54 protein-coding genes (1 of these 54 only partly in view) are annotated in these 55,401 nt (G+C 70.8%); 22 read left to right on the forward strand and 32 right to left on the reverse strand.

The features are described 5' to 3' along the window. Positions 1-181: 181 nt before the first annotated feature. Positions 182-691 carry a hypothetical protein gene (locus ACWDX6_RS01700; RefSeq protein ID WP_451482950.1) on the forward strand — a complete coding sequence of 170 codons (510 nt, stop codon included), beginning with the start codon at positions 182-184 and terminating at the stop codon, positions 689-691. 12 nt (positions 692-703) lie between these two features. On the opposite strand, the gene ACWDX6_RS01705 is transcribed toward ACWDX6_RS01700, so the two are convergent. Then, complete coding sequence (locus ACWDX6_RS01705) at positions 704-1,474, reverse strand: hypothetical protein (RefSeq protein WP_451482951.1); 771 nt, start codon at positions 1,472-1,474, stop codon at positions 704-706. 185 nt (positions 1,475-1,659) lie between these two features. On the opposite strand from ACWDX6_RS01705, the gene ACWDX6_RS01710 reads away from it, so the two are divergent. Genes ACWDX6_RS01710 through ACWDX6_RS01720 form a run of 3 tightly spaced genes read left to right on the forward strand, consistent with a single transcriptional unit; the run spans position 1,660 to position 4,704 of the window. After that, the gene (locus ACWDX6_RS01710) at positions 1,660-2,931 is read left to right on the forward strand and encodes a magnesium transporter MgtE N-terminal domain-containing protein (RefSeq protein WP_451482952.1); all 1,272 of its coding nucleotides are present in this window, start codon (positions 1,660-1,662) and stop codon (positions 2,929-2,931) included. Continuing rightward, a complete protein-coding gene (locus ACWDX6_RS01715; RefSeq protein ID WP_451482953.1) occupies positions 2,921-3,526 on the forward strand; it encodes a DUF1003 domain-containing protein in 606 nt (201 codons plus the stop codon). The genes ACWDX6_RS01710 and ACWDX6_RS01715 overlap by 11 nt, the downstream gene beginning before the upstream one ends. Positions 3,527-3,570: 44 nt before the next feature. Further along, entirely contained in the window at positions 3,571-4,704 is a 1,134-nt protein-coding gene (locus ACWDX6_RS01720; protein WP_451482954.1) for an Mrp/NBP35 family ATP-binding protein, read from the forward strand. Positions 4,705-4,811: 107 nt separating this feature from the next. Here the strand turns inward: ACWDX6_RS01720 and ACWDX6_RS01725 are convergent, their stop codons facing one another. The 5 genes from ACWDX6_RS01725 to sigE all read right to left on the reverse strand — a co-directional run bounded on the left by ACWDX6_RS01725 (position 4,812) and on the right by sigE (position 9,621). Further along, complete coding sequence (locus ACWDX6_RS01725; protein WP_451482955.1) at positions 4,812-5,444, reverse strand: hypothetical protein; 633 nt, start codon at positions 5,442-5,444, stop codon at positions 4,812-4,814. A gap of 80 nt (positions 5,445-5,524) precedes the next feature. After that, entirely contained in the window at positions 5,525-6,007 is a 483-nt protein-coding gene (locus tag ACWDX6_RS01730) for a sec-independent translocase (RefSeq protein ID WP_451482956.1), read from the reverse strand. Positions 6,008-6,097: 90 nt separating this feature from the next. Next, positions 6,098-7,831, reverse strand: coding sequence for a trypsin-like peptidase domain-containing protein (locus tag ACWDX6_RS01735; protein ID WP_451482957.1), 1,734 nt, complete (start codon positions 7,829-7,831; stop codon positions 6,098-6,100). Positions 7,832-7,906: 75 nt separating this feature from the next. After that, entirely contained in the window at positions 7,907-8,866 is a 960-nt protein-coding gene (locus tag ACWDX6_RS01740) for an anti-sigma factor family protein (RefSeq protein WP_451482958.1), read from the reverse strand. Then, complete coding sequence (sigE, locus tag ACWDX6_RS01745; RefSeq protein WP_403288316.1) at positions 8,863-9,621, reverse strand: RNA polymerase sigma factor SigE; 759 nt, start codon at positions 9,619-9,621, stop codon at positions 8,863-8,865. The genes ACWDX6_RS01740 and sigE overlap by 4 nt, the downstream gene beginning before the upstream one ends. A gap of 141 nt (positions 9,622-9,762) precedes the next feature. Between sigE and ACWDX6_RS01750 the strand changes: the two genes are divergently transcribed. Next, positions 9,763-10,440, forward strand: a complete 678-nt coding sequence (locus ACWDX6_RS01750) for an O-methyltransferase (protein WP_451482959.1) — start codon at positions 9,763-9,765, stop codon at positions 10,438-10,440. Between the two features lie 115 nt (positions 10,441-10,555). Here the strand turns inward: ACWDX6_RS01750 and ACWDX6_RS01755 are convergent, their stop codons facing one another. Next, on the reverse strand, positions 10,556-10,723 hold the full coding sequence (locus ACWDX6_RS01755; RefSeq protein WP_006346801.1) for a DUF3117 domain-containing protein: 168 nt from the start codon (positions 10,721-10,723) through the stop codon (positions 10,556-10,558). A 319-nt stretch (positions 10,724-11,042) separates the two neighbouring features. Between ACWDX6_RS01755 and chcB the strand changes: the two genes are divergently transcribed. Further along, the gene (gene chcB, locus ACWDX6_RS01760; RefSeq protein WP_451482960.1) at positions 11,043-11,846 is read left to right on the forward strand and encodes a 2-cyclohexenylcarbonyl CoA isomerase; all 804 of its coding nucleotides are present in this window, start codon (positions 11,043-11,045) and stop codon (positions 11,844-11,846) included. 39 nt (positions 11,847-11,885) lie between these two features. Here the strand turns inward: chcB and ACWDX6_RS01765 are convergent, their stop codons facing one another. After that, positions 11,886-12,467, reverse strand: a complete 582-nt coding sequence (locus tag ACWDX6_RS01765; RefSeq protein WP_451482961.1) for a DNA-3-methyladenine glycosylase I — start codon at positions 12,465-12,467, stop codon at positions 11,886-11,888. After that, positions 12,464-12,784: a hypothetical protein gene (locus ACWDX6_RS01770; RefSeq protein WP_451482962.1), complete on the reverse strand. Its 321-nt coding sequence runs from the start codon at positions 12,782-12,784 to the stop codon at positions 12,464-12,466. The genes ACWDX6_RS01765 and ACWDX6_RS01770 overlap by 4 nt, the downstream gene beginning before the upstream one ends. Positions 12,785-12,888: 104 nt before the next feature. On the opposite strand from ACWDX6_RS01770, the gene folP reads away from it, so the two are divergent. Next, positions 12,889-13,749 (forward strand): dihydropteroate synthase, encoded by an 861-nt coding sequence (folP, locus tag ACWDX6_RS01775; protein ID WP_451482963.1) that lies wholly within the window; start codon positions 12,889-12,891, stop codon positions 13,747-13,749. A 71-nt stretch (positions 13,750-13,820) separates the two neighbouring features. Here the strand turns inward: folP and ACWDX6_RS01780 are convergent, their stop codons facing one another. Continuing rightward, positions 13,821-14,570, reverse strand: a complete 750-nt coding sequence (locus tag ACWDX6_RS01780; protein WP_451482964.1) for an LOG family protein — start codon at positions 14,568-14,570, stop codon at positions 13,821-13,823. Positions 14,571-14,645: 75 nt separating this feature from the next. Then, positions 14,646-15,737, reverse strand: a complete 1,092-nt coding sequence (gene dapE / locus ACWDX6_RS01785) for a succinyl-diaminopimelate desuccinylase (protein ID WP_451482965.1) — start codon at positions 15,735-15,737, stop codon at positions 14,646-14,648. Positions 15,738-15,775: 38 nt separating this feature from the next. On the opposite strand from dapE, the gene ACWDX6_RS01790 reads away from it, so the two are divergent. After that, positions 15,776-16,732, forward strand: a complete 957-nt coding sequence (locus ACWDX6_RS01790; protein ID WP_451482966.1) for a hypothetical protein — start codon at positions 15,776-15,778, stop codon at positions 16,730-16,732. 307 nt (positions 16,733-17,039) lie between these two features. Next, complete coding sequence (locus tag ACWDX6_RS01795) at positions 17,040-17,393, forward strand: ATP-binding protein (protein ID WP_451482967.1); 354 nt, start codon at positions 17,040-17,042, stop codon at positions 17,391-17,393. Positions 17,394-17,456: 63 nt separating this feature from the next. Here the strand turns inward: ACWDX6_RS01795 and ACWDX6_RS01800 are convergent, their stop codons facing one another. Beyond that, the gene (locus tag ACWDX6_RS01800) at positions 17,457-18,551 is read right to left on the reverse strand and encodes a bifunctional succinyldiaminopimelate transaminase/glutamate-prephenate aminotransferase (protein ID WP_451482968.1); all 1,095 of its coding nucleotides are present in this window, start codon (positions 18,549-18,551) and stop codon (positions 17,457-17,459) included. A gap of 84 nt (positions 18,552-18,635) precedes the next feature. Next, positions 18,636-18,956, reverse strand: a complete 321-nt coding sequence (gene fdxA / locus ACWDX6_RS01805; RefSeq protein ID WP_003985062.1) for a ferredoxin — start codon at positions 18,954-18,956, stop codon at positions 18,636-18,638. A gap of 112 nt (positions 18,957-19,068) precedes the next feature. Here fdxA and ACWDX6_RS01810 point away from each other — a divergent pair, with 112 nt between their 5' ends. The 3 genes from ACWDX6_RS01810 (at position 19,069) to ACWDX6_RS01820 (ending at position 21,898) form a co-directional block, all read left to right on the forward strand. Continuing rightward, the gene (locus ACWDX6_RS01810) at positions 19,069-20,070 is read left to right on the forward strand and encodes a GNAT family N-acetyltransferase (RefSeq protein WP_451482969.1); all 1,002 of its coding nucleotides are present in this window, start codon (positions 19,069-19,071) and stop codon (positions 20,068-20,070) included. After that, positions 20,067-20,885 carry a transglutaminase family protein gene (locus ACWDX6_RS01815; protein WP_451482970.1) on the forward strand — a complete coding sequence of 273 codons (819 nt, stop codon included), beginning with the start codon at positions 20,067-20,069 and terminating at the stop codon, positions 20,883-20,885. Before ACWDX6_RS01810 ends, ACWDX6_RS01815 begins: the two co-directional genes overlap by 4 nt. A gap of 74 nt (positions 20,886-20,959) precedes the next feature. Next, the gene (locus ACWDX6_RS01820) at positions 20,960-21,898 is read left to right on the forward strand and encodes a poly-gamma-glutamate hydrolase family protein (RefSeq protein ID WP_451482971.1); all 939 of its coding nucleotides are present in this window, start codon (positions 20,960-20,962) and stop codon (positions 21,896-21,898) included. 63 nt (positions 21,899-21,961) lie between these two features. On the opposite strand, the gene ACWDX6_RS01825 is transcribed toward ACWDX6_RS01820, so the two are convergent. After that, positions 21,962-22,255 carry a DUF397 domain-containing protein gene (locus ACWDX6_RS01825; RefSeq protein ID WP_451482972.1) on the reverse strand — a complete coding sequence of 98 codons (294 nt, stop codon included), beginning with the start codon at positions 22,253-22,255 and terminating at the stop codon, positions 21,962-21,964. Beyond that, positions 22,227-23,066: a helix-turn-helix domain-containing protein gene (locus tag ACWDX6_RS01830; RefSeq protein WP_451482973.1), complete on the reverse strand. Its 840-nt coding sequence runs from the start codon at positions 23,064-23,066 to the stop codon at positions 22,227-22,229. The genes ACWDX6_RS01825 and ACWDX6_RS01830 overlap by 29 nt, the downstream gene beginning before the upstream one ends. Before the next feature lie 111 nt (positions 23,067-23,177). On the opposite strand from ACWDX6_RS01830, the gene ACWDX6_RS01835 reads away from it, so the two are divergent. The 3 genes from ACWDX6_RS01835 to ACWDX6_RS01845 all read left to right on the forward strand — a co-directional run bounded on the left by ACWDX6_RS01835 (position 23,178) and on the right by ACWDX6_RS01845 (position 24,665). Further along, on the forward strand, positions 23,178-23,402 hold the full coding sequence (locus tag ACWDX6_RS01835) for a hypothetical protein (protein WP_451482974.1): 225 nt from the start codon (positions 23,178-23,180) through the stop codon (positions 23,400-23,402). Then, the gene (locus tag ACWDX6_RS01840; protein ID WP_451482975.1) at positions 23,402-23,560 is read left to right on the forward strand and encodes a hypothetical protein; all 159 of its coding nucleotides are present in this window, start codon (positions 23,402-23,404) and stop codon (positions 23,558-23,560) included. The genes ACWDX6_RS01835 and ACWDX6_RS01840 overlap by 1 nt, the downstream gene beginning before the upstream one ends. Positions 23,561-23,672: 112 nt before the next feature. Next, on the forward strand, positions 23,673-24,665 hold the full coding sequence (locus ACWDX6_RS01845; RefSeq protein ID WP_451482976.1) for a hypothetical protein: 993 nt from the start codon (positions 23,673-23,675) through the stop codon (positions 24,663-24,665). 65 nt (positions 24,666-24,730) lie between these two features. Here ACWDX6_RS01845 and ACWDX6_RS01850 read toward each other — a convergent pair whose 3' ends face one another. The 4 genes from ACWDX6_RS01850 to ACWDX6_RS01865 form a co-directional block, all read right to left on the reverse strand. Then, complete coding sequence (locus tag ACWDX6_RS01850; RefSeq protein ID WP_451482977.1) at positions 24,731-26,866, reverse strand: hypothetical protein; 2,136 nt, start codon at positions 26,864-26,866, stop codon at positions 24,731-24,733. A 174-nt stretch (positions 26,867-27,040) separates the two neighbouring features. Continuing rightward, positions 27,041-27,385, reverse strand: a complete 345-nt coding sequence (locus ACWDX6_RS01855) for a DUF6113 family protein (protein ID WP_451482978.1) — start codon at positions 27,383-27,385, stop codon at positions 27,041-27,043. A gap of 32 nt (positions 27,386-27,417) precedes the next feature. Further along, positions 27,418-28,308 carry an N-acetyl-1-D-myo-inositol-2-amino-2-deoxy-alpha-D-glucopyranoside deacetylase gene (gene mshB, locus ACWDX6_RS01860; RefSeq protein WP_451482979.1) on the reverse strand — a complete coding sequence of 297 codons (891 nt, stop codon included), beginning with the start codon at positions 28,306-28,308 and terminating at the stop codon, positions 27,418-27,420. A gap of 64 nt (positions 28,309-28,372) precedes the next feature. Further along, entirely contained in the window at positions 28,373-28,567 is a 195-nt protein-coding gene (locus tag ACWDX6_RS01865) for a hypothetical protein (protein WP_384558319.1), read from the reverse strand. A 166-nt stretch (positions 28,568-28,733) separates the two neighbouring features. On the opposite strand from ACWDX6_RS01865, the gene ACWDX6_RS01870 reads away from it, so the two are divergent. After that, positions 28,734-30,944, forward strand: coding sequence for a prolyl oligopeptidase family serine peptidase (locus ACWDX6_RS01870; RefSeq protein WP_451482980.1), 2,211 nt, complete (start codon positions 28,734-28,736; stop codon positions 30,942-30,944). Between the two features lie 15 nt (positions 30,945-30,959). On the opposite strand, the gene ACWDX6_RS01875 is transcribed toward ACWDX6_RS01870, so the two are convergent. The 13 genes from ACWDX6_RS01875 to ACWDX6_RS01935 form a co-directional block, all read right to left on the reverse strand. Further along, the gene (locus ACWDX6_RS01875; protein ID WP_451482981.1) at positions 30,960-31,904 is read right to left on the reverse strand and encodes a hypothetical protein; all 945 of its coding nucleotides are present in this window, start codon (positions 31,902-31,904) and stop codon (positions 30,960-30,962) included. Positions 31,905-32,134: 230 nt separating this feature from the next. Beyond that, the gene (locus tag ACWDX6_RS01880) at positions 32,135-33,205 is read right to left on the reverse strand and encodes an ABC transporter ATP-binding protein (RefSeq protein ID WP_451482982.1); all 1,071 of its coding nucleotides are present in this window, start codon (positions 33,203-33,205) and stop codon (positions 32,135-32,137) included. Further along, complete coding sequence (locus ACWDX6_RS01885; protein WP_451482983.1) at positions 33,198-34,181, reverse strand: ABC transporter ATP-binding protein; 984 nt, start codon at positions 34,179-34,181, stop codon at positions 33,198-33,200. The genes ACWDX6_RS01880 and ACWDX6_RS01885 overlap by 8 nt, the downstream gene beginning before the upstream one ends. A 6-nt stretch (positions 34,182-34,187) precedes the next feature. Next, the gene (locus tag ACWDX6_RS01890) at positions 34,188-35,168 is read right to left on the reverse strand and encodes an ABC transporter permease (protein ID WP_451482984.1); all 981 of its coding nucleotides are present in this window, start codon (positions 35,166-35,168) and stop codon (positions 34,188-34,190) included. After that, positions 35,161-36,084, reverse strand: coding sequence for an ABC transporter permease (locus ACWDX6_RS01895; RefSeq protein ID WP_403288290.1), 924 nt, complete (start codon positions 36,082-36,084; stop codon positions 35,161-35,163). Before ACWDX6_RS01895 ends, ACWDX6_RS01890 begins: the two co-directional genes overlap by 8 nt. Before the next feature lie 79 nt (positions 36,085-36,163). Then, positions 36,164-37,789, reverse strand: coding sequence for a peptide ABC transporter substrate-binding protein (locus ACWDX6_RS01900; RefSeq protein WP_451482985.1), 1,626 nt, complete (start codon positions 37,787-37,789; stop codon positions 36,164-36,166). Positions 37,790-37,987: 198 nt separating this feature from the next. Then, the gene (locus tag ACWDX6_RS01905; protein ID WP_451482986.1) at positions 37,988-39,136 is read right to left on the reverse strand and encodes an ABC transporter ATP-binding protein; all 1,149 of its coding nucleotides are present in this window, start codon (positions 39,134-39,136) and stop codon (positions 37,988-37,990) included. Next, entirely contained in the window at positions 39,129-40,187 is a 1,059-nt protein-coding gene (locus tag ACWDX6_RS01910) for an ABC transporter ATP-binding protein (protein WP_451482987.1), read from the reverse strand. Before ACWDX6_RS01910 ends, ACWDX6_RS01905 begins: the two co-directional genes overlap by 8 nt. Positions 40,188-40,204: 17 nt before the next feature. Next, a complete protein-coding gene (locus ACWDX6_RS01915) occupies positions 40,205-41,155 on the reverse strand; it encodes an ABC transporter permease (protein WP_451482988.1) in 951 nt (316 codons plus the stop codon). Further along, a complete protein-coding gene (locus tag ACWDX6_RS01920) occupies positions 41,148-42,074 on the reverse strand; it encodes an ABC transporter permease (protein ID WP_451482989.1) in 927 nt (308 codons plus the stop codon). Before ACWDX6_RS01920 ends, ACWDX6_RS01915 begins: the two co-directional genes overlap by 8 nt. Positions 42,075-42,166: 92 nt before the next feature. Continuing rightward, positions 42,167-43,801: a peptide ABC transporter substrate-binding protein gene (locus ACWDX6_RS01925; protein WP_451482990.1), complete on the reverse strand. Its 1,635-nt coding sequence runs from the start codon at positions 43,799-43,801 to the stop codon at positions 42,167-42,169. A 446-nt stretch (positions 43,802-44,247) separates the two neighbouring features. After that, a complete protein-coding gene (gene typA, locus ACWDX6_RS01930; RefSeq protein ID WP_451482991.1) occupies positions 44,248-46,149 on the reverse strand; it encodes a translational GTPase TypA in 1,902 nt (633 codons plus the stop codon). Positions 46,150-46,439: 290 nt separating this feature from the next. Continuing rightward, positions 46,440-48,935 carry an ABC transporter family substrate-binding protein gene (locus ACWDX6_RS01935; protein ID WP_451482992.1) on the reverse strand — a complete coding sequence of 832 codons (2,496 nt, stop codon included), beginning with the start codon at positions 48,933-48,935 and terminating at the stop codon, positions 46,440-46,442. A 305-nt stretch (positions 48,936-49,240) separates the two neighbouring features. On the opposite strand from ACWDX6_RS01935, the gene ACWDX6_RS01940 reads away from it, so the two are divergent. The 6 genes from ACWDX6_RS01940 to ACWDX6_RS01965 all read left to right on the forward strand — a co-directional run. After that, positions 49,241-49,465, forward strand: coding sequence for a hypothetical protein (locus ACWDX6_RS01940; protein WP_403288277.1), 225 nt, complete (start codon positions 49,241-49,243; stop codon positions 49,463-49,465). Positions 49,466-49,475: 10 nt separating this feature from the next. Further along, on the forward strand, positions 49,476-50,312 hold the full coding sequence (locus tag ACWDX6_RS01945) for a hypothetical protein (protein ID WP_451482993.1): 837 nt from the start codon (positions 49,476-49,478) through the stop codon (positions 50,310-50,312). Position 50,313: 1 nt separating this feature from the next. Then, positions 50,314-52,209, forward strand: a complete 1,896-nt coding sequence (locus ACWDX6_RS01950) for a fumarate reductase/succinate dehydrogenase flavoprotein subunit (RefSeq protein ID WP_451482994.1) — start codon at positions 50,314-50,316, stop codon at positions 52,207-52,209. After that, positions 52,206-52,979: a succinate dehydrogenase/fumarate reductase iron-sulfur subunit gene (locus ACWDX6_RS01955; protein WP_451482995.1), complete on the forward strand. Its 774-nt coding sequence runs from the start codon at positions 52,206-52,208 to the stop codon at positions 52,977-52,979. The genes ACWDX6_RS01950 and ACWDX6_RS01955 overlap by 4 nt, the downstream gene beginning before the upstream one ends. A gap of 118 nt (positions 52,980-53,097) precedes the next feature. Beyond that, a complete protein-coding gene (locus ACWDX6_RS01960) occupies positions 53,098-54,216 on the forward strand; it encodes an amidinotransferase (RefSeq protein ID WP_451482996.1) in 1,119 nt (372 codons plus the stop codon). A 203-nt stretch (positions 54,217-54,419) separates the two neighbouring features. Continuing rightward, positions 54,420-55,401: the start of a TPM domain-containing protein gene (locus tag ACWDX6_RS01965; RefSeq protein WP_451482997.1), read on the forward strand. Its footprint extends 1,145 nt past the window's final position; 982 of the gene's 2,127 nt are visible here — the first part of the coding sequence; the start codon lies at positions 54,420-54,422; its stop codon lies off the right edge, out of view.

Raw genomic sequence — 55,401 nt, forward strand, 5'->3', positions numbered from 1 at the left:
ACGGATCGCAAGGCGGAGGAGGGAGCCAACGCGGTGGGGGCACCGCCCGTGCCCGAAGGGCTACGGGGGAGTTGGCGACCGACGACAACGCGGCGAGGCGCGGTGCCAGAGCCAGCGAGCCCGGCATGATCCAAACGAAAGACCCTAGGACGGTGTCCGGCCCCCTGGATAAGCTGCGGGTATGACGGAAAAGCTGCTCGGTCCCGCCCTCGTCGAGGAGGCCACCAAGAAGTCGGGCCTCATCTGGGTCCGGGGCGACGCCCCGGCCCCCAGGGCGCTCTGGCACGTCTGGCACGACGGTGCGGCGCACGTGGTGGGCGACGGCCCGGGGGAGCAGCCGCTCCCCGGCCTCGTGGCCGGCTCAACGGCCGAGGTGACGGTCCGCAGCAAGGACAAGGGCGGCAGGATCGTCGCCTGGACGGCGGCGGTGAGCGAGCTGGCTCCCGGCACCGAGGAGTGGGACGCGGCGGTCGCGGAGCTCAAGGGCAAGCGGCTGAACGCGCACGACGGCGAGGCGATGCCGGAGCGGTGGGCGCGGGAGTGCCGGGTGCTCAGGCTGGCTCCGCTGGACTCCACGACGGACCTGCCGGACGGGTCCCTGGCCGCCGTCCCGCTCCCGACGGAGGCGATCACGCGGCGCCCCGTGCCGGCCGCCCTCCCCCGCCTGCTGTTCAAGCGGCGCAAGCGCTGACCGGCCCGGGCCTCACGTCCGCGGCAGCTGCTTGCCGTAGTCCAGGGTCTGGCCCGCGGCCGGCTCCTCCAGGGGGAAGTCCTTGTCCCACTCGGAGAGCACCACCACGCCCGCTCCCCCGCCCCGTGCGAACCGGAGCGGGAACGGCGTCCCCTCCAGGGAGACGTCCAGCGTGCCGCCCTCGCCCTCCTCGCCGCCCTTGACCTTGACCGTGCGCATGCCGCCGATCTTGTCGCGGTCGCCCTTCACGACCTCGCCGTGCAGGCCGATGAGCCCGTCGAGAAGCAGATCCATGTCGGTGAAGCCGCGCAGCTGCTTGTACGAGGGGTCGTCCTGCGGCACCTTCACGTACATGTCGTCGAGTTTGTCGGCCGCCTCGCTGTCCGCGTCGCCGTCCTCGCCCGGCGACGGCGACGGCTTGTCGTCGTGCGTCCAGAAGTCCGCGTCGGCCTTCAGATAGAGCGCTTCGCCGATCCGCAGCAGCTCGAAGGTGCTGTTCTTCGTCGTCACGGAGCCGCTCGCGCCGTCGTGCCTGAGCCGCATGTTCAGCTTGTACGTACCGCCCTTGCTGACCAGCGTCCCGGCCAGCCGGACCGACTTCGCCGCGTCCGCCGCCGACTGGGCCTTCTCCTCGATGGCCGTGGCGGAGAGCTTCCCCACCCCGTTCGTCCCCTCGTCCGGGTCCGCCGCGCAGCCGGCGAGGGTCGCCACCGTCAGCCCTGCGGAGAGCGCCATGGGCAGCACGGCCCTGCGGATACGCGATGGCGGAGGGAGAGCGGTCACCTGCGCTGCCTCTCGTGTCGGAGCGGGGGGAACGGAGCAGTCCGCAGCGTACCCGGGGCGCGAGCCGCCGCCGCAGGCAGCCGTACGGGCGCCCTGCCGGGGCGCTCTCGAACGGCACGGGCTAGCCTGAACCCGGCATACCTGAGCATTAACCCGAATCGTGCGGCATCGAGGAGGCGCGTGGCATGGTGGCAGGCGCCCCTCGGATCTTCGTCTCGCATCTCGCCGGCGTGCCCGTCTTCGATCCCAACGGCGACCAGGTCGGGCGGGTCAGCGATCTGGTCGTCATTCTCCGGGTCGGCCGCCGCCCGCCCCGGCTGCTCGGCATGGTCGTCGAGGTGCTGAGCCGCCGCCGGGTCTTCGTCCCCATGACCCGGATCACCGGTGTCGAGTCGGGCCAGGTGATCACCACGGGTGTGGTGAACATGCGGCGGTTCGAACAGCGCCCGACCGAGCGGCTCGTCCTGGGCGAGCTGCTCGACCGGCGGGTGCGCCTGGTCGAGAGCGGCGAGGAGGTCACCGTCCTCGACGTGGCCATCCAGCAGCTTCCGGCGCGCCGCGACTGGGAGATCGACAAGGTCTTCGTCCGGCGGGGCAAGGGCGGGGCGCTGCGCCGCAAGGGAGAGACGCTGACCGTCGAGTGGTCGGCGGTGACCGGGTTCTCCCTGGAGGAGGAGGGGCAGGGCGCCGAGAACCTGGTCGCCACCTTCGAGCGGCTGCGCCCGGCCGATCTCGCCAACGTGCTGCACCACCTCTCCCCCAAGCGGCGCGCCGAGGTCGCCGCCGCCCTCGACGACGACCGGCTCGCCGACGTCCTGGAGGAGCTGCCGGAGGACGACCAGATCGAGATCCTCGGCAAGCTGAAGGAGGAGCGCGCCGCGGACGTCCTGGAGGCCATGGACCCCGACGACGCGGCCGACCTGCTCTCCGAGCTGCCCGAGGAGGACAAGGAGCGGCTGCTCACGCTGATGCGGCCGGACGACGCCGCCGACGTGCGCCGGCTGCTGGCGTACGAGGACCGGACCGCGGGCGGTCTGATGACCACCGAGCCGATCGTGCTGCGGCCCGACGCCACGGTCGCGGACGCCCTGGCCCGGGTGCGGCAGCAGGACCTTTCCCCGGCGCTCGCGGCGCAGGTGTACGTGTGCCGGCCGCCGGACGAGACGCCGACGGGCAAGTACCTGGGCACGGTGCACTTCCAGCGGCTGCTGCGGGACCCGCCGTTCACCCTGGTCAGCTCGCTCGTCGACAGCGATCTGCCGCCGCTTTCGCCGGCCACCCCGCTGCGCGCCGTCACCAGCTATCTCGCCGCGTACAACATGGTCGCCGCGCCGGTGGTGGACGAGAGCGGGTCGCTGCTGGGGGCGGTCACCGTCGACGACGTACTCGACCATCTGCTGCCGGAGGACTGGCGGGAGACGGAGTTCCACGAGGAGGAGGCCGGGCATGCCGGCTGAGCGCACGCAGGAACGGGAGAGGGAGCGGGAACGCGAGCGGGAGCGGTCCATGTCCCGTATCCGGCTCGATCTGCCGCGCGAGCGACGGGCCAGGCTGCTGCCGGAGTACGACCCCGAGGCGTTCGGGCGTATGTCGGAGCGGATCGCCCGTTTCCTGGGGACCGGGCGGTTCCTGGTCTGGATGACCCTGACGATCATCGTCTGGGTGCTGTGGAACGTGTTCGCGCCACCTGGGCTGAAGTTCGACGAGTACCCGTTCATCTTCCTGACGCTCGCCCTGTCGCTCCAGGCCTCGTACGCGGCGCCGCTGATCCTGCTCGCCCAGAACCGGCAGGACGACCGGGACCGCGTCAACCTCGAACAGGACCGCAAGCAGAACGAGCGGTCGATCGCGGACACCGAGTATCTGACCCGGGAGGTCGCTGCGTTGCGGATGGGGCTCGGGGAGGTGGCGACCCGGGACTGGATCCGTTCGGAGCTCCAGGATCTGATCAAGGAGATGGACGAGCGCAGGGACGGTCACCGGGAGCATCGGGAGCCCCGGGATCTATTCCCTCCGGGCGTCGATCACAGAAGTGACGTACCCGACCGCTGACGGGTCTTTCCGGGCCGGGTGGTCCGCGCCGTACCATCGTCGGTATGGCTACGGAAGACGCGGTGCGTGAAGCACTGGCGACGGTGAACGACCCCGAGATCAACAAACCGATCACCGAGCTCGGCATGGTGAAGTCGGTGGAGATCGGATCCGACGGCAGGGTCGCCGTCACGGTCTATCTCACCGTCTCCGGCTGTCCGATGCGGGACACGATCACCCAGCGCGTCACCGACGCCGTCTCCCGCGTGGAGGGCGTCACGGGCGTCGACGTCACGCTGGACGTGATGAGCGACGAGCAGCGCAAGGAGCTGGCCGCGGCGCTGCGCGGCACCACCGCCGAGCGGGAGGTGCCCTTCGCCAAGCCCGGTTCGCTGACCCGTGTGTACGCGGTCGCCTCCGGCAAGGGCGGCGTCGGCAAGTCCTCCGTGACCGTCAACCTCGCCGCGGCGATGGCGGCGGACGGGCTGAAGGTCGGTGTCGTCGACGCCGACATCTACGGCCACTCGGTGCCTCGCATGCTGGGCGCGGACGGCCGTCCCACCCAGGTCGAGAACATGATCATGCCGCCGTCCGCGCACGGTGTGAAGGTCATCTCGATCGGCATGTTCACGCCGGGCAACGCTCCGGTCGTGTGGCGCGGCCCGATGCTGCACCGCGCGCTCCAGCAGTTCCTCGCGGACGTGTACTGGGGCGACCTGGACGTCCTGCTGCTCGACCTGCCGCCGGGCACCGGCGACATCGCGATCTCGGTGGCCCAGCTGGTCCCGAACGCGGAGATCCTGGTCGTCACGACCCCGCAGCAGGCGGCGGCCGAGGTGGCCGAGCGGGCCGGTTCGATCGCCGTGCAGACGCACCAGAAGATCGTCGGCGTCGTCGAGAACATGTCGGGTCTGCCGTGCCCGCACTGCGACGAGATGGTGGACGTCTTCGGCACCGGCGGCGGCCAGAAGGTCGCGGACGGTCTGACGAAGACCACCGGCGCGACGGTGCCGGTCCTCGGCTCGATCCCGATCGACGTCCGTCTGCGCGAGGGCGGCGACGAGGGCAGGCCGGTCGTCCTGACCGACCCCGACTCCCCGGCCGGCTCGGCGCTCCGCACCATCGCGGGCAAGCTCGGCGGCCGCGCGAGGGGTCTGTCCGGCATGAGCCTGGGCATCACCCCGCGCAACAAGTTCTGAGAACCCGCGCCACGACTTCTGAGCGTGCGACGGGTTGTGAGCGCGCGACGGGCTCTGGGAAAGGGCGCCGCTCGACGAGCGGCGCCCTTCCGCGTGCCCGGTCGCCGTCAGGCGTCGTAGGCGCCCAGGTCCTCCACGGCGGCGAAGCCGAGCCCGTACGCGCTCATCCCCCGTCCGTACGCGCCCAGGTGGACGCCCGCCCGGGTCTCACCGGCCAGGACCCACCCGAACTCGGACTCGCGGTAGTGGAAGGGCATCGGCACCCCGTCCACGGGCAGCGACAGCGACGACCACTCCGGTCCCTGGAGGTCGTCGGCCAGCTCGAACGCCGTCTCCGTCTGCTGGTCCAGCCAGTCGTCCCGGAGCGCGTGGTCCAGCTGCGCCGGCCAGGTGTACGCGAGGAGCCCCGAGCCGGCCAGCCAGGCCGCGGAGGAGACCGTGGTGGCGTCCAGCACCCCCGTACCGTCACCCGAGCGCCGCACCGGGCTCGCGGCGACCGTCACGACCACCGCGAAGCGCTCCTTCTCGGCCCCGCTCGCGTCGGACTTTATGGACGGCTCGTCGCCGTGGCCCATCGATCCGTGCTGGACGGTGCCGTCCGCCGCCGTACCGACCTGCATCAGCCAGCGCGGTCCGGTGAACGCGTCGTCAAGGCCGTACCAGGTGAAGGGTGCCTTCAGATAGGCCTCGGCCGTGCGCCGGGCTGATGGCGATCCCTCCAGCCGACTCGTCGTCTCCATATCGGCCGCCTCCTCGTTCCGTCGTGTCCGCGTCGGCGGACAACAGATGGAGGATAGCCACCGGCTCGCACCAGGTTGTGTCAGGTCGCGTCGGAGTCGTACGGCGGGCGCTCGCCGGTGCCCGGCTTGTCCTGCTTCTTCTTGAGCAGATCGGGTGAGCCTCCCGCGTGGCCTTCGGCACCAAAGGCGCCTCCGACGACCGCCGGAACGGAGGACGCCGCGGAGATCTCCGGCTCACGGCCGTGCACGGCGTCGGCGACCTCGTTCATCTCCTTCTTGAGGTCGAAGCTGCTGCGCAGCTCCTTGAGCTCGTTGAAGTCCTCGTTGCCCTCAAGCTGCTTGCGCAGGAACGTCTTCGGGTTGAGGTCCTCGAACTCGAAGTCCTTGAACTCCGGCCCCAGCTCCGTGCGGATGTCCTGCTTGGCGCTCTCGGAGAAGTCGCGGACCTTCCGGATGAAACGCGAGACGTCCTGGATGACCTTCGGCAGCTTCTCCGGTCCGAAGACGAGCACGGCGAGGACCACGAGCGTCACGAGCTCGAGTATGCCTAGGTCGTTGAACACCTTGCTGCTCCTTCACGGGGTCCGGGGCCCGCTCCACGGTACCCGCCGAAACCGCCGGGCGGGTACCGTGCGGCGTCGCCCACATGGCGCTCAGGTGCCCTGTGAGGAACCGAGCGTCAACGTCTTGGTCTGCTCCTTGCCTCCGCGCAGCAGCGTCAGCTCCAGCCGGTCGCCGGGCCGGTGGGCGCGGATCTTCACGATCAGCTCCTCGCCGTTGTGGACGCGCTGGCCGTCGACCTTGGTGATGACGTCGCCGGGCCGGATGCCCGCCTTCGCGGCCGGGCCGCCCGGGACGACGGACGGCGAGCCGTCCTTGCCCTTCTCGCCGACGCGGGCGCCGTCGCCGGTGAACTGCATGTCGAGGCTGACGCCGATGACGGGGTGGGAGGCCTTGCCGTTGTTGATGAGCTCCTCGGCGACCCGCTTGCCCTGGTTGATCGGGATGGCGAAGCCGAGCCCGATGGAGCCGGACTGGGCGCCGCTGTCGCCGCCCGAGCCGTCACCGGCGGCGCGGATGGCGCTGTTGATGCCGATGACCCGGGCCTTGGAGTCGACCAGCGGGCCGCCCGAGTTGCCCGGGTTTATCGGGGCGTCGGTCTGCAGGGCGTCGACATAGCTGACGTCGCTGCCGTCGCCCTTCTCGCCGCCTGCCGTGATGGGGCGCTCCTTGGCGCTGATGATGCCGGAGGTCACGGTGTTCTGGAGGTCGAAGGGGGCGCCGATGGCGACGACCGGGTCGCCGACGCGGACGTTGTCGGAGTTGCCGAGCGGCAGGGGCTTGAGGCCCGAGACGCCGGTCACCTGGACGACGGCGAGGTCGTAGCCGCTGTCCTTGCCGACGAGCTTGGCGGCGGCGGTCTCGCCACTGCTGAAGGTGACGGAGATGTCGCCGGGGGCCGTGGCCGAGTCGACCACGTGGTGGTTGGTGAGGATGTGGCCCTTGGTGTCCAGGACGAAGCCGGTGCCGGTGCCCGAGGAACCGGCGCCGCTGACGTGGAGGGTGACCACGCTCGGCAGGGCACTGGCGGCGATCCCGGCGACGCTCTCCGGGGCGCGGCCGGAGTCCTCGGGGCCGGCCTGGGGCAGCTCGACGGTGGTGAGGCCGCCGTTGCGCTCGACGTACGCGCCGACGGCGCCGCCGAGCACGCCGGTGGTCAGGGCGAGCACCAGGGCGCCGACCAGGCCGATCGCGCGGCGCCGCGGCTTGGCCGCGGCGGGGGCGGGGTTCGCGGGCGAGCTCCAGGGGTCGTACTGCACCCACTGCCCGGCGGGCTGGGGCGGTATCGGCCGCGCCGGCGGTACGGGCGCCGGGGCGGCGGCCGGCAGCGGCCGCTGCACGGGCGGCGCGGGCGCCCAGGGGCCGGGCCCGCCGTAGGGCGGGGTCCGGTACTCGTCGGGCTGGTGGAGCGGCTGGGCCTGTGCCGGCGCCTGCGGGTCGCTCTGGTGCGGTACGTGCGGGGCCGCGCCGGCCATGACGTCGGCCGACGGGGCCTCGGCCTTCGCCGGAACCTCCGCCGCCCGGCCTTCGGGCAGGGCCTGCGGGCTCTCCGTCGACCCCGACCAGACCTCGGGCGCGGCCCGCGGGACCTCCGGCGGGGTCTCAAGCGCTGCCGTCCTCGCCTCGGAGGCCGGTCCGGGGCCGTCCGGGGCCGGCTCCGGGCCCTCCGGGGCCGTGGGGGCGGCCAGGGTGAAGTCCCCCTGGTCCGCTGCCGCCGGTTCCGGTGTGTCGCCCGGACTCCGTCCGGGGGGACCCCCGACCGGTGGTGTGCTCGTAGGCCGGCTCCACCACTTCGGCTTGTGCCCGGTGGGCTTCCCGTCGTCCATGCTCTCCCCGCAACAGCTGACCTGTCCGCGCCCCTGCCTCGGGCGCCCCTGCCCTGGATTCAACCAGGTTCGGGCTCAGCGGTGTGCGGTGAGCGGGGTCGGCGACGGGCCCGGGGCCGTTCGGTGGGCCGTCGGCGGGGTGACCGTCGGTCCCGCGGTCGGGAGCGGTCCGGGCGCGAAGGCCAGCTGCACGGCCGGTCCCGTGGGGCGTATGAACGGGGAGAGCGCGAGCAGCGACGGTGTGGGCGGCGCGTGGAGTTGCAGGGCCACCGGGGGTGCCTGCCCGCCGGGCGGGACGGCACCGGGCACCAGCGGGCCGGGCACGACGGTGCCGGGCGCCGAGGCGACCCCGGTCAGTGTGGTCGCGGTGTGCGCGCTCGCCCGCTCCGCGGAGCGCGTGCCGCGACCGGAGGCGGTGCCCGCGTTCGTACCGGTGCCCGTGCCCGTACCGGCGCCGCCGGTCCGCAGCGGGGTCACGGTGTTCCCCTTGCCCTCACCGCGCGCGCTCGAGTTCATGGACGCCTCCAGCGGCAGGGCGCCGCCGAGGGCGATGGCCGCGAAGGAGACGGCGCTGGCCGCCGCGATGCCGAAGCGCCGTCCGCGCCCGCCGGCCCGGTCCTGGTCGGCGCGGGGGCCGACTGCGTGGATACGGAAGCCGGAGTGCGGGGAGGCGGCCGCGGCGGTGGCGAAGCCGTCGGACTTCACCCCCGCGCTCCCGCCCGGTCCGCCCAGGCCGAAGAGGTCGTCGAAGGGTCCCCCCCGACGCTCCTCACCCCCCGGATCACCCGGTCCTCCGGGCAGCCCCTGGAGACGGGCGAGGAACCCTTCGGAGGGCGGCGGGGGCGCGGTGGAGGCGAAGACGCTCTTCAGCCTGCGCTGGGCGTCGGCCTCCGCCTTGCATTTGGCGCAGGTGGCGAGGTGTGCGAGGACCCGCTCGCGGGCGTCGTGCCCCAGCTCGCCGTCGACCAGTGCGGCGAGCCGGTCCCCGAGGTGGTGCTCCGCGGAGGTCGGGCCGACAGGACGTGTACCGCTCACGCCGTCCCGCCCTCCCAGCCGACGGCGGCCAGCGCGCGCTCCGCCCGGGCCTCGGGCGAGCGGTGCTTCAGCGCCTTGCGCAGATGGGAACGGCCGCGGTGGATACGGCTGCGGACCGTTCCGAGCTTGACGCCGAGCGTGGCGGCGATCTCCTCGTAGGAGAGTCCCTCGATGTCGCAGAGGACGACCGCGGCCCGGAACTCGGGCGCGAGGGTGTCGAGGGCCTGCTGCACATCGGCGTCGAAGTGGGTGTCGTTGAACGCCTGCTGCGGCGACGGCTCCCGGCTGGGCAGCCGCTCGGCCGCGTCGTCGGCGAGCGCGTCGAAACGGATCCGCTGCTTGCGGCGGACCATGTCGAGGAAGAGGTTGGTGGTGATGCGGTGCAGCCAGCCCTCGAAGGTGCCCGGCGTGTACGTCGACAGCGAGCGGAAGACGCGGACGAAGACCTCCTGCGTCAGGTCCTCGGCGTCGTGCTGGTTGCCGGTCAGCCGGTAGGCGAGGCGATAGACCCGGCCACTGTGCGTGCTGACGATCTCCTCCCATGTGGGCGGAGTCCACGCCTGCGATTCCGCATCCGATGCGAAGGTCGCGGTGGTGGGTGCGGCGTCGGCGGTGTGGAAACGGTCAGCGGTGTCGGTCACGGATTTCGGCTCACCCGCCGACCTGAGAAGGCGCCGAAGCACTCCTCTCCGATCCACAGGCGCAGCCGCACCTCCCCTGTCGGCTCTGGTGGTGTCCAGCGGAGCCCCTACCATAGCCACCTCGCCCGTTAGCTCCGGATAAGAATCTTTACGCGAATTTGGGGACGGTCACCCGCTGCCCTCGCTCGCCTTCCCACCCTCTAGGAACGCCCGGTCCCATCTGCGGGTTCCCGCACGCAGCGGATACAGTCACCGTTGCGCCAACTACGGGGACAGGAGAGGGCCATTACCGCCAACCGGCAGACGAGCTGGGCGTTCGCCGACGCCTTTGTCGCCGAGGACGAAGCGCTGCGCTGGGCCCGTGAGCGGGCCCGGGAGGCAGGGCTGCCCTCGGTGTCACCGGGCACCGGCGCCGCTCTGCGTCTGCTCGCCGCCACGGCGGACGCGAAGGCGGTGGCGGAGATCGGTACGGGCACGGGCGTGTCCGGAATCTATCTGTTGCACGGGATGCGGCCGGACGGGGTACTGACCACGGTCGACCTGGAGCCGGAGCGCCAGCAGTTCGCGAAGACGGCGTTCCGGGCGGCGGGCTTCGCCGGGAACCGGGCGCGGTTCATCCCCGGCCGCGCCCTGGACGTACTCCCGCGGCTGGCGGACGGCGGATACGACCTCGTGTTCTGCGACGGTGACCGGCTGGAGTGCCTGGACTACCTCGCTGAATCGTTGCGCCTGCTGCGACCGGGGGGTCTGGTCTGCTTCGAGGGCGTCTTCTCGGACGGCCGCACGGTCGACTCGGCGGCCCAGCCGGCGGAGGTGCTGCGGGTGCGGGAGCTGCTGCGGGCGGTCCGGGAGAGCCAGGAGCTGCTGCCGACCCTGCTGCCGGTGGGCGACGGCCTGCTGTGCGCGGTGCGCCGGGGGCAGCCCGCCGGATAGGCGGTTCCCGCCGGGCGGGCGCGGCACGCGGGCGGGCACGGTGCCGGAAACACCTCTGCCCCGGCGCGGTCGGAACCGTGCCGGGGCAGAGGCGGGAAATCCTGGCGTTGTCGCGTCAGCCGACTACCTGCTTCAGGGCGTCGCCGAGGGCTTCGGCCTCGTCCGGGGTCAGCTCGACGACAAGCCGACCGCCGCCTTCGAGCGGAACGCGCATGACGATGCCCCGCCCCTCCTTGGTCACCTCGAGCGGGCCGTCGCCCGTCCGCGGCTTCATGGCCGCCATGCTCGTTCCCCTTCCTGAAACCAGCTCATCTCAGCCGACGGCTCCTGTTGAGGAGCATGCGTCACCGGCGTCGAACACATTGCTTCCAGGTCATTATCCCGCATCAGAGGACCCGATGACCAACAGCGGGCCGCATCGCTTGCGCAACGCGCTCTCTCAAAACCACCTATTTCGGCGATCCGCCTGCGATACTTCGCCGCCACTTCACCGTCTGTCTTTGACGCAGGTCACATGTGCGGGGTGGGTGATCTCCGCCATGCTGGGGGTCCCTCCGGACTGGGTGGGGGTCAAGGACGTGAAGACGCGAAGGGAAGCCGTGATGGCCGACACCGTGCTGTACGAAGTGAGCGACGGGCTCGCCACGATCACGCTCAACCGGCCCGAGGCCATGAACGCGATGAACATCGAGGCGAAGGTCGCGCTGCGGGACGCGGTGGAGTCGGCCGCTGCGGACCCGGCCGTACGGGCGGTGCTGCTGACGGCGGCGGGCGACCGGGCGTTCTGCGTGGGCCAGGACCTGAAGGAGCACGTGGGCCTGCTGATGACGGACAAGGAGTCCGGGACCCAGGTCACCATGAACACGGTGCGGGACCACTACAACCCGATCGTGCGGGCCCTGACCGGCATGCGGAAGCCGGTGGTGGCCGGGGTGAACGGCGTCGCGGCGGGGGCGGGCCTCGGTTTCGCGCTGGCGGCGGACTACCGCGTGGTCGCGGACACGGCGGCGTTCAACACCTCGTTCGCGGGGGTCGCGCTCACGGCCGACTCGGGAGTGTCGTGGACGCTGCCGCGCCTGATCGGCGCGAGCCGCGCGTCGGACCTGCTGCTCTTCCCGCGCTCCCTCGGTGCACAAGAGGCGTACGAGCTCGGCATCGTGAACAAGCTGGTCCCGGCGGACTCCCTCGCCGAGGAGGCCGCGAAGGTGGCCCGGAAGCTGGCCGAGGGGCCGACGGTGGCGTACGCGGCGCTGAAGGAGTCGCTGGCGTACGGGGCGGACCACTCGCTGGCGGAGGCCCTGGAGAAGGAGGACGAACTCCAGACGAGGGCGGGCGCGTCGGAGGACCACACGATCGCGGTCCAGGCGTTCATCGCCAAGGAGAAGCCGAAGTACCTGGGGCGCTGACACGGGCCACCGCCGGGGGCGGGGGCTCCCCGCCCCCGCTCACACGCCGCGGGCCACGCAGTCCTTCAGATGGTCGTCGACCAGGCCGCAGGCCTGCATCAGGGCGTAGGCCGTCGTCGGGCCGATGAAGCGCAGTCCGCGCTTCTTGAGCTCCTTCGACAGGGCCGTCGACTCGGGCGTGACCGCGGGGACGTCCGCCGTCGTCAGGGGAGCCGGGCGGCTCGCCGGGTCGGGGGCGTACGACCAGATCAGGGCGTCCAGCTCGCCCGGCGCCCACGCCGCGAGCACCTTGGCGTTGGCCAGGGTGGCGTCGACCTTGGCGCGGTTGCGGATGATCCCCTCGTCCAGCAGCAGTCGCTCGCGGTCCGCCTCACCGAACTGGGCCACCGAGGCGATCCGGAAGCCGGCGAAGGCCCGCCGGAAACCCTCGCGCCGGCGCAGGATCGTGATCCACGAGAGTCCGGACTGGAAGGCCTCCAGGCAGAGCCGCTCGAACAGCGCGTCGTCACCGCGGACCGGCCGCCCCCACTCCTCGTCGTGGTACGTGACGTAGTCCGGGGTCGACACTCCCCACGGGCAGCGCGGCCGGCCGTCGGGGCCCGCGATCGCCTCACCGGTCATCGCGGCTCTCCTTCGTCCTCGCGGCCCGCGCCCGCGAGTCGGGCCTCCAGCTCCGCGATCCGCGCGTCCCGCTCCGCGAGTTCCGCGCCCAGCCGGCCGAGGACGTCGTCCACGTCCGCCATGCGGTAGCCCCGTGCCGCGACCGGGAGGCGGAGCGCCTCGACGTCGGCGCGGTCGACCGGGCGGGCCGCCGGGAGGGGGTCCACCAGCCGCTCCGGGGCCGCCTCGGGCAGCACCTCGCTGTCGCCGCCGCCGACCACCGCCAGAGTGACCGCCGCGACGACCACGACCATCGCGATCAGCAAAAACCAGAACACCAGCGCGCGCCTCTCCGGAGGTGGAAAACGTCCCGTGCCGATCGTGCCATGCGCCACCGACGGTTAGGGTCGCAGGCGAACGGACGCGAGGGAGGACATAAGGGATGCTGCGCTTGGGACGGCGTGAATTCGGGCCGCACGAGCCGGTGATCATGGCAATCGTGAACCGGACCCCGGATTCCTTCTACGACCGGGGCGCCACCTTCCGTGACGAGCCCGCCCTCGCCCGCGTCGAGCAGGCCGTGTCCGAGGGTGCCGCGATCATCGACATCGGCGGGGTGAAGGCCGGCCCCGGCGAGGAGGTGTCGGCCGAGGAGGAGGCGCGCCGCACGGTCGGTTTCGTCGCGGAGGTGCGGCGGCGGCATCCGGACGTCGTGATCAGCGTCGACACCTGGCGCGCCGATGTCGGCGAGGCGGTCTGCGAGGCCGGCGCGGACGTGCTCAACGACGCGTGGGGCGGTGTCGACCCGGGCCTCGCCGAGGTCGCCGCCCGTCACGGCGCCGGTCTGGTCTGCACCCACGCGGGCGGCGCGGAGCCGCGGACGCGCCCGCACCGGACCGAGTACGAGGACGTGATGGCCGACATCCTGCGGGTGACCGTCGGGCTGGCCGAGCGGGCGGTCGCGCTGGGCGTGCGCCGCGACGGGATCATGATCGACCCGGGGCACGATTTCGGGAAGAACACGCGTCACAGCCTGGAGGCGACCCGGCGGCTCGGCGAGATGACGGAGACGGGGTGGCCGGTGCTGGTGTCCCTGTCCAACAAGGACTTCGTCGGGGAGACGCTGGACCGGCCGGTGAAGGAGCGGGTGCTGGGGACGCTGGCGACGACGGCGGTCTCGGCGTGGCTGGGGGCGCGGGTGTACCGGGTGCACGAGGTCGCCGAGACGCGTCAGGTCCTCGACATGGTGGCGTCCATCGCGGGGCATCGCGAGCCCGCGGTGGCGCGCCGCGGGCTGGCGTAGGGCCTGTCCGGACCCGCCGGACAGGCCCTGCGCCGATCCCGCCTCTCACGGGGTGATCGGCAGGGCTCGTCCTACCGGCCCGTTTCCTTGGAGACGAGCGCCACCGCCTCGTTCACGTCGTCGGTCACGTGGAACAGCAGCAGGTCCCGCTCCGACGCCTTGCCGCCGGCCACCACCGAGTCGCGGAGCCAGTCGACGAGGCCCTTCCAGTACTCCGTACCGAAGAGCACGATCGGGAAGCGGGTCACCTTGCGGGTCTGGACGAGGGTGAGCGCCTCGAACAGCTCGTCCAGGGTGCCGAGCCCGCCGGGGAGGACCACGAAGCCCTGGGCGTACTTCACGAACATCGTCTTGCGGACGAAGAAGTAGCGGAAGTTCACGCCGATGTCGACGTGCGGGTTGAGTCCCTGCTCGAAGGGGAGCTCGATGCCGAGGCCCACGGAGACGCCATTGGCCTCCCGCGCGCCCTTGTTCGCCGCCTCCATCGCGCCGGGTCCGCCGCCCGTGATCACCGCGAAGCCGGCCTCGACCAGGGCGCGGCCGAGCCGGACCCCGGCTTCGTACTCGGGCGTTCCGGGGCGGGTTCTGGCCGAGCCGAAGACGCTGATGGCGCTGGGAAGTTCGGCCAGCGCGCCGAAGCCTTCGACGAATTCGGACTGGATGCGCATGACCCGCCAGGGGTCGGTGTGCACCCACTCCGAGTCGCCCTCGGTGTCCAGCAGACGCTGATCCGTGGTGCCGGGCTGGACCTGGTCCCTGCGTCGTAGCACGGGCCCCAGTCGCTGCTCCTCCGGCTTCCACGCTCCCTCGGGGACACCCATGGTCTGCTCCCTCCGCCGATCCACTGATCTTCTGGTTCGGTCAGGGTAGGTCCACAGACGTGACAAAAAGCGAAATCACGCCTGTCGGTCAGTGAGCCAGTCGCGGAGCCGCGCCTCGCAGTGGCGGATCCTGTCGACGACCACGTGCTCGTCGCGCTTGTGCGCGTACAGCGGGTCACCGGGGCCGTAGTTGACGGCGGGGACGCCGAGCGCGCTGAAGCGGGCGACGTCCGTCCAGCCGAACTTGGGCAGCGCGGTGCCGCCGACCGCCTCCATGAAGGCCGCCGCGGCCGGGTGGGAGAGTCCGGGCAGGGCGCCGCCGCTCTCGTCGTCGACCACGAACTCGGCGACCCCGCAGTCGGCGAAGACCTCGCGGACGTGCGCCACCGCCTCGGCCGGGGAGCGGTCGGGGGCGTAGCGGAAGTTGACGGTGACGGTGCAGGCGTCGGGGATGACGTTGTTGGCGACGCCGCCCTCGATCCGTACCGCGTTGAGGCCCTCGTGGTACTCCAGGCCGTCGATGAGCGGCTTGCGCGGCTCGTAGGCGGCGAGCCGGGCGAGGATGGGGGCGGCGGCGTGGATGGCGTTGGAGCCCATCCAGGAGCGCGCCGAGTGGGCGCGTTCGCCCTCGGTGCGCAGGAGGACCCGCAGGGTGCCCTGGCAGCCGCCCTCGACCTGGGCGTCGGAGCCTTCGAGCAGGATGGCGAAGTCGCCCTCCAGCCATTCGGGGTGCGCCTCGGCGATCTTCCCGAGGCCGTTGAGGTGGGAGGCGACCTCTTCGTTGTCGTAGAAGACGAAGGTGAGGTCGCGGTTGGGCTCGGGGACGGTGGCGGCGATGCGGAGCTGGACGGCGACGCCGGACTTCATGTCGGAGGTGCCGCAGCCCCACAGGACGCCGTTCTCGTCGAGCCGCGAGGGGACGTTGTCGGCGATCGGGACGGTGTCGATGTGGCCGGCGAGGATGACCCGCTCCGAGCGGCCGAGCCGGGTGCGGGCCACCACGTTGTTGCCGTACCGGTCGACGGTGAGGTGGGGAAGGGCGCGCAGGGCTTCCTCGATGGCGTCGGCGAGCGGCTTCTCGGTGCCGCTGACCGACGGGAAGTCGACGAGCGCGGCGGTGAGCGCCGGCCCGTCCAGTGCGAGGTCCAGGGGAGCGTTGTCAGCCATGTGCCGACCCTAACCCGGCCTCCAGTACGGTTGGCCCCGTGTCCGAGTCCGCCTCCTTCCCCGGCCGAAACCGCCCCTCCAGCCGCCGCGGCCGCCTTGCCAGGTACACGGCCGCCTTCGCCGTGCTGCTGGGTGTGGTCGCCTATGTGGCCGTGCAGTACGTGACGGGTGGCAGGGGTGCCCCGCGGTGCAGTGTGGGCAGTGGCGAGAACACCTACGAGTTCACTCCGGAGCAGGCGTCGAACGCGGCCACCATCTCGGCGGTCGGCACGACCCGCGGCATGCCGGAGCGGGCGGTCACCATCGCTCTGGCGACGGCGCTCCAGGAGTCGGCGCTGCGCAACATCGGGCACGGCGACCGCGATTCGCTGGGGCTCTTCCAGCAGCGCCCCTCGCAGGGCTGGGGCACTCCCGAGCAGATCCTGGACCCGGTGTACTCCTCGGGGAAGTTCTACGCCGGTCTCGCCGAGGTCCCGGGCTATTCGCGTCTGCCGCTGACCGTGGCGGCGCAGAAGGTGCAGCGCAGCGGCTTCCCGCAGGCGTACGCGAAGCACGAGCCGGACGCGGCGCTGCTCGCGGCCGCGCTGACGGGCCGCTCGGCGGCGGCCCTTCGCTGCACGACGAGTCCGGCCCAGGAGGGACTGCCGGGTGATCCGGCGAAGGTGCGCTCGGAGCTGGTGCGGGCCTTCGGGGAGAAGGTGGTCCCGAGGGCGGGCGTGGGCGGCCCGGAGAGCGCGGGGGCGCGGGCGGGTACGGCGCCGGCGGAGCTCGCGGTCCCGGTCCGGGCGGCGACGACCGGCTCGCGGGAGCGGCGGGGCTGGGAGCTCGCGCACTGGGCGGTGGCGCGGGCGGACTCGCTGCGGATCGCGGAGGTCGCGTACGCGGGCAAGGTCTGGCGTGCGGGCGATGTCTCGGGTGCGTGGATGACGGCCGCCGAGCCCGTCTCCCCGGCGGACGCCGGCTCCGGCAGCGTCCGAATTCGTCTCGCACAGTAGCCGGGCACCTGTACGGGAATTCACTCGACGGTGGCGGCGGACGTGAACCCGCACCAGGAATTCGCCACCGTTCCGACCTGCCCGTTCGGTGGTGCGTTCGGTCACCGCAATTTCCTTGCGGCGTAAGGGAAGTGACGGTTCGGCAGAGGACGGGACATGAGACGTTCGCCCATTTTCCTCCCAGCCGACAATACGACGCATTGCCAACTCTTTACCTTGGGCCGCCGCAACCTCACCCTCCCCCGGACCGGTTGTCACTGCGTCCGAACGCCGGACACCGCAATGTCCTCTCCGTCGAAGGAGCACCATGTCCCTCCCCCTGACCCGTCGGATCGCCCGCGCCGCCCTCCTCGTCGCGGCCGGCGCAGCCCCCGTGGTCGGTGCGGCCGGCTCCGCAAGCGCCCTGGACCATGGCCTCGCGCCCACGGGCGCCCTCTCCGGCATCACCTCGGCCGACGGCGCCGCTGTCGGCGACACCGTGGACGACGCCTCGAAGACCACCACGGGCCTCGCCGGCCAGACCGGTGGCAAGAAGGTCGGCAAGGCGGTCGGCGAGGCCGGCGAGACCGCCGCCCCTGTCGCGGGCAAGGCCGCCGACAGCGCGGGCGAGGTCGTCGGCGAGGGCGTGCCGTCCCTGGGCGGCCTGCCGATCGGTGGCTGACCGCCACAGCGCAGACGCGAAGGGCCCGGGGAGCACCGCCCCCCGGGCCCTTCGTCCGTCTCGTCAGCCGAGGCGCTTGACCGCCGCCTCGACCCGCTCGTCGGTGGCGGTGAAGGCCACCCGGACGAACCGCTCCCCCGCCTCCCCGTAGAAGTCCCCCGGCGCCACCAGGACGCCGAGCTCCGCGAGGTACGCCACCGTCTCCCAGCACGGCTCGTCGCGGGTCGCCCACAGATAGAGGCTGGCCTCGCTGTGCTCGATCCGGAAGCCGTGCGCCTCCAGGGCCGACCGCAGGGCCGTGCGCCGGGCCGCGTACCGCTCGCGCTGCTCGGCCACGTGCCGGTCGTCGCCGAGCGCGGCGACCGTGGCGGCCTGCACCGGGGCGGGCGTCATCATGCCGCCGTGCTTGCGGATCAGCAGCAGCTCGGCCAGGACACCGGCGTCGCCCGCGATGAACGCGGCGCGGTAGCCGGCCAGGTTGGACCGCTTGGACAGCGAGTGGACGGCGACGATGCCCTCGTACGTCCCGCCGCAGACGTCGGGGTGCAGGACGGAGACCGGGTCCGCCTCCCAGCCCAGCTCCAGGTAGCACTCGTCGGAGAAGACGAGGATGCCGTGCTCGCGCGCCCAGGCCACGATCCGGGTCAGCTCGTCCTTGCCCAGGACCTTGCCCGTGGGGTTGGACGGCGAGTTGAGCCACAGCAGCTTCAGACCGGCCGGGTCCAGCTCCATCGGGTCGTCGTAGACGACCGGCTCGGCTCCGCAGAGCCGCGCGCCGACCTCGTACGTCGGGTAGGCGAGCCGCGGGTACGCCACCCGGTCCCCGGCACCGAGTCCGAGCTGGGTCGGCAGCCAGGCGACCAGCTCCTTCGAGCCGACCACCGGAAGGACGTTGCGGTGGGAGAAGCCGACCGCGCCCAGGCGCCGCTCGCACCAGCCCGTCAGCGCGTCACGCAGCTCGGCGGTGCCCCACACCGTGGGATAGCCGGGCGAGTCGGCCGCCGCGACCAGCGCCCGCCGGATCAGCTCCGGCACCGGGTCGACCGGGGTGCCCACGGACAGGTCCACGATGCCGTCCGGGTGGGCCGCCGCCGTCTTCTTGTACGGCTCCAGCTTGTCCCAGGGGAAGACGGGCAGGCGCGAAGAGACTGCGCTCACGAGTTGGCTCACTTCCTCGTACGTACAAAAGACGCGTCGGTCCCGTACAGCGGGCGAGGCCGTACGGGACCGAGGGCGGGTTGCTCAGCCGTTCTGCGGCGGCAGAGCGGCGATGAAGGGGTGGTCACGCTCGATCAGGCCGAGCTTGGAGGCACCACCGGGCGAGCCGAGCTCGTCGAAGAACTCGACGTTCGCCTTGTAGTAGTCCTTCCACTCCTCCGGGGTGTCGTCCTCGTAGAAGATGGCCTCGACCGGGCAGACCGGCTCACAAGCACCACAGTCGACGCATTCGTCCGGGTGGATGTACAAGGACCGGGAGCCCTCGTAGATGCAGTCGACGGGGCACTCCTCGATGCATGCCTTGTCCTTGACGTCGACACAAGGCTGCGCGATGACGTAGGTCACGCTGTCGTTCCTCCTCGGTAGGGCTGGTCTGCGCGGGAGCGCGGCGTCGTCGATGCCCGCCCCTAGTATCTCCGTTCTTGGGGACGATCCGAACAGGAGGGGCGGAGAACCTGTGGAATTCACCGCTGGAGGGCGCCTTGAGGTGCGACTCACCCACGCTGACGTGGGAAAACGTGTCTCCGTTCGGTACGTGACGGACACCGGCGCTCCGGGCGAGCGGTTCACGGACGCGGTCGGTGTTCTCACATCGTGGGACGAGGGTGTGCTGCTGATCACACGCAGGACCGGTGAGGGCGTCCGGATCGCGGAATCCTCCCTGGTCGCGGGGAAGGTCGTGCCCGCCGCGCCGGCCCGCAGGCGGGGTCCCGCGGCCTCCTTCGAGGAGCTGGCGCGGGTCACCGCGCGCGCGTGGGAGCCGGTGGAGAGCGAGCCGCTCGGGGAGTGGACGCTGCGGGCGGCGTCCGGCTTCACCCGCAGGGCGAACTCGGTCCTTCCGCTCGGCGACCCCGGCATGCCGCTGGACGACGCCCTCGCGCGCGTGCGGGAGTGGTACGCCGTACGGGACCTCCCCGCGTACGTCCAGACCTCGACCGGCGCCGAGGGCACCCAGGAGCTGCTCGGCGCGGAGCTGGGGCGGCGCGGCTGGCGGCCGGAGGTCTCGGCGGAGGTGCGGATCGCGGGCCTCGCGCCGGTCGGCGACCTGGACGCGGACGTCTCCTCCGTCCGGCTGTCCCGCTCCCTGGACGATTCCTGGCTCCACCGCTACAACCGCTCCGGCGTGCCCGGCCCCCATGTGCTGAGCGTGCTGTCCAGCGGCCCGAGTGTGTGGTTCGCGTCCGTACCGGGCACCGGAGACATACCGGCGGCGATCGGACGCTGTGTGGTGGACGGCCGGTGGGCCGGGTTCATGGCGGTGGAGGTGGACCCGGCGCACCGACGGCAGGGGCTCGCCACGGCCGTCATGGCGGCGCTCGCCCGCCGGGCGCTCGACGAGGGCGCCTCGGCGGCCTGGCTCCAGGTGGAGACGGACAACGACGGGGCGCGGGCGATGTACGAGGCCATGGGCTTCGCGGTCCACCACCACTACCACCACTACCGAGCGGCGGAAGAGTGACCGACTGGCGGCAGGAGTTCGCGGAGGAGGCCCGGGCGCGGCGGCCGGACCTCGCGCGGCTCTGCCTGCTGATCGGCGCGGTGGCCGACCCGGCGGTGACCGGGGCGGACCTCGACGCGGCGGAGATCGAACTCGACCGGCTGGCGGGTGAGCTGCCGTACGGCACCCGGGACGCGGCGGACTGGGTGACGGCGCTCGCCCGGCTGCTCGGCGGGCGGTACGGCTTCCAGGGCACCCCGGCCGACTACCAGCGCCTGGAGTCCTCGCTGCTGCACGAGGTCCTGCGACGCCGGCGGGGTCTGCCGATCCTGCTGTCCGTCGTATGGATGGAGGTCGCCCGCCGGGCGGGCGCGCCGGTGTACGGCCTCGGCCTGCCGGGCCATTTCGTGGTGGGCTTCGGCGACCCGGCGGAGCAGGTCTTCGCGGATCCCTTCGCGGGGGGCCGGGCGATGACGGGCGTGGACGCGGAGCTCCTGGTCGCGGGGGCGACGGGCGCGCCGCTCGAACCGTCGATGCTGCGCCCGGCGACCCCGCTGGACATCGTCCTGCGCATCCTGAACAACATCCGCGCCTGGGCCTCACCGCGCCCGGAACGCTCCGGGGTCGCCCTGTGGGCGGTGGAGCTCTCCCTGATGCTGCCCTCGCACCCGGCGCGGCTGCGCTACGAGCACGCGGAGCTGCTGGTGCAGCGGGGCGAGTTCCTCGCGGGGGCGGCGGAGATGGAGGCGTACGCCTCGGTCGTCGACGCGATCGAACCGAGCGCGGCGGCCTCGATCCGCCAGCGGGCCGCTGCGGCCAGGGCCCTGCTCAACTGACCCACGGCCCCCGGCCGAAGGGCAGGTGCTAGGTTGCGCGCTGTACACCACCTGATCACCACGAGGGGGAGCGCGTGAGCACGGAACAGAACGGTGGCGCCAGCCGCAGGAGCGTCCTGACGGCGGGTCTGCTGGTGGCGGCCGGAACGCCGCTGCTGAGCAGCCTGGCGACGGGCACGGCCCACGCCACGGGCGCGAACGACCGCTTCGCGTCCAACACCGAGCTGTACCAGTACTTCCGGGGGACGGCCGACACCGCCGACGGCGAGGGGTACGACTTCGGCCGCCGCTACCGGCGCCACGAGCTGCTGGACTCCGACAAGGCCGCGACCGGTCCGTCGGCGCTGACGACGATCCTCGCCATCCACGGCGGCGGCATCGAGATCGGCACGAGCGAGCTGTGTCTGGGCGTCGCCGGTTACAACCCGGACCCGACCCCGAAGCCGGAGGACGGCCCGCTCCTCTTCCCCGGCGAGCCGCTGTACGACTACTGGATGTTCGAGGGCATGCGGGGGTCCGGTCAGACCTACCCGGACGGCACGCCCAAGACCAACGGCGAGCTGCATGTGACGTCCATCCACTGCGACGACCACGTGGCGCTCTCCATGACGGCCGGCAGCCTCAACACCGTGAGCCTGCACGGCTGTACGTGGGAGAACGCCAATCCGGGCAAGGTCTGGAACGGCCAGAACCGCGAGGGCGTGGTCATCGGCGGCCGGAGCACGGCGCTGAAGCAGCGGCTCACCCACCACCTGAGCCCGCACTTCGCCATCTTCCCCGGCGACGGCGACGTCGACGGCACGGCCACCGCGAACATCTGCAACCGCACGATGCTCGGCGAGGGCGCTCAGCTGGAGCTGACCACGGAGCTCCGCAGGAGCCTGTTCGTCGACTCGTCGAGCGCGACCAAGCGCGCGGAGACGTGGAACGCCCGTTTCAAGCTCTTCGCCGCCGCGTGCCGCTCGGCCATCGCCGACGTGGAGGCCACCCAGCGGGCCGCCCGCCTGCTCTGACCGTCCCGGCCAGTTCCGGCTTCGCCGTCGCCCTCGCGCTCGCCCTCGCCCTCGCCGGAAACGTCAGCGGAGGCCGCCCGCTTTGACCGCGTCTACGAAGGGCGCCCAGGCGGTGGGGGCGAAGACCACGGCGGGGCCGGTGGGGTTCTTGGAGTCACGGACGGGGACGTGGGCGGTGCAGGCGTCGTTGACTTCGAGGCAGTCACCGCTGCTGCCGCCGCTGTAGGAGGACTTGCGCCAGGCGGCGCAGGCGTCGCTGACTTCGAGGCAGTCGCCGCTGTTGCCGCCGCTGTAGGAGGACTTGCGCCAGGCAGAAAGGACCGAGGCGTCAGGGATGGTGGACTTGCCGTGCTGCATGCTCGTATTCCTCCGCGACGGACCTGATCAGAGCAAGCGACTCGCGATGTGAGAGCGCGTCACCCAGAGCGTGATCGTAAGCCACCTGACATTCCCGTACCACGGGCAGAGCCTCCCAGACGCGGCCTGACTTGAGGCCCTCCACGTACGCGATCGGCGGCTGGTCCTCGAACCACATCAGCGAAACGAACCCCTCCAGCATCGCGTGATAGCCCACCGCAAACGGCAGGACGTGCACGCGGATACGGCGGCTCTCCCCCAGCCGCACGATGTGACGCAGCTGCTCGCACATCACCTCCGAACCGCCGACCGGACGTCGCAGCACCGCCTCGTCCAGCAGGATCCACACCACCGGGGAGTCGAAGTCGTCCAGGATCCGGGCTCGCTCCAGCCTCGTGACGAGAAGCCTGTCACGTTCCTCGTCGCTCTTCGGCGAGGAGCCCGACGTCAGGACCTCCCTCGCGTAAGCCTCCGTCTGGAGAATGCCTGGCACCAGCTTCGGGGCGTACTCGCGAATCACCGTCGCCTGGCCCTCGAACTCCAGCGCCTCCGCGAAGTGCTCCGCCACCGCCTTCCCGTCCAGCGTCGGCAGGAACCGTTCGAAGAATCCCCCCGTCACCAGCACCTGATCCAGCCGTCTCGCGTCGCTGACGTCCGGGCGGCGTCTGCCCGCCTCCATGTGTGCCAGGTGCGTCCGCGAGATGATCGTCTGTTCGCTCAGCTGTTCCTGCGTCAGGCCCGCCGCCTCCCGTCGGCGTTTCAGCTCTTCACCATATTTACGACGGGACTCCGGATTGTCCTCGATTGCCATGTTCCAACTCCCCCACGTGCCGGTCGCGTTGTCACGTGAAAACCCCTACCGAGCGTAACGTGATCCACGCCACTGTGTGACCGGTTCGACACACAGAGCGAAAGGCTCGCAATGAACTCCCCTCACGGCCCGGGCGCCTTCGTCGCCCACACGGGCACCGACGTCTACGGTCCCGGCAAGGTCATCGGCGTGGACGGCGTGCACCGGCGGGTGCGCTTCGTGCACTTCGTCGCGACGATCCGCGCCGACGACCTGCGCCCCGCAACGCCCAGCGAGACCAAGGAGATCCAGGACTGGCTGCGGGCGAAGAAGCAGCGGTACGGGGGCGAGTGGTGATGACGCTCCGCGTCTCGCGGGACGGCGGCCGGACCTGGTCCGCGCCGAAGACGTACCGGCCACGGCGCGGGACGGTGCCGAGCCAGTCGGCGCTGCGCTATCCGCCGTGCGCGTGCCCCCGGTGCGTGCGCCGGGAGGAGAAGGTCATCATCACGTGAAGTGACGGTACGACTACGGACGTTGCGGTACGGTGTGCGCAAAGCGGCCCCCGAGCTGGTTGCAGCCAGCACCGAGGGCCTTCACTTCGAGTGCCAGAGGAGGGCACCCGGAATGCTTCGGCATGCTATCGCGCCTGCTGCGCGCTTCACCCAGATCCCCAACGAGATCCTGCGCCATCCCCGCCTCAACGCGGATGCCGTACGCCTTCTCAGCTGGCAGCTCTCCCTCCCCGACGGGGTCGACGAGCCGCTGTCCAAGACCGCCGAACGAGCGAGCATCGGGAAGATCTCCTTCCTGCGCGCCAAGGGGCAGTTGAAGGCCGAGGGCTACGTCCACGAGTGGCGCGAGCAGGGGGAGCGGGGGCTCTGGCGCACCCGGCAACTGGTCTCCAACGTGCCGCTGAGCCCGGCCGAGGCCGCGCTCGTACGGGCGCCGGGGCACGTACCGGCACCCGGCCCCGCTCCCCTGCCCCCTCGCACTTCCCTGCCCGCCCCCGCTCCCCTGCCCGCCCCCACTTCCCTGCCCGCCCCCGTCACCGCAGTGCCACCGGCGGCCGGCCTTCCGGCCGCCGGTGGGCCGTCGGTACGGTCCGTCGGACGTCATCCAGACAAGACCTCCGGAGGAAACACCTCCAACCCTCCCCCGTCGGCGCCTCCCGAGGCGCAACGCGCCGTCGACGACCTCGCGTCCCTGGACCCCCGGCTGCGCGTCCCCCGCGCCATGCTTCCCGAGCTCGCGGGGCTCGCCGCCCGGTGGCTGGAGGCGGGGCATTCGATCGAGTCGCTCAGGAGCGGGATCGCCCGCTGCCTGCCCGCCCGTGGGGAGCCGGTGCACCGGCCGGGCGGACTGGTGCGGTACATCCTGCGCGACGTACCTCCGCCGCGCCTCGATCCACCGCCTGCGGCGCCGCCGCTGTCGGCGGTCGCTTCGATGCGGGAGTGCGCGGCGGACCGGCACGTCCAGCCGATGCTGTTCCGGCCGGTGGGCGACGAGACGCTGTGCGCGGCCTGCCGCCAGGACCAGGCGGCCGGTTCGGCGCCCCCGTCGCCCGCTCCCTTCGGCGCCGCCCTGGCGAGGACCGCGCTCCGGACCGGTGTGGTGTGACGAGAGCCCCCGTCCGGGACGTCCGGACGAGGGCCCGCGTACAGCGTGCTACCGCTACCCCGGCGTCAGCCCTGGCCGTCCAGGTCGATGACCTTCGTGCGCTCGGCGGGGGTCTTGCCCAGCAGGGCGTCGCGCATCGCGAAGGCGACGTCGTCGGCGGTGACCTGGTGCTTCTTGCCGTCGCCCTTGGTGATCATGATGCCGTCGAAGACGCCGTCGAGAAGCTCCTCGATGGCCGCCTTGTTGTAGACCTCGACCAGACGGCCGTCGACCGGCTTCATGGAGAGGATCTTCGGCAGGGACCGCGCCGGGCCGAACTGGATCTGCTTCGAGCCGGCCTTGATCGTGATCAGGTCGGACATGGCGGGCTTGGCGAAGGTGTTCATCGCCCGGTCCAGCTCGGCCTTGGTGATGGTGGGCTCGCGGGTCACGACGGGCAGCTCGACGGTGTTCGTCTTCCCCGTCTGGACCTGGGCGCGGTACGCGTCCTTGACGGAGATCATGGAACGCATGACGTCCAGGCCCTTGCCCGGCTTGCCCTCCACGGCGGTGACCTTGCCGGGTGAGAACTTGATCGTGCCCTCGGTCGCGGAGCCGGACGCGCCGGCCACGTCCTTCAGGGCCACGCTGAGCTTCTCCTCGTCCACCGGCAGCACCGGCTGGGCGACGCGCTCGCCGCCGAAGAGGGTGCTGATCACGGAGACGGGGTTGTAGTCGCTGCCCGCGGCGCCCCGGACGGTCTCCTGGCTGTCGAGGGAGAGGCCCGCCTTGTCCGGCGCCAGCTCGACCTTCTTGCCGTCGACGCTGAGCTGGAGGGGGGTGGCGGCGCGCTTGCCCAGGGCCGCCTCCAGCTTGTTGACGGCCTCCTCCTTCGTACCGCCGCCGATGTCCACACCGAGGACCGTGGTGCCCTTCGGGACGTCGGAGTGGTTGAGGAGCAGACCGGCGCCGTAGGCGACACCGGCGAGGCCGATCACGCCGAAGGCGAGGAGGGGGAGCTTGGAGCGGCCCTTCTTCGCCGGGGCCGAGGAGGAGGACGCCGAGGACGAGGAGGGGCGGGCGGGTGCCGGCCTGCCGGAGGAGGCGACCTCCGGGGTCGAGAACCCTTCGTCGCCGCCCCGGGGGGCGTGCGGGGCCGGCGGGACGACGGGGATGCCGCTGGTGAGGGTGTCGCCGGAGATGTGGCCGCCGTCGGCCGGCGCTCCCGGCGCGTGGGGTGTGACGGGGCCGCGGTTCTGCGGGGTCAGGACCGCGGTGTCGTCGGACATCTGCGGCACCGTGCCGAACGGGTTCGGGGCCAGCGGGTTCGGGGCCAGCGGGTTGTGGGCCGGCGGGTTGCCGCCCAGGGAGCTGTCGCCGGTGACGGGGCCGGTCGTCGGGCCGCTGGGCGGCTGCGGGGCCGTGCCGTACGCGGCGTCGTCGTCCAGGGGCGGGGTCGTGAGGAACATCGGCGTACCGCCGGCGGGGGTCGCCGAGATCGAGGCACCGCCGACCGTCGGGATACCGCCGGTCGCGGGCCCGGCGAAACCTGAACCGCGCGGGCCGCCCGCGGGCTTGCCCGGCTGCCCGGGCGTCCCCGGCCCGGACGGACGAGGAGCACTCGCGCCCGGACGCGGGCCAGGGCCGCCCGCGGCGCCTGTCACCGCGGCGCCCGCGCCCATGCCGGACGGACCCGACGCGCCGGAACGACCCGCCGACCCCGAGGGGGCGGCCGGAGCGGCCGGGGCAGCCGGGGCGGCGGGCGTCGCCGGCTTGCGCGGGGCGAACCAGTCGCTGGTCTTCTCCTCCGCCTTCGGCCGCTCCGGCCTCGCCGCCTCCGCCGGGGCGGGGGCGGGCGCCGGCTCGGGTGCGGGGGCGGGCCCCGGGGCCGCGGCGGACTGCGAGCCGCCCTCCGCCGACGCGTCCGAGCCCGAGCCCGACCCCGAGTCGGCGACGGTCTTGCGGACGACCACGGGCGGGATCGGACGCGAACCCGGAATGTTGATCCGGATCCGGGTCGTCAGCGTCGTCTCGGTCTTCGGCTCCTCCGGCCGCGTCCGCGCGGGCGGGGCGGCAGTCTCCTCCGCCGCGTCCTGCGTGGGGTGGAGCGACGGATACTGGCGCGTTCCGTACGGCGGTGTACCCGAGGGGTACGCGGCTCCACCGCGCCCCTGGGCGCCGGAGGACGAACTGTCAGTCTCTCGACCAGTTTCACGACTCAAAGCAGGATCTCCCGGTTGGCTCCGCCGCCCGCTCTTGCTGATGCTCGTATACCCGGGCGGTTCGGCGGCGCGCACCACCATACTGTCCGCCGCCGCCCGGTATCGGACGGCCGTGCAATGTGCGACGGGCATTCCGGCCGAAGTCCGGGCACCCTTCCGCTCAAGTCGGCCTGGTCACGGGGTCGGTCGCGGCAGCCTCACCATCGTGGCGCACATCACAGCGAGGGTCATGCCGCCCAGGAGATAGATCATCACCGAGGGCCCGTCGGCGAAGACGCCGTCGCCTTCCGGCCGTCCGAGACCCAGCAGCACGATGGTGAGGAGCCAGCTCGCGCCGGGGACCAGGACGCCGAGTTGTGTCTCGGTGGCGCGCAGCCCGCCGTAGAACACGCCCGCGACGCCGAGCAGGGCGAGGAGCAACCCGCCGGGGAACCAGGCGTTCTGGACGAGCGAGCCCGCCGCCGCGACCAGTACCCCGAGGACGAAGAGGAGTACGTACCAGACCACCCGGCGGTTCACGCTCCCGTGCCCCCGCCCCTTCTCACTCCCGTTCACTCACTCACCCCCGCGAACAGGTCGTCCTCGCGTACGCCCTCCGGTGCGCCGGGCGTACCCGCTGCCAACTGGTAGTACTCCGTGGTGAAGATCGGCTGAGCGAGGTTGTTGGACAGGGCGAAGAAGGGGCCGTCCACGGCGATCTGTGTGACGTGGGCACGCATCGCGGCCGTCTTGCGGGCCGCGTGGACCGTGCCGCCGTCGATCTCGGCGGTGATGAGCGCGTCGTCGATCACGCCGGGGAGGTCGCCGATGTCCGCGACGCCGGGGAAGTCCGCGCCCTCGGCGCGCAGCCGGGCGAAGCCGGCCTCGGCGACGGAGCGCGGGATCCGGTTCCAGTAGATCTTGGCGATCCGGTGGGCGGGGCCGAGGGCGGGGCGGTAGGCGCCGTCCGCGGCGAGTTCGGCGGCGCGCATGGCGACGCGGTGGGCCTGGATGTGGTCGGGGTGGCCGTAGCCGCCGTCGGGGTCGTAGGTGATGAGGACCTGCGGACGGGTCTCGCGGATCACCTCGACGAGACAGGGGGCGGCGTCGTCGACGGCCGTGTTCCAGAAGGCGCCCTCGCGCCGGTTCTGCTCGACGCCCATCATTCCGGAGTCGCGGAAGCGGCCGGGGCCGCCGAGGAAGCGGTGGTCGGTGACGCCCAGCTCCTTCATCGCGGCGGCGAGTTCACCGACGCGGTGGTCGCCGAGCCGGTCCTCCCGGTCGGGCGCGAGATGGGCGAGGCCGGGCGGGATGACCTCGCCCTCCTCGCCGAGGGTGCAGGTCACCAGGGTGACCTGGGCGCCCTCGGACGCGTACCTGGCCATGGTGGCGCCGTTGTTGATCGACTCGTCGTCGGGGTGCGCGTGCACCAGGAGCAGACGACGGGCTGGGAGATCCGTCATGGCCCCACCCTACGAGGCGGGGCCGCTGACCAGCACGAGGCTCAGGGTTCGAGACCGTCGGCGCTCAGAACTTGAGACCGCCGATCATGCCCGCCACGTTGGTGGTGAGCGTACTGATGGACGGGGCGATGGACGAGCTCGCCAGGTAGAAACCGAGGAGCGCGCAGATCGCCGCATGTCCAGCCTTCAGCCCGGATTTCCGGATCAGGAGGAAGACGACGATCGCCAGCAGCACCACCGCCGAAATCGAGAGTGCCACGGCGGTTCACCTCCACACTTCTTCGGTCGGATATTCGGACGGGCAAGTCGGCGAGCATGTGCCAGGAGTTCCATACCCACCTAGCGCTACGGATCATAACTATGTGTGGCTCCGTATCCATGGTGTACGGGGGCACAGGGGGGCGCACAGCGTTAGGTTCGGACGTATGACCTCGCGACAGCAGCAGTCGGCTCCGCTCTCGTCCCCGCCCTCGTCCCCCCTCTCGCCGCCGCTCTCGTTTCCGCGCCAGTACGCCCGGACTCAGCGCTTCACCCTGGGTGTTCCGCGTGGCTTCACGGTGTCTCCCGACGGTGAACGTGTGGTGTTCGTCCGTTCCGGTTCGGGTACGGACCGGTCGCACAAGCTGTGGGTGCTGGATCTCGACGGGCCGGCGGGTGAGCCACGGGAGCGGGTCGCGGCCGATCCGGGGACGCTGCTCGCGGGACGGGCCGAGGAGTTGTCGGCGGAGGAGCGGGCGCGGCGGGAGCGCAGCCGCGAGGGCTCGGGCGGGATCGTCTCCTACGCGGTGGACGCGACGGTGGAGTTGGCGGCCTTCGCTCTCTCGGGGCGGTTGTACGCGGCGGAGTTGAGGGCGGGGACGGCGCGGGAGCTGGCGGTTCCCGGGCCGGTGATCGATCCGCGGCCCTCTCCGGACGGGCGGCACATCGCGTACGTGGCAGGGGGCGCGCTGCGGGTGACGGGCGCGGACGGGCAGGGGGACAGGGTGCTCGCGGAGCCGGAGGACGCGCACACGACGTACGGCCTCGCGGAGTTCGTGGCGGCCGAGGAGATGGGGCGCGGGCGCGGTCACTGGTGGTCTCCGGACTCGGACCGGCTCCTGGTGGCGCGGGCGCACGACCGGCCGGTGCGCCGGTGGTGGATCTCGGATCCGGCCCATCCGGACCGGGAGCCGCAGGCGGTGGCCTATCCGGCGGCGGGGACGCCGAACGCGGAGGTGCGGCTGTATCTGGTGGATCTGGGCGGGGAGCGTACGGAGGTCGGCTGGGACCGGGAGCGGTATCCGTACCTGGCCCGGGTCCACTGGTCGGCGGACGGGGCTCCGCTGTTGCTCGTCCAGGCCCGGGACCAGCGCACCCAGCTCCATCTGGCGGTGGACACGGAGACCGGGGCGACCCGGACGGTGCGTGTCGAGGAGGACCGGGACTGGCTGGAGCTGCTGCCGGGGGTGCCGGCCTGGTCTCCGGACGGACGGCTGGTCCGGATCGCGGACGAGGGCGGGGACGGAGGCACCTCCGGCGAAGACAGGGCGAGGGTGCTGGCGGTCGGGGACCGGGCGCTGACCGATGCCCGGCTCCATGTGCGGGCGGTCCTGGACATCGGCGCGGACGACGTGCTCGTGTCGGCGTCGGCCGGTGCGCGGGCGGCGGAGCCGGAGATCGGCGAGACCCATGTGTACCGGGTGAACGAGCGGGGTGTGGAGCGGGTCTCCGAGGGGGTGGGGGTGCACGCGGCGGTGCGTTCCGGTGCGGTGACCGTGCTGGTGTCGGCCCGTCCGGACGTTCCGGGGAGCGTGGCGCGGGTGCTGCGGGACGGCCGGCAGGTGGCGGTGGTCGCCTCGTACGCGCAGACTCCGGTGCTGTCCGCGCGGGTGCGTCTGCTGGCGGGGGGCGCACGGCGGATTCCGTGCGCCGTCCTGCTTCCGGAGGGGTACCGGGAAGGTGACGGACTCCTCCCCGTACTGATGGACCCGTACGGCGGGCCGCACGGGCAGCGTGTGGTCGCCGCGCATCATGCGCACCTGACGTCGCAGTGGTTCGCCGACCAGGGGTTCGCGGTGATCGTGGCCGACGGGCGGGGCACCCCGGGCCGCTCTCCGGCGTGGGAGAAGGCGATCAGGAACGATCTGACATCGACCCTGGACGACCAGGTCGAGGCGCTGCACGCGATGGCGGAGGAGTTCCCGCTGGACCTCGGGCGGGTGGCCATCCGGGGCTGGTCGTACGGCGGTTACCTCGCCGCGCTGGGGGTGCTGCGGCGGCCGGACGTCTTCCACGCGGGTATCGCGGGGGCGCCGGTGACCGACATGCGGCTGTACGACACCCACTACACCGAGCGGTATCTGGGGATGCCGCAGGACAGTCCGGAGGTGTACGCGGCGAACTCGCTGGTCACCGACGAGGGGCTGACGGCGCCGGAGAACCCGGCGCGGCCACTGATGATCGTCCACGGGTTGGCGGACGACAACGTGGTGGTGGCCCACACGCTGCGGCTGTCGTCGGCGCTGCTGGCGGCGGGCCGTCCGCACGAGGTGCTGCCGCTGACGGGCGTGACCCATATGACGCCGCAGGAGCAGGTGGCGGAGAACCTGCTCCTGCTCCAGGTGGACTTCCTGAAGCGGTCGTTGGGGATGAGCTAGACACCCCAGGGGGCGTCACCAGCCGGGTGGGCGCGGGGACGGCGGGGCGGGCGGTGGGGCCGGGAGGGACGGCGGGGCCGGGGTGACGCGGTGTTCGCCCCGGCCGGTCAGGACGGCGAGCACTGCGGCCCCGGCCAGCAGGTAGAACACGGCTGTGAGCTGGGAGAGTTGCTCGACCCCGGCGAGGCGGGAGATCCGGTCGAGGACGTCGTACCGTACGGCCAGGGCGAGGCCCATGGTGCCCGAGCCGCACAGCAGGACGCCGGCGATCAGGCCCAGCGGGCGCGAGTACGGGGACCGGGCGAAGGCGCCGCCCGCGGCGGTGAGGGTGAGCAGGACGAGAACGGCGCTGAGCCAGCCGGGCGGGGGCGCGAGCAGGGGCGCGAGGACGGAGCGTCCGCCGGTGAACCGGTCGACGCTGATCTCGACGGGGAGTTCGAGCGCCAGGTGGACCTCCCAGGCGGCACGGACGAGGGCGGCGAGCAGCAGCAGCACGCCGGCGGCGACGGCGGGACCCGGGCGGGGCCGGGCCGGGATCGCCGTGCGGGGCGCGTCGGCGGGATGCCGGCCGACGGCGGCGGTGACGAGGAGACCGGCGGCGAGCCCGAGATCCAAAAGGGTGGTGACCAGGGCGGCGTTGCCGGCGCCGGTGGCCCACAGGCCGGGCAGTCGTACGGCGAGGGTGACGGACCCGGCAGCGGCGAAGGCGGGCGCGGCGAGCGGGGAGCGCGGGGCGGCGACGGCGGTGGCGGCGTAGACGCCGATCAGCACGGGGTCGAGCCCGGAGGTGGCGGACCGTTCCCGCAGCGGCAGGCGGTGGTCGCCGGCCCAGTACCAGGCGAGGTCGCCGGGCGAGCCGGTGAGGACGGCGAGGTCCCGCAGTATCCAGCCGGCGGTGATGAGGGCGAGCGCGACGCAGAGAGCGGCTCCGGTGAGACGTGCTGCGCGGGTCACTGTCACGACGCCGATACTCACAGTGGCGACGCGCCGAAACAAGAGCTTCCGCTTGGGAGTGCACGGAGCCCTGTCAGCGGAGCCGAAAAGAGGGGGCGGCGGCCGGCCGGGGGCGCATGGTGCGTCCCCGGCCGGCCTACGGCACCCGCACGGCCGTACGCTGTCGAGCTTGGCGGGTTCGTATATCGGAGCCGGGTCGGTGAAGTTGCCTGCCTGTTAAGCGATCTGACGGCCGCCTACCGACCCTGGTCCTCCGTCGGCACCACGTGCTTCTCCTCCGCGAAGTGGCAGGCCGAGTCGTGCCTCGCCGGGGAGTCGGTCAGCCGGAATTTCGCCGGGACGGCGAGCGCGGGCACCTCCAGGGCGCAGCGCTCCTGTGCCTTCCAGCAGCGGGTGCGGAAGCGGCAGCCGGAGGGGATGTCGGCCGGGGAGGGGACGTCTCCGGTGAGGATGATGCGCTCGCGGTGGGCCCGGGCCTCGGGGTCGGGGACGGGGACGGCGGAGAGCAGGGCCTGGGTGTAGGGGTGGGTGGGGTGGTCGTAGATCTCGGCGTCCGTGCCGATCTCGACGATCCGGCCGAGGTACATGACGCCGACCCGGTCGGAGATGTGCCGCACGATGGACAGGTCGTGGGCGATGAAGACGTACGACAGGGAGAACTCGGTCTGGAGGCGTTCCAGGAGGTTCACGACCTGGGCCTGGACGGAGACGTCGAGCGCCGAGACGGGTTCGTCGGCGACGATGATCTCGGGCTGGAGCGCGAGGCCGCGGGCGATGCCGATGCGCTGCCGCTGGCCGCCGGAGAACTGGTGCGGATAGCGGTTGATGTACTCCGGGTTGAGGCCGACGACGTCCAGGAGGTCCTGGACCTTCTGGCGCCGGGAGCCCTTGGGGGCGACCTCGGGGTGGATCTCGTACGGCTCTCCGATGATGTCGCCGACGGTCATCCGGGGGTTGAGCGAGGTGTACGGGTCCTGGAAGACCATCTGGATGTTGCGGCGGACGGCCCGTAGCGCCTTGGCGGACATCTTGGTGATGTCCTCGCCCTTGTAGGAGATGGTGCCGGACGTCGGGCGCTCCAGGTTGACCAGCAGCTTGGCCACGGTCGACTTGCCGCAGCCGGACTCGCCGACGATGCCGAGGGTCTCGCCCGCCGCGAGGTCGAAGGAGACGCCGTCGACGGCCTTGACGGCGCCGATCTGCTTCTTGAGCAGGATGCCCTGGGTGAGGGGGTAGTGCTTGTACAGGTCGCGGACCTGGAGGATCGCCTCGCTGCGGAGGCTGGCCTCACCGCGAGCCTCAGCCATGGAGGCACTCCTTCCAGTAGTGGCAGGCGCTGGTGCGCGGGACCGGGGACTCGGTCACCTCGTAGAGCGGCGGCACGTCGGTGCGGCAGCGGTCCTGGGCGAGGGGGCAGCGGGGGTTGAAGGCGCAGCCGGGCGGGATGGCGAGGAGGTTGGGGGGCAGGCCCTTGATGGCGTACAGCTCCGAGCCCTTCTGGTCCAGGCGCGGGATCGATTCGAGCAGGCCCTTGGTGTAGGGGTGGGCGGGTGCCTTGTAGATCTCGTGGACGGGGGCGTGCTCGACGATCCGGCCCGCGTACATGACGGCGATCTTGTCGGCGACGTCGGCGACGACACCGAGGTCGTGGGTGATGAGGATGAGCCCCATCCGGAGCTCGCGCTGGAGTTCGGCGAGGAGGTCCATGACCTGGGCCTGGACGGTGACGTCCAGCGCGGTGGTGGGCTCGTCGGCGATGATCAGCTCGGGTTCGAGGGCGAGCGCCATGGCGATCATGATGCGCTGGCGCATGCCGCCGGAGAACTGGTGCGGGTACTGGCCCACCCGTTCCTTCGCGGCGGGGATGCGGACCCGGTCCATCAGCTCGACGGCCTTGGCCCGGGAGTCCTTCTTCGACAGGCCCTGGTGGACCTGGAACATCTCGCCCAGCTGGTCGCCGACGCTGATGACGGGGTTCAGCGAGGACAGTGCGTCCTGGAAGATCATCGCCATCTTGGCGCCCCGGACCTTGCGCCGCTCCTCCTCCTTGAGCTTGAGCAGGTCCTGGCCCTGGAAGAGGATCTCGCCGCCGGTGATCTTCCCCGGGGGCATGTCGAGGATGCCCATGACGGCCTGGGCGGTGACGGACTTGCCGGAGCCGGACTCGCCGAGCACGGCGAGCGTCTCGCCCTCGTCGACCGAGTAGTCGACGCCGTTGACCGCCTTGGCCACCCCGTCGCGCGTGTGGAACTCCACGTGCAGGTCGCGCACTTCGAGCAGCATGGGCGTCTACCTCAGCTTGGGGTCGAGGGCGTCGCGCACCGCGTCGCCGAGCATGATGAACGCGAGGACGGTGACGGCGAGCGCGCCGGCGGGCCAGAGCAGCATGTGCGGGGCGTTGCGGATGTACGGGGAGGCGGAGGAGATGTCGATGCCCCAGGACACGGTCGGCGGTTTGAGGCCGACGCCGAGGAAGGACAGGGTCGCCTCCAGGGCGATGTAGGTGCCCAGGGCGATGGTGGCGACGACGATGACGGGCGCGAGGGCGTTCGGCGCGATGTGGCGCAGCAGCATGCGGGAGTTGGAGGCGCCGAGGGCGCGGGCCGCCTGGACGTAGTCGTTCTGTTTGGCGGTGATGACGGAGCCGCGGGCGATCCGGGAGAGCTGGGGCCAGCCGAGCAGCACCATGAAGCCGATGACGGGCCAGACGGCGTTGCCGGTGACGACCGACAGCAGGACGAGTCCGCCGAGGACGACGGGGATGGCGAAGAAGATGTCGGTGATCCGGGAGAGGATCGCGTCCCAGACGCCGCCGAAGAAGCCGGCGAGTCCGCCGAGGACGGAGCCGAGGACGGTGACGCCGAGGGTGGCGAGGACGCCGACGGTGACGGAGGTGCGGGCGCCGTGGACCGTGCGGGTGTAGACGTCGCAGCCCTGGCCGTTGAAGCCGAAGGGGTGGCCGGGCTGGGAGCCTTCCTGCGCCTTGCCCAGGTCGCAGTCGAGGGGGTCGCCGGAGGCGATGAGGGAGGGCCAGATCGCGATGACGATCAGGAAGAGGATGACCAGCCCGGAGAGGATGAAGACGGGGTTGCGGCGCAGGTCGTGCCAGGCGTCGGACCACAGGGAGCGGGGTCTGCCGGCCGGTCCGGTGCCCATGGGGCCGCCGGGAGTCTTCTCCAGGGTCTCGCCCTCGCTCATGGCGAGGTCCACGGCGCCGCCGGCTCCGGTGGGGGCGATGGCGGCTCCTTCGTCGTAGTTCGGCTCAGGCATAGCGGATCCTCGGGTCGAGTACGGCGTACAGGAGGTCGACGAGCAGGTTGGCCAGCAGGAAGACCAGGACGAGGACGGTCACGAAGCCGACGACGGTCTGGGTGTTCTGGCGGAGGATGCCCTGGTAGAGCTGGTAGCCGACGCCGTGGATGTTGAAGATCCGCTCGGTGACGATGGCGCCGCCCATCAGCGCGCCGACGTCGGTGCCGATGAAGGTGACCACGGGGATGAGCGAGTTGCGCAGCAGGTGGCGGGTGATGACCCGGCGGCGTGGCAGGCCCTTGGCGACGGCGGTGCGGACGTAGTCGGCGCGCTTGTTCTCGGCGATCGAGGTCCGGGTGAGCCGGGTGACGTACGCCAGCGAGACGGAGGCGAGGACGAGGCCCGGGACGATGAGTTCGCCGACGGGGGCCTCGGGTGAGACGGCGGGTTTGATCCAGGCCCATTTGACGCCGAGGAGGAGCTGGAGGAGCAGGCCGGTGACGAAGGTCGGCACGGAGATGACGACCAGGGTGAGCAGCAGTACGCCGGTGTCGACGGGGCGGCCGCGGCGCAGGCCGGTGAGGACGCCGAGGGTGATGCCGATGACGATCTCGAAGACGATCGCCACGAGGGTGAGGCGGATGGTGACCGGGAAGGCGTTGCCCATCAGTTCGGTGACCGGCTGGCCGTTGAAGGCCGTGCCGAAGTCGCCGGTGAAGACGTTGCCCATGTACGTCAGGTATTGCTGGACGACCGGCTTGTCGAGGCCGAACTCCTTGCGCAGCTGGGCGGCGGTCGCCGGGTCGCAGGCGCGGTCGCCGCAGAGTCCGGCGATGGGGTCGCCCATCACGTTCACCATCAGGAAGATCAGCAGGGTGGCGCCGAAGAAGACCGGGATCATCTGCAGCAGACGCCGGATCACATAACGACCCATGGGGGGCTCCGGGGGGTGGGGGGAAGGCGTACGGCCCGGCGCGGGAGGGACGCCGGGCCGTACCGCCGTCGCCCGTGCGTCAGTTGACCGTGATCTCGTTGTAGACGGGCACGCTGAACGGGTCGAGCGCGACGTCGGAGACCCGGTCCGAGTAGCCGGCGCTGCCGTTCTGGTACCAGAGCGGGATGGCGCCCATGTCGTCGCGGAGGACTTCCTCGGCCCGCTGGAACAGCTCGACGGCCTTCGCGGTGTCGGTCTCCGCGTTGGCCTGGTCGACGAGCTTGTCGAACTCCGGGTTGGAGTACTTGCCGTCGTTGGACGAGGCGTTGGTGTAGTACATCGGCTGGAGGAAGTTCTGGATGAGCGGGTAGTCCATCTGCCAGCCGGCCCGGAAGGGGCCCTTGAGCTTCTGGGTGGTGACCTGGTTGCGGTAGTCGGCGAAGGTGCCGACGGGGTTGCCGACGCAGGCGTTGTTGCTGCCCAGCGCGTTGTTGATGGAGTTGCAGACGGCGTCCACCCACTCCTTGTGGGAGCCGGTGTCGGCGTTGTACGAGATCCTCATCGTGCCGCCGGGGATGCCGCCGCCCTCGGCGACCAGCCTCTTGGCCTCGGCCGCGTCGAACTCACAGGCCTCGCCGCAGAGCTCCTTGTAGCCGCCCTCCGCGCCGAGGACCGGGGAGGTCCAGTCCTTGGCCGGGGTGCGGGTCTTCTGGAAGATCGTGTCGGTGATCTGCTGCCGGTTGATGGCCATGGAGATGCCCTTGCGGAGCTTCTCCTGGCCCGGCCGGTTCCAGGCGGGTTCGTAGAAGGGGATGGACAGCGTCTGGATGATGCCGGCGGGGACGTTGATGTACCGGTCGCCCAGGTCGGCCTGGACGTTCTTGAGCTGGGAGGCGGGCACGTCGTCGACGAGGTCGAGGTTTCCGGCCGTCAGGTCGGTGTAGGCGGTGTTGTTGTCGGTGTAGACCTTGAGGGTCACTCCGCCGTTGCGCGCCTTGTCCTCGCCGGGGTAGCCGTCCCACCGTCTGAGGGCCATCTGGGAGCCCTTGGCGTACGAGTCGACGGTGTACGGGCCGTTGCCGACGGGCTTGGAGAGCCAGGCGGCGTGGTCGTCGAAGAACGCCCGGGGCAGCGGGGCGAAGGCGACGTAGCCGAGGGTTTCGGGGAAGGTGGAGAACTTCTGGGTGAGCTTGACCGTGAAGGTCCTGTCGTTCACGACCTTCAGGCCGGACATGGTCTGGGCCTTGGGCTGGCCCTGTTCGGGGTGGACCTGTTCGTAGCCTTCGATGTAGCCGAAGAAGTAGGCGTTCTTCTGGTTGTTCCTCAAGTGGGCGCCGTAGTTCCACGCGTCCACGAAGGACTTGGCGGTCACCTTTTCGCCGTTGGAGAAGGTCCAGCCGTCCTTGACGGTGATGGTGAAGTTGGTCGAGTCAGTCGTCTCGATCCGCTCGGCGAGCATGTCCCTGGCCTCGCCGGTCTTCGGGTCGTACTTCTTGAGACCGCGGAAGATCATGTTGAGGACCTTGCCGCCCTGGACCTCGTTGGTGTTCGCGGGTTCCAGCGGGTTCTGCGGATCGCCCCAGGAAGAGCTCACGATGCCGTCGGCGCCACCGGCGCCGGTGTCCGTACCGCCGCCGCAGGCGGTCGCCGCGAGGGCGACGGCCGCGGCCAGTGCGGCCCACTTGGCGTGCGTGGCTCCGCGCATGAGGTGCCTCCTGAGTGTCCCGAGTCTCACGTAGGCCTCAATATCACCCCATATGTGACGCGATGCACTTTATTGACACCCGGACGCCGAGCCCGGACGCACGGAGCCCCCGGCACCCGAAGGGGGTGCCGGGGGCTCATCCCGTACAGAGTCCCGTACAGAGGTACGAGCATGTTTCCGCACAGACGTACGAGCTGGTCAGACCGCGTGGACGACGTCCTTCTCCTCGGCGAAGTGGCACGCCGACTCGTGCGCGGCCGGGGTGTCCTGACCCTGGAACCGCTCCGGGATCGCGAGCAGCGGGACCTCGGTGGCGCACCGCTCCTCGGCCTTCCAGCAGCGGGTGCGGAAGCGGCAGCCCGACGGCGGGTTGGCCGGCGAGGGGACGTCACCGGTGAGGATGATCCGCTCGCGGCCCTCACGGGCCTCGGGGTCCGGAACCGGGACCGCCGACAGCAGCGCCTGGGTGTAGGGGTGCGTCGGGTGGTCGTAGATCTGCGTGTCCGTACCGATCTCGGCCATCTTGCCGAGGTACATCACGCCGACCCGGTCGGAGATGTGCCGGACGATCGACAGGTCGTGCGCGATGAAGACGTAGGAGAGGTTGAACTCGTCCTGCAGCTTCTCCATCAGGTTGATGACCTGCGCCTGGACGGAGACGTCCAGGGCCGAGACCGGCTCGTCGCAGATGATGATCTCCGGGTTGAGCGCGAGGCCGCGGGCGATGCCGATGCGCTGGCGCTGGCCGCCGGAGAACTGGTGCGGGTAGCGGTTGATGTACTCGGGGTTCAGACCGACCACATCGAGCAGCTCCTGCACCTTGCGGCGCCGGTCGCCCTTCGGGGCCACCTCGGGGTGAATGTCGAAGGGCTCGCCGATGATGTCGCCGACCGTCATCCGCGGGTTGAGCGAGGTGTACGGGTCCTGGAACACCATCTGGATGTTCCGGCGGACGGCCTTCAGCGCCCGGCCGGACAGCCTGGTGATGTCCTGGCCCTTGTAGAAGACCTCGCCCGCGGTCGCCTGCTCCAGGTTCATCAGCAGCTTGGCGACCGTGGACTTGCCACAGCCGGACTCGCCGACGATGCCGAGGGTCTCGCCCTGGTAGAGGTCGAACGAGATCCCGTCCACGGCCTTGACCGCGCCGACCTGCCGCTTGAACACGATGCCCTGGGTCAGCGGGAAGTGCTTGACCAGGTTGCGCACCTGGAGGATCGGCTCCCCCCGCTCGACCGGCGCCTCGATGGCGGCTACGGCCTCCGCCTCGGTGGCCGCGTCGACCGTCGCCACCTCGGTGACATTGGGGGTCGCGTCCACGGCCTCATCCTTCTTGCCGAGCTCAGCCATGGATCGTCTCCTTCCAGAAGTGGCAGGCGCTGCCGCGGCCCGGCAGTTCCGTGCCGTCCTGCTCCGACACCGGCGCGAGCGCCGGGACCTCGGTGCGGCAGATGTCCTCGGCCCTGGGGCAGCGCGGGTTGAAGGCGCAGCCGGACGGGATCTTGAGCAGGTTGGGCGGCAGGCCCTTGATCGCGTACAGCTCCTGGCCCTTCTGGTCCAGGCGCGGGATCGAGTCGAGCAGGCCCTTGGTGTAGGGGTGCGCCGGGCGCTTGTACAGCTCGTGCACCGGCGCCTGCTCGACGATCCGGCCCGCGTACATGACCGCGATCTTGTCCGCGACGTCGGCGACGACGCCGAGGTCGTGGGTGATCAGGATCAGACCCATGTTGTATTCCCGCTGGAGCTCCGCGAGGAGGTCCATGACCTGGGCCTGGACGGTCACGTCGAGCGCCGTGGTGGGCTCGTCCGCGATGATCAGGTCGGGCTCCAGGGCGAGCGCCATCGCGATCATGATGCGCTGGCGCATACCGCCGGAGAACTGGTGCGGGTAGTCGTTGACCCGGGCCGCGGCGGCCGGGATCTTCACCCGGTCCATCAGCTCGATCGCCTTGACCTTGGCCTCCTTCTTGGAGAGGCCCTGGTGCACCCGGAACATCTCGCCGAGCTGGTAGCCGACGCTGAGCACGGGGTTGAGCGAGGACAGCGCGTCCTGGAAGATCATCGCGATCTTGCTGCCGCGCACCTTGCGGTGCTCGTCCTCGGACATCTTGAGCATGTCCCGACCGTGGAAGAGGATCTCTCCCTTGGTCACGAACCCCGGCGGGGTGTCGAGGATGCCCATGATGGCCTGCGCGGTCACGGACTTGCCGGAACCGGACTCGCCGAGGACGGCGAGCGTCTCGCCGGCCTTCACGGAGTACGAGACACCGTTCACGGCCTTGGCGACACCCTCGCGGGTACGGAATTCCACATGGAGGTCCCGCACGTCGAGCAGCGGGCCGTCGAAGGTCTCGCCGTCACGCGGCGCGGGGACGCTCGCGGTCTTGTCGATGGTAGTCACTGCGTTCGTCCTCACTCTCAGCGCAGCTTCGGGTCGAAGGCGTCACGGACCGCGTCGCCGAGCATGATGAACGCGAGGACCGTGATGCTGAGCATTCCGGACGGGAACAGCAGCGGGTGCAGGCCCTGCGAGATGCGCTGCTGCGCCTCGGAGATCATCACGCCCCAGGAGATGGCCGGGGGCCTGATGCCGATACCGAGGAAGCTCAGGGTCGCCTCCGCGCTGATGACCACACCCAGGGAGATCGTGGCGACCACGACGACCGGGGTGATGGAGTTCGGCATGACGTGACGGAACATCAGCCGCCAGGTCGAGGCGCCCAGCGAGCGGGCGGCGGCGACGTAGTCGGCCTGCTTGACCTGCATGACGGCGCCGCGCATGACGCGGGCCATGGACATCCAGCCGACGGCGGTCAGCGTGAGCACCACGGCCATCACGCCGGCGTTGCGCATGCCCTTCTCGTCACGGAAGTTGTTCAGGATGACGATCGCGGCGAGCAGCAGCGGCAGACCGAAGAAGACGTTGGTGACGAACGAGAGGAGGGCGTCCGTCCACTTGCCGAAGAAGCCGCCGAGCACACCGACGAAGCCACCGATGAGCAGGGAGAAGACGGTCGTCAGCACACCGACGATGATCGAGTTGCGCGTGCCGTAGATGGTCTGCGAGTAGACGTCGCAGCCCTGGAAGTTGTAGCCGAACCAGGCACTTCCGCTCGGACCCGCCATCGAGTTCTTCAGGTTGCAGTCGAGCGGGTCGACGCTGGTGAAGAGACTCGGGAAGGCCGCGATGACCAGGATGAAGAGGATCAGAGTCGCCGAGACGAGGAACATCGGACGGCGGATCAGGTCCCGGAAGGCGTCCTGGGCGAGACTGCGCGCCTTGTCCTGCTTGGCCGGGCTGGGCGACACGGGCACGTCGGGCCCGGCCGGGTTGACGACCGTGTCGGTCTTCTGGGTGGTCTCACTCATAGCGAATCCTCGGGTCAAGCACGGCGTACAGCATGTCCACGACCAGCGCGGTGATCAGGTAGACGAGCACCAGCAGGCTGACGAATCCGACGACCGCCGGTCCGTCCTCCACGTTCAGCGAGGTGAAGAGCTGGAAGCCCACGCCGGGGATGTTGAAGATGCCCTCGGTGACGATGGCGCCGCCCATGAGCGAGCCGAGGTCGGCGCCCAGGTAGGTGACCACGGGGATCAGCGAGTTGCGCAGCACGTGGATGCCGATGACCCGGCTCTTCGGAAGGCCCTTGGCCTTCGCGGTCCGGATGTAGTCGGCGCGCAGGTTCTCCGCGACCGATGCCCGTGCGAGACGGGCGATGTACGCCAGCGAGACCGCGCCGAGCACCATACCCGGCAGCAGATAGCTGATGAATCCATCGTCGGTGCCGGCGACGGGGAAGAGTTCCCACTCGACGCCCAGGAACGTCTGGGCGACGTTGCCGAGCACGAAGATCGGGATGGCGATGACGGTCAGGGTGGAGACCAGCACCAGGTTGTCGATGAAGCTGCCACGGCGCATGCCCGCGAGCACACCGGCGGCCACACCAATGAACACTTCGAAGGTGAAGGCCACGCCCGCGACCTTCAGGGTCTCCGGCCAGGCCTCGGCGAGCAGCTCGGCGATCGGCCGGCCCTGCGCGATGGACTCACCGAAGTCGCCCTGGAGCAGCCCGGTGAAGTAGTACCAGTACTGCATCCAGAACGGCTCGTCCAGGTGGTACTGGGCGGTGAGCGTGGCTCGGATGTTGTCGGGTACGGGCTTCTCGCCGTACAGGTTCTGGATGGGGTCGCCACCCATCTGCGTGACGAGCAAAAAGACGATGAACGTGGTGCCGATGAAGACGGGCACCATCTGAAGGATTCGTCGGATGACGAACCGGCCCATGGGTCCTCCTCGCGAGAAACGGCGGGGGCCGGTGTTGCCGGCCCCCGCCGCCGTTCTCGACTCTTAAATGTGGGTCAGATGCCTTAAGGCCGTCAGGCCTTGGAGATCTTGGTGACGTCGACCCGGTTGAAGAGGTCCATCTCGACGTTCGACACGTTCTTGCTGTGCGCGAACACGTTCTTGCCGAAGCGCAGCGGGATCACCGGCATGTCCTGGACGAGGATGTCCTCGGCCTGCTGCCAGAGCTTGATGGCCTCGGCGGAGGTCTTGGCGGCGCGGCCTTCCTCGACGAGCTTGTCGAAGTTCTTGTTGCTGTAGCCGTAGTAGTTCGAGGAACCACCGGTGGTGAACAGCGGGCCGAGGTAGTTCTCCATGGACGGGTAGTCCATGATCCAGCCCATCCGGAACATGCCGGAGAACTTCTTCTGCTCGACCTGGGTCAGCAGCTCGGCGAACTGCGGGACGGCCGTGCCGACGCAGTCGACGCCGAGGTTCTTCTTGATCTGGTTGCAGGTGGCGTCCACCCACTCCTTGTGGGCGCCATCGCCGTTGTAGCCGATGTTGATCTTGTTGCCCTCGATGCCGCCGGCCTTGGCCAGCATCGCCTTGGCGGCGGCCGGGTCGAACTTGCAGGTGTCACCGCAGGTGTTCTCGCGGTAGCCACCCACGACCGGGGAGACGAAGGAACGGGCCGGCGACTGCGAGTCGTTGAGGACGACCTTGGTGATCTCCTCGCGGTCGATCGCCATGGAGATCGCCTTGCGGACCTCCGGCTTCGAGTACTTCTTGTCGTACGTCGGGAACGACACGAACTGGAAGGTGGAGGCCGGGGACGACTTGAAGCGGTCGCCGAACTGCTTGGGAGCGTTGGCCAGTTCCGAGCTCGGGACCTGCGGGACGACGTCCAGGGCGCCGGCGACGACGTCCTTATACATCGTCTCCTGCTTCTGGTAGATCTTGTAGGTCACCGAGTCGACCTTGGGCTTGTTGTCGCCCGTGTAGTCGGGGTTCTTGACGACCTTGATGGCCTTGTTGTGGTCCCACTTGCCTTCGATCTTGAAGGCGCCCTGGCCGATCGGGGCCTGCTCGTACGCCTTGATGTCCTTGAAGGCGGCGTCCGGCATCGGGTAGAAGACCGTGTAACCGAGAACGGTCTTGTAGTCGGCGAAGGGCTTCGCCAGCTTGACGGTGAAGGTGGTGTCGTCGACGACCTTCAGGCCGCTGAGCTCCTTGGCGGTCGGCTCGGGGGCCTTCTTCGCGCCCTCCTCGCCGTCCGGGTCCTTCGGGTTGAGGGCGTCGTAGCCCTCGATGGTGGCGAAGAAGTAGTTGCCGTCGGCCGCGTTCGGGCCGTAGGCGCCCCAGTTCCAGGCCTGGACGTAGCTCTTGGCGGTCACCGGGGTGCCGTCGTGGAACTTCTGTCCCGGCTTGATCTTGATGGTCCAGAGCGAGTTGTCGGTCGTGGTGATCGACTCGGCGGCGTCCTCGACCGGCTGGTTCTTGGCGTCGTAGCTGACGAGCGGACGGAACAGCGCGTCCAGCACCTGCGAGCCCTCGGACTCGGTCGTCGTAGCGGGGATGAGGCGCTTCGGCTCGGAAATACCGACGCTCACCGCGCCTCCGGCCTTCGCCTTGCCTTCCCCACCCTTGTCACTGCCGCCACAGGCGGTTGCTGCCAGGGCGACGACGATCGCGCCCGCTACCCACTTGGCGCTCTTGGCACCGCGCATGGGTTCCTCCTCATGAGTCCACTTGTCACTACGAGAGGGGGCACTTCGAGTCCGCCGACACCCCTGACGGCGATGTACTCAAGTTCCCCGAGTGTGCTCGTGAGTCGGCACTCCCCACAGTGCGAGACCCATTGACCCGAGCTCAATGGAGCCAACTATTAAGTACGTCCGGGCTGTAAACCACACTTAAGTGGTCTCGTTTTGACAACATCACCAAGGGCCTAGAGACCGAAATCCGGACAAAGCGATCACAGACAGACACCCCCGAAACGGACCGTTAACACACGTTCCGGAGAGCGACGGCCGATATCCGGACACCCGGCCCGTGAAATGGATTTGACGAAAGGCCCGGGCCCCCGCAGTGACTGCGGGGGCCCGGGCCTTGGAGATGAGACTATGTCAGGTCGATGCGGCGATGGTCACCACGTCGGCCGTCCGACGGACGATCAGCCGTGCTTGGCGCGGGAGGCGGTACGACCGCGCTCCTTCTGGTCCAGGACGACCTTGCGGATACGCACGGCCTCCGGGGTCACCTCGACGCACTCGTCGTCGCGGCAGAACTCCAGCGACTGCTCCAGGGAGAGCTTGCGCGGCGGGATCACGTTCTCGGTGTTGTCCGCGGAAGCCGCACGCATGTTGGTGAGCTTCTTCTCCTTGGTGATGTTCACGTCCATGTCGTCGGAGCGCGAGTTCTCACCGACGATCATGCCTTCGTAGACCTCGGTGCCGGGCTCGGTGAAGAGCACACCGCGCTCCTGCAGGTTGATCATCGCGAACGGCGTGACGGAGCCGGCGCGGTCGGCGACCAGCGAGCCGTTGTTCCGCGTGACCAGCGGGCCGAACCACGGCTCGTGGCCCTCGTGGATCGAGTGCGCGATGCCCGTACCGCGGGTCTGGGTCAGGAACTCCGTACGGAAGCCGATGAGGCCACGGGACGGAACGACGAACTCCATGCGGACCCAGCCGGAGCCGTGGTTCGACATGTTGTCCATGCGGCCCTTGCGGACGCCCATGAGCTGCGTGACCGCGCCCATGTGCTCCTCGGGGACGTCGATCGTCAGGCGCTCGACCGGCTCGTGCACCTTGCCGTCGACCTCCTTGGTGACGACCTGCGGCTTGCCGATGGTGAGCTCGAAGCCCTCGCGGCGCATCTGCTCGACCAGGATGGCGAGCGCGAGCTCACCACGGCCCTGGACCTCCCAGGCGTCCGGGCGCTCGGTGTCGAGGACGCGGAGCGAGACGTTACCGATCAGCTCGCGGTCCAGACGGTCCTTCACCTGGCGGGCGGTGACCTTGCGGTCCTTCACGGCGGACTTGGCGTCCGCGCCCTTGCCGGTGCCACCGCGGCCGACGAGCGGCGAGGTGTTCGTACCGATGGTCATGGAGATCGCCGGCTGGTCGACCGTGATCAGCGGCAGCGCGACCGGGTTCTCCGGGTCGGCCAGGGTCTCGCCGATCATGATCTCGGGGATACCGGCCACGGCGCAGATGTCACCGGGGCCCGCGACCTCGGCCGGCTTGCGGGTGAGCGCCTCGGTCATCATCAGCTCGGTGATGCGGACGTTGGAGATCGAACCGTCCCGCTTGATCCACGCGACCGTCTGGCCCTTGCGCAGCTCGCCCTGCTCGACACGGAGCAGCGCGATACGGCCGAGGAAGTTGTCGGCGTCGAGGTTGGTGACGTGGGCCTGGAGCGGCGCGTCCTCCTCGTACGTCGGGGCCGGGACGTGCTCCAGGATCGTGGAGAAGAACGGCTCCAGGCTGTCGCTGTCGGCCGGGACGGTGCCGTCCTCCGGCTTGGTCAGCGACGCGACGCCGTCACGGCCGCAGGCGTAGACGATCGGGAACTCGATCTGTTCCTCGTCCGCGTCCAGGTCGAGGAACAGGTCGTAGGTCTCGTTGACGACCTCGTCGATCCGGGAGTCCGGGCGGTCCGTCTTGTTGATGCAGAGGATGACGGGCATCCGGGCCTGGAGGGCCTTGCGCAGCACGAAGCGGGTCTGCGGGAGCGGGCCCTCGGAGGCGTCGACGAGAAGGACGACCGCGTCGACCATCGACAGACCGCGCTCGACCTCGCCACCGAAGTCGGCGTGGCCGGGGGTGTCGATGATGTTGATCGTGATCGGGGACCCGCCGTCCTTGGGGTGATACTTCACCGCCGTGTTCTTGGCGAGGATCGTGATGCCCTTCTCACGTTCCAGGTCGTTCGAGTCCATCATGCGGTCGTCGAGGTGCTGGTGGGCGGCGAAGGCACCGGCCTGCTTGAGCATGGCGTCGACGATGGTCGTCTTGCCATGGTCGACGTGGGCGACGATGGCGACGTTACGGATGTCGTGGCGCGTGGGCATGGGTGCTTGCGCTTCTCTCGGATCGTGGGATGCGGCGTCAGTTCCTCGTACGCCCGCCGGGCGGACGCGCCACGGCTACGTCCCATGGTACGGGGCCGCCGCGCAAGGGGCTTCCCCGACCGGATTCGAGAGGATCTTCCGGGAAGTTCCGGACTGCCTCGGTGGTGCGTTGCGCTGGGGGTGCGGATACGAGCGGGCCGGGTCAAGGGGCCGGACGCGATCCTGCCCGCCGGGGACACCGGCGGGCAAGGCACTTGAGCGGGTTCTGAGGTTGTGACCTGCGCTTTTGGCTAGTTCTTCGTGTTTCGCTCGGCTCCCTTGGCGGTTTCGGGCTTCTTGAACCCGATGTCCTGGTAGAGCGGGGTCGCGAAGCCCCAGGCGCCCGCGTTCACCACGCTCTTCCTGGCCGCGACGAGCTGGGGGCGCTGATAGAGGGGAATCGATCCGGCAGCGGCCCAGATCCGGGCGTCGGCCTGGCGGATCAGCTCGCGGGCCTCCTTCTCGTCCAGCGTGGCCACCGCCTGGTCGAACAGCTGGTCGATGCGGTCGGTGCCGACCCGGGCGTAGTTCTGCTCGACCAGGAGGGAGCCGTCCGAGGCGGGCTGGGGCTTGGCGAAGATCGGCCGGGCGTCCGTTGCGGGGAACGCCGTCGCGGGCCAGGAGTAGAGGGCCAGGTCGTACTCGCCGGAGGCGATGTGGTCCTTGAAGAAGCTGTCGTCGGAGACCTTGGTGACCGTGGTGCGGATGCCCACCGCGTCGAGCATCTGGACGATCTTGTCACCGACCGCCCGGAGGGACTCCGAGCCCGGTCCCGAGGGGAGGACGAAGCGGAGGCTGAGCGCCTTGCCGTCCTTGCCCAGGGGCTGGGCGGCCGCCGCGGGCACGGCGGGGGCGGCGGTGCCGCGCGGCGCGTAGGCGCCGGCGACCCCCTTGTCGGCCCGGTCCGCCTGCCGGGCCCCGGCCTCGGTCGTGGTGCCGGCATCGAGGCCGGAGCCGGAGTCGCGGGTGGCGCCGAGCGAGGCGGCCTGGCGGAGCAGGGCCACGTTCTGGAGGGCCGCGCCCGGGGCGGGGGCGAGGATGTCGGTGCCGTTCTCGGGGCCCACGGCGCCGAGGGCGGGCGCGTCGGCCCCGCCGTCCGCGGGGGCCGCCGCCGTACCGCCGGGCTTGTCGTCGCCGACGATGTAGAGGCCGTCGTCGGAGGCGACGTCGGCCTCGGGCTTCTTCGCCTGGGACCGCTTCTCCTCGCCCTGCCTGGGGCCTTCCGGCTTGTTCTCGCCGTCCGTCTTCGCCGGGGCCTTCTCCGCGTCCTTCCCGGCGCCCTTCTCCGTCCCCTTCTCCGCGCCCGGCTCCGCCTCGCTGCCGGCCTTCGCCCCGGCCGGCTTCTTGTTCGCGCCGCCCGGAACCCAGCCCGCGTCCGCGAGGAGCGCCCGCGCCTCCGCCGTGTCCTGGCCGCCGAGCGCGTCGCTGTTGTCCGCGTACGCCGCCTGCCCGGCCAGGGCGAGGTGGCTGCCCGGCGGCTTCGCGGGCAGCCCGAGCGGCTTGAGGACGATCTCGGCCAGTTCCTGGCGGTCGATCGCCCGGGCCACCGCCCGCCGTACCCGCTCGTCGCTGAGCGGCCCCGACTCCCCGTTCAGCGACAGCTGGGTGTAGGCGGGCTCCAGGGACTTGCGCACCACGAACGCGCTCAGCGCCCGCTGCTCGGCCGCGTACCGCTCGATCGCCCGCTGGTTCTGCTCCCGGGCGGCCTGGACCTCCTGCGCCCGCTCCGCGTCGGAGCCGTGCGCCAGCGCCCAGGACCTCAGCGCCGCGGACGGTGTGATCGCCGCACCGGGCCCGTGCGCCAGCGGCTGACTGCCGCCGCGGCCGGAGCCGGCGTCACGCACCGCCAGCGCGATCCGCTCCGCGGCGGTCCGGTCGATCTCGGCGAGGTCGAGATCGCCCGCGGCCAGCGCCGCCACCCGCTCCGTGCGGGGCACGGCCCTCAGGACGATCTTGTCCAGCTTGGCGGGCCGCCCCCACCAGCGGGGATTGCGTACGAGCGTGACCGTGCCGGCCTTGCGGTCGACCGGGCCCAGCTGGAACGGGCCGGCGGTCGACTTCAGCGTGGCGCGCGCGCCGTCGTTGAAGCTGTTCGGGGAGCCCATCACCTCCTTCGGGTAGAGGGGGGTGAAGAGGGACTGCCAGTCGGCGTACGGCTTGCCGAAGGTGACGCGGACCTCCAGGTCGTTCTTGCCGCGCTCGATCTTGTCGATCCGCTCGTACCCGGAGTTGCGGGCGGTCCAGTACGCGGTGTCCCGGCCGCTCAGCGCGCGCCACTGGGCGACGAAGTCGGGGGCGCCGATCTCGCGGCCGTCGCTCCAGACCGCCTGCTGGTTGAGCTTGTAGAGGACGACCTGCTTCGGCTCCGTCTCGACGATCTGCGCGGACTCCAGATAGTCGGCGTTGCGCTGCGGCCGGCCGCGCTGGTCGAGGGTGTAGAGAGAGGGGAGCGCGGCCCCGGCGATGCGTGCGGTGGCCCCGTCGGCGTCGGCCTGGAAGGCGTTGAGCGTGGTGGGCATCGCGTCGACGGCCCAGTGCACGGTGCCGCCGTCGGTGACCTGGTCGCGGACGGTGGGCGCGTGGTCCTGGGCGGCGACCGGGGCTTCGTCGGCCTCGTCCCGGGAGCTGCAACCGGCCAGCACGGAGACGGCGAGCACCGCACTCGTGAGCGGGGCGACGGAGCGGAGTGTGCGGGAGCGGGGGCTCCTGGAGCATGTCCTCCCGCGAGGGGCGCCGACCTGGGACATGACTTGTACCCCTTCGTCCAGTTTTATGGCATTTAGAGATGATCACACCTATTGCTCATACACTGAAAGGGACGCGACCGGCCCGACGACGGCGACACGGCGGCGCGGCGGGCGAAAGCCACCCGTGCGGCCCAACCGCCGGGCGAGTCGGCCGACCCGGACGAGTGGAATCCCGGCACATCGCTTCAGATGGCTTCACAAGCGGGATGTGACGCGCGACACTCTCCCCCGAGCTCGGCTTCGCTCGACCAGGGGGACCCCCAGCGCGTGTTCGCCACCCGCAATCGCGGAAGTGAGGGCAATCCATGACCCTTCAGGACGATCTGGCGGCCGTCAAACGCTGCCTCGAAGAGCTGGTCCGCACCGTCGGACAGCTGGAACGCAGTATCGCCGCGGAGCACGGCGTCCCCCCGGTGCCGACGAGCGGCCGGACGGACTTCGTGACGATCCCCGACACCCCCTACGACAGCGGGCTGTGGACGGACTCGGACGACGAGGGCCTGGGAGCACGCGACCGGCACGCCCCCTAGGAGACCTCCGTTGGCCACAGGTACCGAACCACCCTCCCTGAACAAGGGGGCGCCCTCCACCGGAGTGCACGCCCCCTCTCGCGCGGTCATCGCCCCCCGCCACCTGCGGACCGACCGCTGGTGGCTGGCGCCCGCCGCCACCGCCGCCGGACTGCTCGCCTTCGTCGTCTACTCCACCTGGCGGGCCTTCGCCAACAGCCACTACTACGCCGCCCCTTACGTCTCGCCGTTCTACTCGCCCTGCCTGGCGGAGAACTGCGTCCCGATGAAGGACGGGCCCAACTGGGAGATCTTCGGCGGCTGGTGGGGCCTCTCCCCCGCCCTGCTGATCCTGATCTTCCCGCTCGGCTTCCGGCTGACCTGCTACTACTACCGCAAGGCGTACTACCGCGGGTTCTGGGCCTCGCCCCCCGCCTGCGCGGTCGCCGAGCCGCACAAGAAGTACACCGGCGAGACCCGCTTCCCGCTGATCCTCCAGAACATCCACCGGTACTTCTTCTACGCCGCCCTCCCCGTCGCCGCGATCCTCACCTACGACACGGTGCTGGCCTTCCGGGACGCCTCGTACGCCTGGGGCCACGCCGGGCTCGGGACGGTGATCTTCCTCGTCAACATCGTGCTGATCTGGGCGTACACCCTCTCCTGCCACTCCTGCCGGCACATCGTCGGCGGCCGGCTGCGGCACTTCTCCCGGCACCCCGTCCGCTACCGCCTGTGGGGTCTGGTCGGAAAGCTGAACGCCCGCCACATGCTCCTCGCCTGGACCTCGTTGATCAGCGTCGCCCTCTGCGACCTGTACGTGTACCTGCTCGCCACCGGCACCTTCGACGACCCGAGGATCTTCTGACATGGCGCAAGTCGAACGGCAGCAGTGGGACGTGGTCGTGGTCGGCGCGGGCGGCGCCGGGCTGCGCGCCGCCATCGAGGCGCGCGAGCGGGGCGCCCGTACGGCCGTGATCTGCAAGTCGCTCTTCGGCAAGGCCCACACGGTCATGGCGGAGGGCGGTATCGCCGCTTCCATGGCCAACGCCAATCCGCACGACACCTGGCAGATCCACTTCCGCGACACCATGCGCGGCGGGAAGTTCCTCAACCAGTGGCGGATGGCCGAGCTGCACGCGCGCGAGGCTCCGGACCGGGTGTGGGAGCTGGAGACCTGGGGCGCCCTCTTCGACCGTACGCCCGACGGCCGGATCTCCCAGCGCAACTTCGGCGGCCACGAGTACCCGCGGCTCGCGCACGTCGGCGACCGGACGGGCCTGGAGCTGATCCGCACGCTCCAGCAGAAGACCGTGGCCCTCCAACAGGAGGACTTCCGCGAGACCGGCGAGTACGAGTCCCGGCTGAAGGTCTTCCAGGAGTGCACCGTCACGCGTGTACTGAAGGACGAGGCAGGCCGGGTGAGCGGGGTCTTCTGCTACGAGCGCGAGACCGGGCGCTTCTTCGTCCTGGAGGCGCCGGCGGTGGTGCTCGCCACGGGCGGGATCGGCAAGTCCTTCAAGGTGACCTCGAACTCCTGGGAGTACACCGGCGACGGGCACGCCCTGGCACTGCTCGCGGGCGCTCCGCTGGTGAACATGGAGTTCGTGCAGTTCCACCCGACCGGGATGGTCTGGCCGCCGTCGGTGAAGGGGATCCTGGTCACGGAGTCGGTGCGCGGCGACGGAGGGGTGCTGCGGAACTCCGAGGGCAAGCGGTTCATGTTCGACTACGTCCCCGACGTCTTCAAGGACAAGTACGCGCAGACGGAGGAGGAGGGCGACCGCTGGTACGAGGACCCGGACAACAACCGGCGCCCGCCCGAGCTGCTGCCGCGCGACGAAGTGGCGCGGGCCATCAACTCCGAGGTGAAGGCGGGACGGGGCTCGCCGCACGGCGGGGTGTTCCTGGACGTGTCGACCCGGATGCCTGCGGAGGTCATCAAGCGGCGCCTTCCGTCGATGTACCACCAGTTCAAGGAGCTGGCGGACGTGGACATCACGGCGGAGGCCATGGAGGTCGGGCCGACCTGCCACTACGTGATGGGCGGTGTCGCGGTCGAATCGGACACGGCGGCGGCGCTGGGCGTGCCGGGTCTCTTCGCGGCCGGGGAGGTCGCGGGCGGCATGCACGGCTCCAACCGGCTGGGCGGCAACTCGCTCTCCGACCTGCTGGTGTTCGGCCGGCGGGCGGGGCTCCACGCCGCCGAGTACGCGGCGGGCGGCGGCCGGCCGGCCGTCCCGGAGGGCGCTCTGGACGCGGCGGCCGCAGAGGCCCTGGCCCCGTTCGGCGCGGCCGAGGCACCGGCCTCGGAGGGGCCGGCCGAGAACCCGTACACGCTCCACCAGGAACTCCAGCAGACGATGAACGACCTCGTCGGCATCATCCGGCGGGAGAGCGAGATGGCCGAGGCCCTGGAGCGGATCGCCGTGCTGAGCAAACGGGCCCGGCGGGCCGGGGTCGAGGGGCACCGGCAGTTCAACCCCGGCTGGCACCTGGCCCTGGACCTGCGCAACATGCTGCTCGTGAGCGAGTGCGTCGCCCGGGCGGCGCTGGAGCGGACCGAGAGCCGGGGCGGGCACACCCGGGAGGACTGCCCGTCGATGGAACGGCGGTGGCGCGCGGTGAACCTGCTGTGCCGCGTCGAGGGCGACGGCATCGCCCTGGAACGGACACGCACGGAACCCATCCGTCCGGACCTGCTCGCGCTCTTCGAGAAAGAGGAGCTGGTCAAGTACCTCGCCGAAGAGGAGCTGTACGAGTGAGCAGCAGCTATCAGGCCGCCTTCAAGGTGTGGCGCGGCGACGCCGGCGGCGGGGAACTGACCGACTTCACGGTGGAGGTGAACGAGGGCGAGGTGGTCCTCGACATCATCCACCGCCTCCAGGCCACACAGGCCCCGGATCTCGCCGTGCGCTGGAACTGCAAGGCGGGCAAGTGCGGTTCCTGCTCGGCCGAGATCAACGGCCGGCCGCGGCTGATGTGCATGACCCGGATGTCGGTCTTCGGCCCGGACGACGTCATCACGGTGACTCCGCTGCGGGCCTTCCCCGTCGTCCGGGACCTGGTGACGGACGTGTCCTTCAACTACGAGAAGGCGCGTGAGGTCCCGGCCTTCGTCCCGCCGGAGGGCCTCGCACCGGGCGAGTACCGCATGCGCCAGGAGGACGTGGAGCGGCCGCAGGAGTTCCGTAAGTGCATCGAGTGCTTCCTGTGCCAGGACACCTGCCATGTGGTCCGCGACCACGAGGAGAACAAGGCCGTCTTCGCCGGCCCGCGCTTCCTGATGCGGATCGCGGAGCTGGACATGCACCCGCTGGACGCGGCGCGGGAGGCGGGCGTCGACCGTAAGCGGACCGCGCAGGACGAGCACGGGCTCGGGTACTGCAACATCACGAAATGCTGTACGGAGGTGTGCCCCGAAGGGATCAAGATCACGGACAACGCGCTGATCCCCCTGAAGGAGCGGGCGGTGGACCGGAAGTACGACCCGCTGGTGTGGCTGGGCAACAAGATCCGCCGACGGGGGGCGTAGGGCCTGTCCCGTGGATCGGGGCCGGAGAGGCCCTCGCCACGACAGGCCACATCGCGGCACCCTGAGTAGGGTGTCCGGTACAGCACGTCACGACACTGTGAGGAAGGCGGTACGCGTGATGGCGGCGCCGGCCACGACGGACAGCATCGCGGAACCTCTCGTTTCGCCGGTCAGTTCGCACAACGAGTGGGACCCGCTGGAGGAGGTCATCGTCGGGCGCCTCGACGGCGCGACGATCCCCTCCGACCATCCGGTCGTGGCCTGCAACATCCCGCCGTGGGCGGCGCGGTTCCAGGGGCTCGCCGCCGGGTTCCGGTATCCGCGCAGGCTGATCGAGCCGGCGCAGCAGGAGCTCGACCAGTTCATCGCGCTGCTGCGGTCCCTCGGTGTCACGGTCACCCGCCCCGACCCGGTCGACCACAGGCAGCGCTTCAGCACCCCGGACTGGTCCTCACGCGGGTTCTGCAACACCTGCCCGCGCGACAGCATGCTGGTGATCGGCGACGAGATCATCGAGACCCCGATGGCCTGGCCGTGCCGGTACTTCGAGACCCACTCCTATCGCACGCTCCTCAAGGACTACTTCCGGCGCGGTGCCCGCTGGACGGCGGCGCCCCGGCCGCAGCTCACCGACGATCTCTTCGAGCCGGGCTTCCGTACCCCCGGGCCCGGCGAGCCCATGCGCTACATCCTCACCGAGTTCGAGCCGGTGTTCGACGCGGCGGACTTCGTGCGCGCGGGGCGGGACCTGTTCGTCACGCGGAGCAACGTCACCAACCGCATGGGCATCGACTGGCTGCGCCGCCACCTGGGGCCGGGCTACCGCATCCACGAGATCGAGAGCCGCTGCCGCACGCCGATGCACATCGACACGACGTTCCTGCTGCTCGCGCCGGGCAAGGTGCTCGTCAACCCGGAGTACCTCGACGTCGACCGCCTGCCCGACGTCCTGAGCTCATGGGACGTGCTCGTCGCGCCCGAGCCCGATCCGCTCGACGACCGCCTGCTCAAGATGACCTCGCTGTGCGGCAAGTGGCTCAGCATGAACGTCCTGATGATCGACGAGAAGCGGGTGATCGTGGAGCGGCACCACACCGCGATGCTGCGCGCGCTCGAAGGGTGGGGCTTCGAGCCGATCCCGTGCGATCTGCTGCACTACGCGCCGTTCGGCGGCTCCTTCCACTGTGCGACGCTCGACGTGCGGCGCCGCGGCACGCTGGAGTCGTACTTCTCCTGACACCTCTTCCGGCTCAGCTCAGTGCCGGCTCCTCGCGGTAGGCCGTCCGGCCGCAGCCTCTCGGGCCCCTCGGTGGCCAGGATGTCGCCCAGTCATGCCTGGACCGGGATACACCGTAGAGGCGACCACTGGCAGTGACGCCCTGACCGGGGAGACAGGTCCGCCCGGTCGCGGCCAGATAGATCAGGACATAACCTCCCCATGTGACGCGAATAGCCACCCGAGCCCTTCTCGCGGTGCTGGTGGCGGCGTGGTGGCTGGTCGTGCCCGCCGTTCACGGCGCCCATGCCGACGACCCCGTCGCGCTGTCCCGCGAGGGGCAGATCACCGACCGGGTCGGGGCGCTGGGCGACCGCCGCGCAGCCGTCACCCAGGCCCTGGACCGGCTGTACGACGACCGGCGCGTGCAGCTCTTCGTCGTCTACGTACGCGACTTCTCCGGCCGCTCGGCCGTGAGCTGGGCGGACGCCACCGCCGACCGCAACGGTCTGGGGCCCGACGACGTGCTGCTCGCGGTAGCCACCCACGACCGGCAGTACGCCTATGCGGCCGACCCCGACTCCCGTCTCACCCAGGGTCAGCTCGACGACGTGGCGCGGACCGCCATCGAGCCGGCGCTGCGCCAGAACGACTGGGCCGGGGCGGCGATCGGCGCGGCGAACGGCTTCGACGCCGTACTCGCCGGACAGCCGGTTCCCACTCCCTCGATCACTCCGGGTGCCGCCGATCCGGGCGGGGCGGGCGAGGAGGGCGGTTCGGCGACGGATCTGGTGCTGCCGCTCGTTCTGGTCGGCGGGGCGGGGGCCGTCGCGGCCTACGCGTACGCCAAACGCCGGCGGCGCAGCGAGACCCGTACGACACCGCACGGCGCACGGGGCGGCTGGGGCGGGCAGGGCGGCCGGCACGCGGCGAAGGAGCCCGCGCCGCCTTCGCTGGAGGAGCTGGATGGACAGGCCCGGCAGGAGCTGGTCGCCACCGACGACGCCGTACGCACGAGCCAGGAGGAACTGGGCTTCGCCACGGCCCAGTTCGGTGAGGCGGCCGTGGAGCCCTTCACCGAGGCCGTGGCCTTCGCCAAGGAGGAGCTGACGGCCGCGTTCCGGCTGCGGCAGCAGCTGGACGACGCGTTCCCGGAGGACGACGCGACCCGCCGCTCCATGCTGGACGAGATCGTCAGACGGTGCG

Source organism: Streptomyces sp. NPDC003027 (assembly GCF_053591435.1).

What these genes read in the sequence shown, in the direction of transcription:
- ACWDX6_RS01700 (WP_451482950.1), top strand. Translation starts at nt 182, where the DNA reads ATGACGGAAAAGCTGCTCGGTCCCGCCCTCGTCGAGGAGGCCACCAAG.
- ACWDX6_RS01710 (WP_451482952.1), top strand. Translation starts at nt 1,660, where the DNA reads ATGGTGGCAGGCGCCCCTCGGATCTTCGTCTCGCATCTCGCCGGCGTG.
- ACWDX6_RS01715 (WP_451482953.1), top strand. Translation starts at nt 2,921, where the DNA reads ATGCCGGCTGAGCGCACGCAGGAACGGGAGAGGGAGCGGGAACGCGAG.
- ACWDX6_RS01720 (WP_451482954.1), top strand. Translation starts at nt 3,571, where the DNA reads ATGGCTACGGAAGACGCGGTGCGTGAAGCACTGGCGACGGTGAACGAC.
- ACWDX6_RS01725 (WP_451482955.1), bottom strand. Translation starts at nt 5,444, where the DNA reads ATGGAGACGACGAGTCGGCTGGAGGGATCGCCATCAGCCCGGCGCACG.
- ACWDX6_RS01735 (WP_451482957.1), bottom strand. Translation starts at nt 7,831, where the DNA reads ATGGACGACGGGAAGCCCACCGGGCACAAGCCGAAGTGGTGGAGCCGG.
- sigE (WP_403288316.1), bottom strand. Translation starts at nt 9,621, where the DNA reads ATGGTAGGGGCTCCGCTGGACACCACCAGAGCCGACAGGGGAGGTGCG.
- ACWDX6_RS01755 (WP_006346801.1), bottom strand. Translation starts at nt 10,723, where the DNA reads ATGGCGGCCATGAAGCCGCGGACGGGCGACGGCCCGCTCGAGGTGACC.
- chcB (WP_451482960.1), top strand. Translation starts at nt 11,043, where the DNA reads ATGGCCGACACCGTGCTGTACGAAGTGAGCGACGGGCTCGCCACGATC.
- ACWDX6_RS01765 (WP_451482961.1), bottom strand. Translation starts at nt 12,467, where the DNA reads ATGACCGGTGAGGCGATCGCGGGCCCCGACGGCCGGCCGCGCTGCCCG.
- folP (WP_451482963.1), top strand. Translation starts at nt 12,889, where the DNA reads ATGCTGCGCTTGGGACGGCGTGAATTCGGGCCGCACGAGCCGGTGATC.
- ACWDX6_RS01780 (WP_451482964.1), bottom strand. Translation starts at nt 14,570, where the DNA reads ATGGGTGTCCCCGAGGGAGCGTGGAAGCCGGAGGAGCAGCGACTGGGG.
- dapE (WP_451482965.1), bottom strand. Translation starts at nt 15,737, where the DNA reads ATGGCTGACAACGCTCCCCTGGACCTCGCACTGGACGGGCCGGCGCTC.
- ACWDX6_RS01795 (WP_451482967.1), top strand. Translation starts at nt 17,040, where the DNA reads ATGTCCCTCCCCCTGACCCGTCGGATCGCCCGCGCCGCCCTCCTCGTC.
- ACWDX6_RS01825 (WP_451482972.1), bottom strand. Translation starts at nt 22,255, where the DNA reads ATGCAGCACGGCAAGTCCACCATCCCTGACGCCTCGGTCCTTTCTGCC.
- ACWDX6_RS01830 (WP_451482973.1), bottom strand. Translation starts at nt 23,066, where the DNA reads ATGGCAATCGAGGACAATCCGGAGTCCCGTCGTAAATATGGTGAAGAG.
- ACWDX6_RS01835 (WP_451482974.1), top strand. Translation starts at nt 23,178, where the DNA reads ATGAACTCCCCTCACGGCCCGGGCGCCTTCGTCGCCCACACGGGCACC.
- ACWDX6_RS01840 (WP_451482975.1), top strand. Translation starts at nt 23,402, where the DNA reads ATGACGCTCCGCGTCTCGCGGGACGGCGGCCGGACCTGGTCCGCGCCG.
- ACWDX6_RS01845 (WP_451482976.1), top strand. Translation starts at nt 23,673, where the DNA reads ATGCTTCGGCATGCTATCGCGCCTGCTGCGCGCTTCACCCAGATCCCC.
- mshB (WP_451482979.1), bottom strand. Translation starts at nt 28,308, where the DNA reads ATGACGGATCTCCCAGCCCGTCGTCTGCTCCTGGTGCACGCGCACCCC.
- ACWDX6_RS01870 (WP_451482980.1), top strand. Translation starts at nt 28,734, where the DNA reads ATGACCTCGCGACAGCAGCAGTCGGCTCCGCTCTCGTCCCCGCCCTCG.
- ACWDX6_RS01880 (WP_451482982.1), bottom strand. Translation starts at nt 33,205, where the DNA reads ATGGCTGAGGCTCGCGGTGAGGCCAGCCTCCGCAGCGAGGCGATCCTC.
- ACWDX6_RS01885 (WP_451482983.1), bottom strand. Translation starts at nt 34,181, where the DNA reads ATGCTGCTCGAAGTGCGCGACCTGCACGTGGAGTTCCACACGCGCGAC.
- ACWDX6_RS01890 (WP_451482984.1), bottom strand. Translation starts at nt 35,168, where the DNA reads ATGCCTGAGCCGAACTACGACGAAGGAGCCGCCATCGCCCCCACCGGA.
- ACWDX6_RS01895 (WP_403288290.1), bottom strand. Translation starts at nt 36,084, where the DNA reads ATGGGTCGTTATGTGATCCGGCGTCTGCTGCAGATGATCCCGGTCTTC.
- ACWDX6_RS01900 (WP_451482985.1), bottom strand. Translation starts at nt 37,789, where the DNA reads ATGCGCGGAGCCACGCACGCCAAGTGGGCCGCACTGGCCGCGGCCGTC.
- ACWDX6_RS01905 (WP_451482986.1), bottom strand. Translation starts at nt 39,136, where the DNA reads ATGGCTGAGCTCGGCAAGAAGGATGAGGCCGTGGACGCGACCCCCAAT.
- ACWDX6_RS01915 (WP_451482988.1), bottom strand. Translation starts at nt 41,155, where the DNA reads ATGAGTGAGACCACCCAGAAGACCGACACGGTCGTCAACCCGGCCGGG.
- ACWDX6_RS01920 (WP_451482989.1), bottom strand. Translation starts at nt 42,074, where the DNA reads ATGGGCCGGTTCGTCATCCGACGAATCCTTCAGATGGTGCCCGTCTTC.
- ACWDX6_RS01925 (WP_451482990.1), bottom strand. Translation starts at nt 43,801, where the DNA reads ATGCGCGGTGCCAAGAGCGCCAAGTGGGTAGCGGGCGCGATCGTCGTC.
- typA (WP_451482991.1), bottom strand. Translation starts at nt 46,149, where the DNA reads ATGCCCACGCGCCACGACATCCGTAACGTCGCCATCGTCGCCCACGTC.
- ACWDX6_RS01935 (WP_451482992.1), bottom strand. Translation starts at nt 48,935, where the DNA reads ATGTCCCAGGTCGGCGCCCCTCGCGGGAGGACATGCTCCAGGAGCCCC.
- ACWDX6_RS01940 (WP_403288277.1), top strand. Translation starts at nt 49,241, where the DNA reads ATGACCCTTCAGGACGATCTGGCGGCCGTCAAACGCTGCCTCGAAGAG.
- ACWDX6_RS01950 (WP_451482994.1), top strand. Translation starts at nt 50,314, where the DNA reads ATGGCGCAAGTCGAACGGCAGCAGTGGGACGTGGTCGTGGTCGGCGCG.
- ACWDX6_RS01960 (WP_451482996.1), top strand. Translation starts at nt 53,098, where the DNA reads ATGGCGGCGCCGGCCACGACGGACAGCATCGCGGAACCTCTCGTTTCG.